This window comes from Streptomyces sp. KLMMK (genome assembly GCF_036961605.1).
GTDB lineage: Bacteria > Actinomycetota > Actinomycetes > Streptomycetales > Streptomycetaceae > Streptomyces > Streptomyces telluris.
Window position 1 is genome coordinate 1 of sequence record NZ_JBAMDC010000023.1, and the last position, 50602, is coordinate 50602.

The following is a 50602-nucleotide window of genomic DNA, read 5'->3' on the forward strand; positions in this document are numbered from 1 at the left end:
GGTGGCGTACGTGTGCCGCGGGTTCACCTGTGACGCGCCGACGACGGATCCGGAGGCGCTGGCGGAGAGCCTGCGCTGAGCCCGGCCGGCCCGGCGTCAGGGGGTGGGCGTCAGAGCGTCAGGCCCCGCGCCAGGACGTCCAGCGCCTGCCCGATGAGCGCGATGAGGTCACCCGTCTGGCCCTGCTCGACCCAGCACATGAGGGCCTCGTTCATCGCGGCGAAGACCGCGCTGACGACGATGCGCAGCTCGATGTCGTCGGCCGGGCGCCCGGTGCGCTCGGCCAGGACGGTGTAGAGCATGTGCGCCGACTCCGTCATGCCCTCGGCCGCCCGGGCGCGCAGGGCGGGCACCTCGCGCATGAGCCGGGTGCGCTGGCGGAGCTCGGTGAGGTCGTGGTCGATGATGCGCTGCATCGAGTCGAGGACGCCCTGCCGGATGGCCTCGACCGGGGGCTCCTGCGCCGGGCGGGCCCGGATCGCGGTCTCCAGCACCGGGTCGTACTCGTCCGTGAGGACGATGTCCTCCTTGGTGGGGAAGTACCGGAAGACGGTGCTGGGGGAGACGTCGGCGGCTTCCGCGATCCGGTCGACCGGCGTCGCGTCGTAGCCCTGCTGCTCGAAGAGCCGGTAGGCGGCGCGGCGGATCGCCTGACGGGTCTGGATCTTCTTCCGCTCGCGCAGTCCGAGCCGGGGCCCGGCCTGTGCGACGGAAGGCGTATCTGCGGAGGCCATGCCTGCATTCTCAGGCATCGGCCTTCCGCGGAACCACTTCCGGGGCCTCCGCGGGACGCGTCTCCGCGGGTCGCGCGGCCCCGGACCCGGCCGGCTTGCCGGGCAGGAAGGCGGCGGTGAGGGCCGCGGCGGCGATCGCCGCGATGCCGCAGGCGAGCAGGGCGAGGTCCATGCCGTGGACGAATGCGGCGTCCGCCGACCGGGCGAGTGCCGCGTCCCCGAGCCGTGCGGCCACCTGGTGCGCGGCCACCACGGAGTCGCCCGCGGCGTCCGCCGCGGCGGGGGGCAGGCCGCCGGTGTCGAGGCGGGCGGCGAACGAGCCGGCGATGAGGCTGCCGAGCACCGCGACGCCGACGGCCCCCGCGACCTGGCGCAGCGTCATCAGCAGTCCGGAGCCGCTGCCCGCCCGGTCCCGCGGCAGGGCGCCGAGCGCGCCGTCCATGGCCGGGAGGATCCCGAAGCCGAACCCGAAGCCTGCGAGCGTCAGCCACAGCGCGGTGAAGCCGTAGCCGTCGCCGGCCTCCGTACGGCTGCCGGTCAGCGCGGCGGCGGCGAGCACGAGCAGGGCGCCGGGGATGACGACGCGGGAGCCGAAGCGCTCGGCGAGGGGCCCGGCGGCGCGCGAGGCCACCAGCAGCCCGCCCATCATCGGCAGCATCCGCAGCCCGGTGCCGAAGGCGTCCTGGCCCTGGACGGTCTGCAGGTGCTGGGGGACGACGAACAGCAGGCCGGTGAGGGCGAAGGTCACCAGGGCCGCAGCCAGGGTGTTCCAGCGGAACGCCCGGTTGCGCAGCAGGGTCACGTCCAGCACGGGCCGGGCCGAGCGGCGCTCGCGCAGCACCAGGGCGGTGAGCAGGAGGACGGCCGCGGCGAGCGCGCCGAGCACGAGGGGCGAGGACCAGCCGCGCGCCGGGCCCTCGTTGACGCCGGCGACGAGGGCGGCCAGGCCGGTGACGGTCAGAGCGGTGGAGCGGAGGTCCACCTTCGGGGACGCGGGGTCCCTGGTCTCGGGGAGCAGGAAGAGGCACGCGGCGATGCCGAGGGCCACGAGCGGGACGTTGACGAGGAAGACCGACCCCCACCAGAAGTGGTCCAGCAGCCAGCCGCCGACGATCGGGCCGAGCGGCAGGCCCAGCGCGGAGGCGGACGAGACGGCGCCCAGCGCCCGGGAGCGCTCCTCGGCGGGGAAGAGCGACGGCAGCACGGACAGGGCCAGCGGCATGATCAGCGCCCCGCCCGCGCCCAGGACCACGCGGGCGGCGACGACGAGCCCGGGGCTGGTGACGAACGCGCCGAAGAGCGATCCGGCGAGGAAGATCCCGAGGCCGGCCAGGAGCATCCGGCGGCGGCCGAAGCGGTCGCCGAGCAGGCCCGAGGGGAGCATCAGGGCGGCGAAGACGATCAGGTAGGAGTCGGCGATCCAGGTCTGTTCGGCGCTGTCGGCACCCAGTTGGGCCGCCATCTCCGGCAGGGCCACGTTCAGGATCGTGCCGTCGAAGCCGAGGACGAGCATGCAGGCGACCAGGGCGCCGAGGGCCCACCACCGGCGGGGGTCGGGACGGGTGCTCATGGCACACCTCCGAAAGAGAGTTGGAGTCAAATGACAGTAACTCTCAAAAGATTGACACTGTCAATCGGGGGAGGGGCGGGCGAAGGGGCCCGGGCATGAAAAAACGGCCGCGACCTCTGCGGTCGCGGCCGTCCTGCGAAGGAGGGGAAGGGGTGGCAGGCTCAGGCGTGGGTGTAGGCCACCAGGGAGATGCTGACGTAGTGCACGATGAACGCCGCCAGCGTGAGCGAGTGGAAGACCTCGTGGAAGCCGAACCACCGCGGCGAGGGGTTCGGCCGCTTGATCCCGTAGATGACGCCGCCGGCGCTGTAGAGCAGCCCGCCGACGACCACCAGGACGAGGACGGCGATGCCGCCCTTGCGCAGGAAGTCCGGGAGGAAGAAGACCGCGGCCCAGCCCATGGCGATGTAGCAGGGGGTGTAGAGCCAGCGCGGGGCGCCGACCCAGAAGACGCGGAAGGCGATGCCCGCCGCGGCGGCCGCCCAGACGGCCCACAGCAGCACTTGTCCGCGGCCGCCCGGGATCAGCAGCATCGTCAGCGGGGTGTACGTACCGGCGATGATCAGAAAGATGTTCGCGTGGTCGAGGCGGCGCAGGACGGCGTTGGCGCGCGGGCTCCAGTCGCCCCGGTGGTAGAGGGCGCTGATGCCGAACAGCGACCCCGCGGTCAGGACGTAGACGGCGCACGCGATCCGGCCGCGCGTGCTGTCGGCGAGGGCGGTCAGGAAGACGCCGGCGATCAGCACGGCGGGGAACATCCCCGCGTGCAGCCAGCCGCGCAGGCGTGGCTTCACGGGGACCGGCGGGTCGGCGGACAGGCCGGCGGCGGAGGGTGCGGCCCCGGCGGGGAGGGCTGCTGCGGCCGCGGCGCCGGCGGGCGCGGGGAGCGCGGAAGGCGCTGCGTCGGGCGCGGGAGTCATGGCCGACATGCTACCTACGCCACCGTAAGTTACGGATCAGTATCGCGTGGCGATGGTCACGGGGGCGCCCCCTGGACAGAATGTCGGCGGAGTCGGATGATCAAATGAGTGCGGGCGGCACCGGATGAGCAGTCACGAAGCGTCTGGGTCGCAGCCCCCAAGGGGCATCCATCCATAGAAGCGGACTTCGCGGGCGAAACGGGCGAGTCCGTCAACCCTCAACATCTACGCCGGCCAGTGTGGATTCCGGCGGGACGGAGCGATCGTGGCGCGCAGTGATGCGGCTCCCACCACCCCCACCCAGCACCAGGAGCTGATCTCCTGGGTCGACGAGATCGCCGCCCTCACCCAGCCGGACCGCGTGGTCTGGTGCGACGGTTCCGAGGCGGAGTACGAGCGCCTGAGCGAGGAGCTCGTCCGCAAGGGCACCTTCAGGAAGCTCGACCCGGTCAAGCGCCCCAACTCGTACTACGCCGCCTCCGACCCCAGTGACGTGGCGCGCGTCGAGGACCGCACGTTCATCTGCTCCGAGAAGGAGGAGGACGCCGGCCCGACCAACCACTGGAAGGCCCCCGCCGAGATGCGGGAGATCTTCCGGGGCAAGGACGATCAGGGCGGCATCTTCCGCGGCTCCATGCGCGGCCGCACGATGTACGTCGTGCCCTTCTGCATGGGCCCGGTCGGCTCCCCGCTGTCCGCGATCGGCGTCGAGATCACCGACTCGGCCTACGTCGCCGTCTCCATGCGCACGATGACCCGGATGGGCCAGGCCGTCCTCGACGAGCTCGGCACCGACGGCTTCTTCGTCAAGGCCGTCCACACCCTCGGCGCGCCGCTCGCCGAGGGCGAGGCCGACGTCCCGTGGCCGTGCAACACCACCAAGTACATCTCGCACTTCCCCGAGGACCGCGAGATCTGGTCCTACGGCTCCGGCTACGGCGGCAACGCCCTGCTGGGCAAGAAGTGCTACGCCCTGCGCATCGCGTCCGTGATGGCCCGCGACGAGGGCTGGCTCGCCGAGCACATGCTCATCCTCAAGCTCACCCCGCCGCAGGGCGAGTCCAAGTACGTCGCCGCGGCCTTCCCGTCCGCCTGCGGCAAGACCAACCTCGCCATGCTGGAGCCCACGGTCTCCGGCTGGACCGTCGAGACCATCGGCGACGACATCGCCTGGATGCGCTTCGGCGCGGACGGCCGTCTCTACGCCATCAACCCCGAGGCCGGCTTCTTCGGCGTCGCCCCCGGCACCGGCGAGCACACCAACGCCAACGCCATGAAGACCCTCTGGGGCAACTCCGTCTTCACCAACGTCGCCCTCACCGACGACGGCGACGTGTGGTGGGAGGGGATGACCGAGGAGCAGCCCGCCCACCTGACGGACTGGAAGGGCAACGACTGGACCCCGGCCTCGTCCACGCCGGCCGCCCACCCCAACGCCCGCTTCACCGTCCCGGCCTCGCAGTGCCCGATCATCGCGCCCGAGTGGGAGGACCCCAAGGGCGTGCCGATCTCCGCGATCCTCTTCGGCGGCCGCCGCGCCTCCGCCGTCCCGCTGGTGACCGAGTCCTTCGACTGGCAGCACGGCGTCTTCCTCGGCGCCAACGTCGCCTCCGAGAAGACCGCGGCCGCCGAGGGCAAGGTCGGCGAGCTGCGCCGCGACCCCTTCGCCATGCTGCCCTTCTGCGGCTACAACATGGGCGACTACATGGGCCACTGGGTCAACGTGGGCAAGGGCAAGGACCAGTCCAAGCTCCCGAAGATCTACTACGTCAACTGGTTCCGCAAGGACGCGGAAGGCCGGTTCGTGTGGCCGGGCTTCGGTGACAACAGCCGCGTCCTGAAGTGGATCGTCGACCGCCTCGACGGCCGCGCCGAGGGCGTCGAGACCCCCATCGGCATCCTGCCGACCCGCGAGGCGCTCGACACCGCAGGCCTGCGGATCTCGGACGAGGACCTGGACCTGCTGCTGACGGTGGACGAGGAGGTCTGGCGCGAGGAGGCCGCGCTGATCCCCGAGCACCTGAACACCTTCGGCGACCACACGCCGAAGGAGCTGTGGGACGAGTACCGGGCGCTGGTGCGGCGCCTGGGCTGACGGTCCGAGTCGCGCGCGACGCCCGCCCCGGCTCCCGGGGCGGGCGTCACTACTCCTCTTCGGGGATGCCGAGCGCCGTCGCGTGAGCGCGCAGGCGCTCGGCCGCGAGGGCCCGGCCCGCCGCGTCGCCGGCCGACGTGGCGACGACCAGGGCCTGGCCGGCCAGCTGGTGGGCGCGCTGGTGGAGGGCGTTGACGCGGGCGGGGACGGGGTGGCCCGCCGACGGGGCGGCCCGGAGCGGGGTGGTGCCGCTCATGCGGGTGATGCCGTCGGTGAGACGGTCGGCGGCGTCGTCCAGCGGGCCGGACGGCGTGAGGGCGCGCAGCTCGTCGGTCACGGTCAGCAGCGCGGTGAGATGCCCCGCGAGCCGGATGTCCAGCTCCTCCTCGCGGGAACGGTGCAGGACGCGCTTGCCCCAGCGCTGTGCGGCGAGGCTGTGGACCGATTGCGTCCGGATCGGCTCGTACATGGATGGCCTCCTGGGAATGCCTCAGAAGGCCATCCTAACTTAGACGGCGTCTAAAGTTGTCTTCTCTATAGATAACCGGTCCGCCGACCGGTCACGGCTGCTATGGCTGCTACGGCTGCCCGTAACCGTCCAGGAAGTTCCCGATCCGCGTCACCGCGTCCGCAAGGTCCGTGGCGTTCGGCAGGGTGACCAGACGGAAGTGGTCCGGCTCCGGCCAGTTGAAGCCCGTGCCGTGCACGACCATGATCTTCTCGGCGCGGAGCAGGTCCAGCACCATCTGCCGGTCGTCCTTGATCTTGTAGACCTTGGGGTCCAGCCGCGGGAAGGCGTACAGGGCGCCCTTCGGCTTCACGCATGTCACGCCCGGGATCTGCGTCAGCAGCTCGTGCGCGACGTCGCGCTGCTCCAGCAGCCGGCCGCCGGGCAGCACCAGGTCGTTGATCGTCTGCCGGCCGCCGAGGGCCGTGGCCACCGCGTACTGGGCGGGCATGTTGGCGCACAGGCGCATGTTCGCCAGGATCGTCAGGCCCTCGATATAGCTCTCGGCGTGGGCCTTGGGGCCGCAGACCGCCATCCAGCCGCTGCGGTAGCCGGCCACCCGGTAGGCCTTGGACAGGCCGTTGAAGGTGAGCGTCAGCAGGTCCGGGGCGATGGCCGCGGTGGGGGTATGGGTGACGCCGTCGTAAAGGATCTTGTCGTAGATCTCGTCCGAGCAGACGATCAGGTTGTGGCGGCGGGCGATCTCGGTGAGGCCGCGCAGCATCTCGTCGTCGTAGACCGCACCCGTGGGGTTGTTCGGGTTGATGATGACGAGGGCCTTGGTGCGGTCGGTGATCTTGCGCTCGATGTCCGCCAGGTCCGGCATCCAGTCCGACTGCTCGTCGCAGCGGTAGTGCACGGCGGTGCCGCCGGCCAGGGAGACCGAGGCCGTCCACAGCGGGTAGTCCGGGGCCGGTACGAGGACCTCGTCGCCGTCGTCGAGCAGGGCCTGCATCGACATCTGGATCAGCTCCGAGACGCCGTTGCCGAGGTAGACGTCCTCGACGGACAGCTCGACGCCCTTGGTCTCGTAGTGCTGCACCACCGCGCGGCGGGCCGGGAGCAGGCCCTTGGCGTCGCCGTAGCCGTGGGCGTCGCCCACGTTGCGCAGCATGTCCTCGAGGATCTCCGGCGGGCACTCGAACCCGAAGATCGCGGGGTTGCCGGTGTTGAGCTTGAGGATGCGGTGACCTGCCGCCTCCAGCCGCATGGCCTCCTCGAGCACCGGGCCACGGATTTCGTAGCAGACGTTGGCGAGCTTCGTTGACTGGATCACCTGCATGACGGCCACCATACGGGGGCTCCGGACGGCGTGCTCGCCGTTTCCGGCCCGGCCGGAGCCGCCGCGAAGCGGCCGATCACGCCGCCGCGGTGCGCCGGACGGTCCGGCCGGCCAGGACGTCCGTCCGCCGCCCGTCTTCCATCACAAAGCGTCCCGCAATCAGGACATAAGGAATACCGGTCGGAAGGGTCCGAGGGGCTTCGAAAGTGGCACCGGCGGCCACCGTCTCCGGATCGAAGAGGACGAGATCGGCGCGGTGCCCGACGCGCACGAGACCCCGGTCGGGCAGCCTCAGACGCGCCGCGGGGCGCGACGTGAGATGCGCCACGCACTCCTCCAGGGAGAGCACGCCGAGCTCCCGCGCGTACCGGCCCAGGTAGTGCGGAAACGTGCCGTACGCCCGCGGGTGCGGCTTGGCGCCGTGCAGGATGCCGTCGCTGCCGCCGGTGTGCACGCGGTGCCGCATGATCGTGCGGACGTTCTCCTCGTGGCCCACGTGCTGCAGGATCGTCGGCCCCAGCCGGTCCGCGACCAGCAGCCGGCGCGCGGTCGTCCACGGCTCCTCGCCGCGCTCGCGGGCGGCGCCCGCCACCGTCCGCCCGACGTGCGCCGCGGCGAGGGCCGGGTCGGAGACGCCCGAGATCTCGATCGCGTCCCAGTCGATGGGCACCCCGTGGCAGCCGTCCGCGCCCTCCACCTCCATCGCGTACCGGATGCGCCCGGCCGTCGCGTCGTCGCGCAGACGCGCCAGCACCGCCTCCGGGCCGCCCTCGCCCGCCCAACTGGGCAGCATCGCGACGAGCGTGGTGCAGCCGGGGGTGTAGGGGTAGGTGTCGAGCGAGATGTCCGCGCCCGCGGCGAGCGCGGAGTCGAGCAGGGCCAGCAGCTCGGGGGCGCGGCCCTCGTTCACCCCGAAGTTCATGGTGGCGTGGGCCAGGTGCAGGGCGCAGCCGGCGGCCCGGCTGACGGCGATCATCTCCTCGTACGCGGCGAGGGCGCCCGCGCCGTACGAGCGGTGGTGCGGGCAGTAGTAGCCGCCGTACGAGGCGACGACGCGGCAGAGCTCCGTCAGCTCGGCGTCGCCGGCGTACATGCCGGGCGTGTACGTCAGCCCGGACGACAGCCCCACCGCGCCCTGCTCCAGCCCCTCGGCGACGAGCCGTTTCATGCGGCCGAGCTCGGCAGCCGTGGCGGGCCGGTCCTCCCAGCCGACGGCGAGCGCGCGGACGGTCCCCTGGGGGAGGAGGTAGGCGGCGTTGACCGCGATCCCCTCGCCGGCGAAGCCGTGGTCGAGGCGGTCCAGGTACTCGCCGACGGTGCGCCAGGAGAAGCCGACGTCCGAACCGTCACCGTTCCAGCCGGTGATCTGGGCGCGGACCCCGGCGAGCGTACGGTCGTCGACGGGCGCGTACGACAGCCCGTCCTGGCCGATGACCTCCAAGGTCACGCCCTGCGCGGCCTTCGGCTCGTGGGCGGGGTCGCGGAGGAGGGCCAGGTCGCTGTGGGCGTGCATGTCGATGAAGCCGGGGGAGAGCGCGAGGCCCGCGGCGTCGACGACGCGGCGGGCGGTGGGGCGGGGCCCCTCGCCCGGCCCCCGGATCTCGGCGATCCGCCCGCCGGCCAGCCCGACGTCGGCCCGGTAGGAGGGCCCGCCGGACCCGTCGATGACGCGCACGTTGCGGAAGACGGTGTCCATGAGCGGGTCCCTTCGTCGGCAGTCGGTGGGGGACGACCGGCGGCGCCCGCCGGCCGTGACGGCCGGCCCGGCACCGCCGGAGCCGCCGTCGTGGCCGGTCGCCGCGGCGGCGGGTCTTTCTGCCCGGCGGCAGGACGTACGGAGTGGCCGGGCCTCTCCGTCCGTCCCGCCGCGGTGGTGATCAGCCAGGAGGCTGCGGTCCGGCGGCGCCGACGAGCCGGTGTGACCGCTGGTCGGGCACAGCCGGCCGGTGCGGCGGCGTTGCACGCCGTTGCGGCGGTTGTTCCTGCCCGGCGGCAGGGCGTACGAAGCGGCCGGGCCACCCTCTCCCGCCGCGGCGGCGGTCTGCCACGACGGTGAAGTCCGGCGGTGCCGGGCGGGCCTGTGCGGGTCGGTCGGCGCGGTGGACGGCGGTCCCGGGCAGGCTTGCGCGGCGGTCCGTGCCGTGCGTGGTGGCAGGCCCGGCGCGGACCGGGTCTAGAAGAACGTACGGACGTAGTCCGTGACCGTGCCGGCCTCCGTGGCGAGCGGGATCAGCTGCCACTTGTCGAAGGCCGTGCACGGGTGCGACAGGCCCAGCCCCACCCAGTCCCCGACCTCCAGCTCCACGTCCTCCGCCAGTTCCACGAACGCGTGCTGGTCGGCCAGCCCGATCACGGTCATGCCCTCACCGCCCCGCACCGAGCCGTCCCGTGCCGAGCGCACCGCCCGCACCACCGGCAGGTCCAGGTCGTAGGGGACGTCGCGCTTGCCCGCGTTGAGGTAGGCCCGGCCCGGTTCCGGGCGGGAGACGACCTGGGCCCAGAGGCGGAACGCGGGGCGGAGCTCGCCCTCCTCCGGGTGCCGGTTGAAGGGGGTCTTCTTCCGGTACGCGACGTCGTCGTGGGTGACGTACGCCCCCGACCGCAGCAGCTTCAGCACGGGCACCGACAGCTCCGGCAGCTCCGCGAAGACCTCCGCGACCGCGTCGAACCACGCGCTGCCGCCCGCGCTCACGACCACCTGCTCCACGCCGGCGAACCGGCCCGCCTTGTCGAACTCGACGGCCAGCGCGGTCAGCCGGCGCAGCCACGCGCCGACGAGTTCGCCGTCGGCGCCCGGGATCTCCGCCTCGTACCCGCCGACCCCCGCCAGCCGCAGGGTGCTCACGGCGGCCACGGCGTCGGCCACGGCCGTGCACTCGGCCTCGGTGCGGGCGCCCGTGCGGCCGCCGGCCGCACCCAGCTCGACGACGACGTCGAGCGGGCGCGCGGCCCCGGCCTCGCGGAGCGCCGCGTCCATCAGCTCGACGCCGCGCACGGAGTCGACGTAGGTGAAGAGGCGGAACTCCGGGTCGGCGTCCAGCTCGGCGGCCAGCCAGCGCAGCGCGGCGGCGTCCACGACCTCGTTGGCGAGGAAGACGCGGTGTATGCCGAAGGCGCGGTAGACGCGGACCTGGGAGACCGTCGCGGCGGTGATCCCCCAGGCGCCGTGCGCGATCTGACGCTCCAGCAGCTGCGGGGCCATGGTGGTCTTGCCGTGCGGGGCGAAGGCCAGGCCGTGGCCGGTGGACCAGCGCTCCATGAGGGCGAGGTTGTGGTCGAGCGCCTCCGCCGAGAGGGCGAGCACGGGCGTGGTGAAGCCGCCCGTGAACAGCGAGCGGCGCTGGGCGGCCAGCGCACCGACGGTCAGGCCCTCGGCGTCCGGGGGCAGGCCCTTGAAGCGGTGGTCGACGCGGGTGTCCGCGAGGCGGGCGACGGCGTCGGTGGTCGCGTCGGCGGTGGCCATGGAGCCTCCCGGGGGAGTCGTGTGTACGTCGTACGGACGTACGTCGTGTGTCGGGTTCTGCTGCGCTTCTGTTGCGCATTGTGCAACGTTCATTGCGTAGAGCGCTGGCTGCTGTCTAACATCCCGCCAAGTACGGGGTCAACGGTCATCTCGCGTCCTGAGAGCGACCGTGACAGGACCCGTACAGAAGAGGCGTACGCAAGGCGCGTGCACAAGACGTGTGCACAAGACGCGTACACCACCGGACCGGGGAGCGAGGCCGACCGTGACCGCAGCCGACGTCGTGTGCCTCGGCGAGTCGATGGTCGCCTTCCGTCCCGCGCGGCCGGAGCCGGGCCCCCTCGCCGGGGTCGCCTCCTTCGACCGGGGCATCGGGGGAGCGGAGTCCAACGTCGCCTGCGCACTGGCCGCCGCCGGGCACCGGGCGAAGTGGGTGAGCCGGGTCGGCGCGGACGCCTTCGGTGACCACCTGGTGGCGGCGATCGCCGCGTACGGCGTGGACGTATCGGCGGTCCAGCGGGATGCCGGGCGGCCCACGGGCGTGTACTTCCGCACGGCGGGGGAGCGGGGCGTGGGGCTTCCCGGGCAGGGACGTCCTGAGGCGGTTCTTTCCGGGCCGAGGCTTCCCGCACCCGCCTCCGCCCCCCTCTCCGAAGTCCTCTACTACCGCGCCGGGTCCGCCGCCTCCGCCATGTCGCCGGCCCTCGTCCGCCGCGCGACCGCGTGGTCCGGCCGCGTCCTGCACCTCACCGGCATCACCGCCGCGCTCTCCGCCGGCTGCCTCGCCCTCGTGCGCGACCTCACCGAGCAGCGCCCCGGCCGCCCCCTCGTCTCCTTCGACGTCAATTACCGCGTGGCGTTGTGGCGGGGCGCCGCCGTAGGGCGTGATGCCTCCGACGGACCTGCCGTCCTGGCCGACCTCGCCCGCCGCTGCGACCTCGTCTTCGTCGGTGAGGACGAGGCGGAGGCGGCCTGGGGCGTCCGCGGCGCGGCGGCGATACGGGCCGCGCTGCCCGAGCCGCGGGTCCTCGTCGTCAAACAGGGGGCCGTGGGGGCGACGGCGTACGTGCGCGGCGGCGCCGCCGGCGCTCCCGACACCGACACCGACGCCGATGTCGACGCCGACGCCGACGCAGTCGTCTTCGTTCCCGCCCTTTCCGTCGACGTCGTCGCGCCCGTCGGCGCCGGGGACGCGTTCGCCGCCGGTTTCCTCTCCGGCACGCTGCGCGGGCTGCCCGTCGAACGGCGGCTGCGCCACGGGCACCTCGTGGCCGCCGCCGCGCTGACCTCCCCGGGCGACCTCGCCGCCCCGCCCCGGCGCGACCTCGCCGACCGGCTCGCGGCCCTCGGCGCCGAGGGGTGGGGGCGGCTGCGTCTCGGCCCGGGCTGGACGGAGGCCACCACTGCACCCACCGACCCCACCGAATCCACCGGGGGTACCGACCCCGGGCCCGCCGCCGCGAAGGAACGCACATGAGCCAGACCGTCGACCGCGCCCTGCGGATCCTGCCGCTGCTCGCCGAGGGGCCGGCCAACCTGGAGCAGGTGGCGGCCCGCCTCGACGTCCACAAGTCGACCGCGCTGCGCCTGCTGCGCACCCTCCATGAGCACGGCATGGTCTACCGGCAGCAGGACCAGCGCTACCGCCTCGGCACCCGCCTGTTCGCCCTCGCCCAGCAGGCCGCCGAGAACCTCGACGTCCGCGAGATCGCCCACCCGCACCTCGTCGCGCTCAACGAGCGGTGCGGGCACACCGTGCACCTCGCCGTGTACGAGGACGGCGAGGTCCTCTACATCGACAAGGTCGAGAGCCGCTACCCCGTACGGATGTACTCGCGCATCGGCAAGCCCGTCGCGATCACCGTCGCCGCCGTCGCCAAGCTGCTCCTCGCCGACCTGCCCGAGCCCGAGCGCCGCGCCGTCGCCGAACGCCTCGACTACCCCGCCTACACGGCCCGTTCGACGCCGGACGCCGCCGCCTTCCTCAAGGAGCTCGCGACCGTGCGCGAGCAGGGCTGGGCCACCGACTTCGGCGGCCACGAGGAGTCCATCAACTGCGTCGGCGCACCGGTCCGCGGCACCGACGGGCGCGTCGTCGCCGCCTGCTCGATCTCCGCGCCCAACGTGGTCGTCGGCACGGGCGAGCTCCTCGAACTCCTCCCGCTGCTGCGCCGCACCGCGGAAGCCGTCAGTGCGGAGTACTCCGGCACCACACCGCCACCCATGAGGAAGTAGTGACGCCATGACCGAGAACACCGAGAACACCGAGAAGATCGAGAAGATCGCCATCACGCCGGCCACCCACACCACCCCGCCCGCGAAGTTCTCGCACGGGGTGAAGAAGGGCAACATCCTGCAGGTCGCCGGGCAGGTGGGCTTCCTGCCGGCGGTGGAGGGGCAGCCCCCGACACCCGCCGGGGACACCCTGCGCGAGCAGACCCTGCAGACCCTCGCCAACGTCAAGGCCGTCCTGGAGGAGGGCGGCGCGACCTGGGAGGACGTGATCATGATGCGGATCTACCTCACGGACACCGCCCACTTCGCGGAGATGAACGCGATCTACAACGAGTACTTCGCCGACCTGAAGTCCGTCCCGGCGGCCCGTACGACCGTCTACGTCGGCCTCCCCGCCGGCCTGCTCATCGAGATCGACGCGCTCGCCGTGCTCGGCTGACGGCCGTACCGGGGCCGGGGGGTGCTCGCCGTGTCCGTCACATCCGTCATAGCCGTTACGCCGATCACGTCCGTCACGTACGCGGCCGAGGGCCGCACGGGAGGGCTTCCGGCCCTCGTACCCGGCACCGCCGGTCTGCTGACCGTCGCGGCCCTCGGCATCGCCCTGCTCCTGTTCCTGATCATCAAGGTCAGGCTGCAGCCGTTCGTGGCCCTGCTGGCCGTCTCGGTCGCCGTCGGCCTCGGTGCCGGGCTGTCCGTGACGGAACTCTTCGGCACGGTCCAGAAGTCCGGCGCCGTCCCGCTCGTCGAAGCGGGCATGGGCGGCACCCTCGGCCACATCGCCGTCATCATCGGGCTCGGCACGATGCTCGGCTCGGTCCTGGAGGTCTCCGGCGGCGCGGAGGCCCTCTCCGCGCGGCTGCTCGCCCTCTTCGGCGAGCGGCGCGCGCCCCTCGCGATGGGGGTGACCGGGGTGCTCTTCGGCATCCCGGTCTTCTTTGACGTGGGCATCTTCGTCCTCGCGCCGATCGTGTACGCGGCCGCGAGGCGCAGCGGGAAATCGATTCTGCTGTACGCGCTGCCGCTGCTGGCCGGGCTCTCCATGACCCACGCGTTCCTGCCGCCCCACCCGGGCCCGGTGGCCGCGGCCGGGCTGCTGCACGTGGACCTCGGCTGGGTGATCCTCATGGGCGCCGCGGCGGGCGTGCCGGCGGTCCTGGCGGCGTGGGGGTACGCGGCGTGGATCGGTCGCCGCGTCTTCGTCCCCGTACCGGCCGACATGGCCGAGGCGGCGGAGGAGGCGAAGCGGGCGGTGACCGCGCAGAGCCCCGCGTCCGGGGAATCCGGGGAACAGGCCGAGCCCGGGGGACGGGCCGAGCCGGAGAAGCCGGTCGCGCTCGGCACTCTGCTAGCCGTCATCGGCACGCCCCTGCTCCTCATCCTCCTCGCGACGTTCTCCTCCGTGGCGTTCGCGCCGAGCACGGCCCGCTCGGTGGTGGAGTTCTTCGGCCACCCCTTCGTCGCGCTGACCATCGCCCTGCTCCTGGCGTACTGGCTGCTGGGCCTGCGGCGCGGCTGGTCCCGCGCGTCGCTGGAGGCCGTCTCGACCGCGTCGCTGAAGCCGGTGGGCAACATCCTCCTCGTCGTCGGCGCGGGCGGGATCTTCGGCGCGGTCCTCAAGAGCAGCGGGGTGGCCCGGGCCCTGGCCGGCACGTTCGACGGCGCGGGGCTGCCGGTCATCGTCCTGGCCTGGCTGCTCGCGGTCGCGCTGCGGGTGGCACAGGGCTCGGCGACGGTCGCGATCGTGACGACGGCGGGCATCGTCGCCCCGCTCCTCTCCGGCAGCACCTCCTCCTCCCAGGCCCACCTGGCGCTGCTCATCGTGGCGGTGTCGGCGGGCTCGATCTTCGCCTCGCACGTCAACGACGGCGGCTTCTGGATGGTGGCCAAGTACTTCGGCATACCGGAGCGGGAGACGCTGAAGTCGTGGACGGTGCTGGAGTCGGTGCTGTCGGTGGCGGGGTTCGCGGTGGCGGGGGCGCTGAGCGTCGTGATTCCGTGACGCGGCCCCGCGGGCCTCTCCGGCCGGCCCGGCGGGGCCGCTCGTGCGGCGGCCACTGCTTGCTGCCTGCAGTCTCGTACCGCGGGCTACTGCTTGCAGTACTGCGCCTCCTTGCCGATGACCCGGTACATGCAGTCCGACGCCTCCAGCAGCTGCAGCACCGCGTCGCGGTTGCGCGCGGTCTCGCGGTCGATGACCTCGTCGGGCGGGTAGAAGCCGCCGCCCGCCCCGCTCTCGTTCGGATACATCTCGAAGGTGTACGAGAAGATCCGCTGGTCGCCCCAGAGCCAGTCGTCGATCGTCCCGTCGGTGACGTAGAGGTCGCTGGACTGCTCGGGCGTGTAGCCGTTGCTGGCGGCCATGGACTTGCCGAGGGTCGCGTAGACGTCGTGCTCGTCCTGGGTCATGCCCGGGCCGGTGTCGTTGTACGTGTAGCCGAACGGCCACAGCACCAGCTCGCTGTACGTGTGGAAGTCGATCCCGGCCTTGATCTGCTGCTTGCCGCCGACGATCCGGCTGCGCACGAAGTCGGCGACGACCTTCACCTCGGGCGCGGACTCGGGGGCCGAGCCGCGGTAGGTCTCGGAGCCGGTGCTGCCGGAGGAGCCGTTGCAGCAGCCCCACTTGAAGTTCCAGTTGCGGTTGAGGTCGGTCCCGCGGCTGCTGGACGCCGCGTTGGGCTGGCGGTTCTTGCGCCAGCTGCGGTACGAGCCGGTGGCGATGTCGTATTCGCCGCCGTCGGGGTTGACGTCGGGGACGATCCAGATCTCGCGGCTGTCGACCGCCTTGGTGGTCCGCGGGTCGCTGCCGTACTTGGAGCCGAACTCCTTGATCAGGTAGAGGGCCATCTCGACGGTGAGGTGCTCGCGCGCGTGCTGGTGCGCGGTGAAGAGGACCTCGGGTTCGTCCTCGTCGGCGGCCACGTTGTCGCTGATCTTCACGGCGACGATCTCGCGGCCCTCGTACGACTTGCCGATGACTTTCCTGCTCATGATCGACGGGTACTTGGCGACGCCGGCGTCGATCTCCGCCATCGCCTCGCGGTAGTTGTGGAACCCGGCGTCGGCGGGCGGGAAGTCGTACGGCTCGGGGGAGCGGCCCTCCGTGCGGTCCGGCGGCCCGGGCAGCCGGCTGACCTTGTAGCCCATCCGGCGGATGCGCTCGGCCTGGGCGTCGTCCGCGGTGATCACGACCGAGCCGTGCCGCACGGCGTCGATGGCGGCGCCGGTCGCGGCCACGGCGGTGCGCTGGGCGGCGGTACGAGGGCCGGTGACCTCGTACGCCCGGGACCTTCCGTCGGTGGTCTTCCCGTCCGTGTCCCGCGAGGCGGCGGGGACGGCCAGGGCCAGGGTGAGCACGGCAGCGAGGGCGGTGGCCCATCTGCCGTGCGAGCGGGGTCGCATGCGGTCTCCTGGGGGGTTCCGGTAGTGCGACGGGTGGGGGGTGTGCGGGGGGTACGGGGGCCGCGGACGGTGCGTCGCCCGCGGATGGTGCATGGCGTGCGGGTTGTGCGGGGTGTGCGTAGGGTGCGGGTAGTGCCCGGGGGCGCGTGGTCAGTGTCGGAGGATGACATGAACTGGTCAACGCGTCCGAACGGGAGATTCAGGCCAACTTCCCTTTCACTTGCGACCGGTTGATTGCGCGCGCCCTCAGGGGCACCAACAATGCACACGTCAAAACCGAACGGAACTTCGGCCCGGATCCGGCCCGGGCGGCCCGGATCCGTCTCAGAGAGGAACCACCCCCCATGAGAAGACCTCTCGTCGGCGCGCTCACCACCACCACCCTCCTCCTCGCCGGGGCGACCATGGCCGGCGCCGGAACCGCCGCCGCCGTTTCCCCGGACGGGGGAGCGGCCTCGGCTTCGGCCACGGCTTCGGCTGCGGTTTCGGCTACGACTGCGGCCGCGGGCGCGAACGCGGACGCGTCCGCCAAGGGCGGACACAAGGCGGTCGACTTCGCCGGCACCGTGGCGCTCAGCAACTGCTCCGGCTCCCTGATCCGCCTGCCGAGCTCGTCCGACAACGACCCCGGCCTCGTCATGACCAACGGACACTGCCTGGAGACCGGCATGCCGGGCCCGGGCGTCGTCGTCACCGACAAGCCGTCCACCCGCACGTTCAGCCTGCTCGACTCCAGCGCGAACAAGGTCGCCACGCTGCGCGCGACCAAGATCTCGTACGCCACGATGACCGACACGGACGTCACGCTGTACGAGCTGAACACAACATATGCCCAGATCAAGCAGCGCTACGGGATCAACGCGCTCGGCCTGTCGGCGGACCACCCGGTGAGCGGTACGCCGATCAAGGTCGTCTCCGGCTTCTGGAAGCGGATCTACAGCTGCAACGTCGACGGCTTCGTCTACCGCCTGCGCGAGAGCGACTGGACCTGGAAGGACTCGCTCCGCTACACCCCGTCGTGCAACACGATAGGCGGCACGTCCGGCTCGCCGGTGATCGACGCGAACACCGGGAAGGTCGTCGCCATCAACAACACGGGCAACGAGAGCGGCGAGCGCTGCACGATGAACAACCCGTGCGAGGTCGACGAGAACGGCCAGGTCACCGTGCGGAAGGGCATCAACTACGCGCAGGAGACGTACGGCATCGCCAAGTGCATCAAGGTGGGGAACAAGGTGGACCTGAGCCTGCCGGGCTGTGCGCTGCCGAAGCCTTGATCGCTGATCGCTGATCGCTGATCGTCGTTCGTACCCCTCTCTTCTGTCCTTCTCTGCTTCTCTGCTGCCGGACGGGCCTGCGGGCCCGCCCGGCAGCAGGGGGCGCGCGGGTGCCGGGAGCGCCTACGGCAGCCCGTGGACGTGCGGCCCCACCGCGCCGGACCAGGCGTTGCCGGCCGCGGCGTCCCAGTTCGTGGACCACGTCATCGCCCCGCGGATCCCGGGATACGCCTTCGACGGCTTGAACGCGCCGCAGCCCGTGCCCTTCGCCAGGCAGTCCAGGGCGTTGTTGACGACGGACGGGGAGACGTAGCCGCCGCCCGCCGCGCGCGGTGAGGCGGGCAGGCCCAGACCGACCTGCGAGGGGTCGAGGCCGCCTTCGAGCTGGATGCAGGCGAGCGCGGTGAGGAAGTCGACGGACCCCTGCGCGTACACCTTCCCGTCGCAGCCGTTCATGGAGCCGCTGTTGTAGTACTGCATGTTGACGACGGTCAGGATGTCCTTGATGTTGAGGGCCGTGCGGAAGTAGCCCGCCGACGTCGACTGCATGTCGATCGTCTGCGGCGCCATGGTGATGACGAGCTTGCTGCCCGCCTTCGCCGAGAGCGCGCGCAGCGCCTGCGTCATATAGGTCGGGTTGAGGCCGTTCTCGAGGTCGATGTCGACGCCGTCGAACCCGTACTCCTGCATCAGGGCGTGGACGCTGTCCGCGAAGCGGGCGGCGGAGGCGGCATCGTTGACGGTGACCGTGCCGCGTTCGCCGCCGATGGAGATGACGACGCTCTTGCCGGCCGCCTGCTTGGCGGCGATGTCGGCCTTGAACTGCGCCTCGGAGTAGTTCAGGGCGGGATCGAGCCGGAAGTCGACCGCGCCCGGCGCCGCCGTCGCATCGGCGAAGGCGACGGCGATGATGTCGTACTGGCTCTGCACGTCACTGATCTTCTGGACGGTGGCGCCGTTGCTGAAGTTCTGCCAGTAGCCGGTCACCGCGTGCTTGGGCACCGAGGGCCCGCCCGGTCCGGGGCCGGGGTCGCCGCCGGCGGTGGTCGTGGCGGTCACCGCGGCCGACCTGGGCGATTCCCCGGCCGCGTTGGTGGCGGTCACCTCGAACCGGTACGAGGTGGAGGCCGCGAGTCCGCCGACCGTCGCCGAAGTCCCGTCGGCCGAAGCGACCTTGGCGCCGTCGCGGTAGACGTTGTACCCCGTGGCCCCGGCGACCGCGTCCCAGGACAAGGCCACGGAGGAGGCGGTCACGGCCCCCGTCTTGAGCCCGCCCGGAGCGCCCGGCACCGGTTCGCCGGGCTCGCCGCCGCCGGGCCCCGTGAGGGTGATGTCGTCGGCGAAGTAGGGGGCCTGCCCGTACCACCCGTGGGTGTAGACGGTGACGGAGGTGGTGGAGGGCCCGGTGGTGAAGGAAGTGGAGAGCTGCTGCCACGTACCGGCGGACGGCGTCCACGTCGAGACGTCGGTGGTGCCGGTCCCGCCGGCGCCGAGGTGGACGTAGGAGCCCTGAACCCAGGCGGCCAGCGTGTACGACGAATTGGGCCGCACGCTGACCACCTGCGCACACCGGGCGTTGTCGCCTCCGGCGGGTGCCGCCTTCAACGCCCCGCTCCCACCGTGCACGGGCGCCCCGACGACGGCCCCGCTGCCACCGGAACAGGACCACCCGGCAAGCCCGGCCTCGAACCCGGGATTCTTGGCCAGATTGCCTTCGGCGGTGGCGGCATGAGCATCGGCGGTGGCGGTGGCGAGGGCGGGAAGCCCGGCCAGAACGAGGCCGGCGGCCATGAGGAGGGGGGTGCGGGATCTGCGCCGTCTACGGCGAGATGGGCGTGACTGATCCACTGGTGCCTCCGGTGGGGAGTGGGGATCGAGAGGTCGGGGAGGAGGGACGGCGGCCACCGTATGGGCGTACAAGTTGGTCCAGACCATTAGCCGTGTCAAGGGTTCGGACGGACACCGGGCCGCCCTGGGCGCCTGCTTAAGGTGAGGGCATGACCACCCTGATCGTCCTCCTGCTCTTCATGGCGGGCACCACGTGGGTTCTCTACAAGTGCACCCGCGAATTGCTGACCTCGCTGCGGTCGGTCTTCTTCGGGCAGCGGGCGGAGGGCCGCTGCGTGCGCAGCTACGGGACGGAGGGGTCCGACGGCTTCACGCGCATGCACTACGTCTACGGCTTCACCACCGCCGACGGCCGGGCAGTGGAGTTCGAGGAACCCACCATGCTCATGCGGGAAGGCAAAAAGGTCACCGTCCGCTACCGGGCGGACGACCCGGAGCGGACGGCGACCATTACCGGACCGCGCACCCTGTCTCCCGTGATCGGGAGCGCTTTCGGGGTGCTGCTGAGCGGTGCGTTCTTCCTGCTGAGTGCAGTACTGCTCTGGCTTTACGTGGTGAAGGTCTGGCCGAAGCAGTAGAGGGATTTGAGCGGGGCGGGTCAGCCCGTCACCTTGACGGACTTGATGACCCCGTCCAGATCGTCCTGCGAGAGCTTCCCCTTCGGCGCGGTGATGCGCACCACCCAAGGACGGTCGTCCTTGTCCATGCCGACGATGTCGACGGCGGTCATTTCCGTGTCCCGGGGAGGAGAGTCGTCCTCGCCGCTGGACTTGAACTCGTGATCGATGCGCACGGCCTTGCCGGTCCCGGCGACCTTGATGTCCTCTTTGCCCTTGGGCGTGCCGCCGAGTTCGTACGGTGCCTCCGCGCCGGTCACCGCCATATCGAGGTCGCTGGTCTTCATGAATTTCACCTGGGCCACGATGCGGGCGACGGTCTTGCCGCCCTCCACCAGATCGGCTTCGGCCGTGGCGGTCTTGGGCAGCTTGTCCTTCGCCAGCTCCTTGAAGCCCTTCGGATAGGCGACGCTGACCTGCTGCGCGTCAAGCGTCCGCCACCCCTCCGGGACGGCTGCCTCGGCGCTCTTCTCACTACCGCAGCCGACCACGAGAGCGCCCAGGAGGGCGGTGGTCGCGGCGGCTGCCGTGGCGCGGCGTGCGGTGGTGGTGATCATTGAGGGCTCACTCTCTGTGGGACTGTCCGGCAGGGTACGGCTCCGGGCTCACGCCCGAAGCCGCTACTTCGAGCAGAGCGTCATCGGCACATAACTCCGCTTGCCGTCCTGCGGAGCACCGAGGAACTCCGCGTCCTCCTGGCGGACCTTCTCCTTGCTGCCCTCGAAGTTCGCCGTGTAGCCGAAGGAGGCCATGCCCAGGTTGAGCTCGGCGCCGAATTCCGCCGCATCGGTCACGCCGTCGTAGGTGAGCTTGCTGGACCGGCCCTCGTCGAACATCAGCTGACCGAACTTGTCCTCGTCGCCGGGCCGGTTCGTGGCCGCCTCGTCGGAAAGCAGCATCTCCAGCGGCTTGCCGTACTTGCTGTTGCCGTTCAGCCAATTCTGGGCGGTCTTCTGCTTGTCCGGGGTGTTGAGCTCGATCGTGGTGGTGACGACCTCGGTCACGCTGTCCTTCGCCGAGGCGCTGCCCGATCCCTTGTGCTTGGACTTTCCCGCGTTCTTGTTGTCCTTGCCCTTCTTGTTCTTGTCCGGGACCTTTTCGTCGTCGGAGGCTTCCTGCTTGCCGCCCCCCTTGCCGGACACCTCCTCGGTGCGGGTCATGATGATCCGCTTCAGCTTCCCGTCCTTGTCACGGGTGACCGTGAGGGCTCCGGTGACGCCGGCTCCGTACTCCGCGGAAGCCTTGCTCCCGCCGGCACTGCCCTCGGCGGTCCCGGCGCCCTCCACCTTGAACGCGAAGGTCTTGGACGTCGTGTTGTTGATACCGTCCTTGGTGATCGTCGCGGTGGGCGCCACCTTGACCTTGCCGCCGAGCTTGCCCGTGATCTGGTCGTCGATCGAGCCGGACATCTTGAGTTCGCCCGCTCCCTCGAGTCCTACCGAACCGTAGGACAGATGACCGGCGTTGATGGTGTTGTTGACTTCCCTCTGCAGCTCCAGATAGCGCTTCGCGCTGTTGGAGGCCACCAGGGGAGAATCCCTGGCGTACTGCATTCCGGCCTTCGCGCTCTCCAGGCTCTCCAGCTTGTCGCGGAACTTGTCCGCCTCCTCCTGGCTGTCGAATTGCCAGGTGTCGCCCGTCGTCACCTTCACGCTCGCGGACAGCTCGACCTCGGACTCGCCCTCCTCGTCGAGCTTGCCGACCTTCGCGCCCCACTTGGGGGAGTAGGCGACGCCGGCCTTTCCGGCCTCGCTGAAGGTGAGCCGGACCTTGTCCTTGTACACGGGCTTCCCGTCCTTGCCCAGGACGGGGTTCCCCTTGTCGTCGACCTCGCGGACCTTGAACTTCTGCTGCTGGAAGCCGTACTCGTTGCCGAACTTGAACCAGGCGAGCTTCACTTCGTGGCCCGCCGTGCTGCTGGTGTTGGCGGTGTTGCACATCGTCGGTTCGAAATAGGAATCGGGTTTCCTCGCGGCTTCGATCTCGCGCGGTGTCTTGCAACTGCCACCGACGGCCTGGCAGATCTTCGCCTTGATGGTGTCGGCGACGCTCTTGCCCACGCTGGTGGCGACCACGCTGGCCATCACCGCCACGACCACCACGACCGTGCCGATGTATTCGGTCGCGGTCACTCCCAGGTCGTTCCAGGGGTAGTCCGCACTGCCGCCGCCCGACCGGGGCAGCCGGCCGAGCACGAGCCCGGCGGCACCGCCCAGGACGAGGGCTGCGGCCACCATGCCGATGCCCTCGGTGACGACGAGATCCCAGCCCTCCACGATGGTCCGCGTGGAGGTGATGACCGGAACTCCCAGTGCGGCCAGGAGATACAGGGGCAGGGAGTCCCTGTGCGGCTCGGGAAGGAGGCGTGCTGCAGCCCAGACGGCCAGCGTGACGTACAGCGTGTTGGGCACGTAGATGATGGCGACCCGCCATCCGAAGGAGGCGAGGTGCTCCCCGGTCGCGAGTTCGTCGAGGATCGCGGCATTGAGCGTCAGCCCGGACGCGAAGAGGACGGCGACCGCCGCCGCCCAGGAGCGCATCAGCGAGAAGAAGACGTTGGACTGCTGCCGGGGTGGCGTCCCATAAGAGTTGTATGCCTGACTGGAGCCGAATCTATTGCCTATGCCGCTCATTCCCCCGAGCCCTCTGTCCTTGATCGTTTGGGCTCACGGTAACCGGCATTGATCAACAGGTCGTGGGCCCGTGGGCCCCATTCGGGGCCCAACGCGACCTAGAGGGCGGGGGTACCTCGGAAGCTGCTTGTGAGCGGCGCTCAGTGGGCGCGCGGGAAGGAAACCTCCACGCGACGGTTCTGCTTGCGGCCCTCTTCGGTGTCGTTGGACGCGACCGGAGCGTCTTCGGCGTAGCCGCGGATCTCGTAGCGGACGTCGGGACCGAGCGACTTGGACAGTTCCTTCTGCACCGCGTCCGCGCGCTGCTTGGAGAGCTCCACCCCGTGCTCGTGCGACCCGAGGTTGTCGGTGAAGCCGAAGACCTGGACCTGCTGGGCGTTCTGCTTCTTGATCTCCTCGGCGATGGTCCTGATGCGATCGTTCGCAGCAGGGTTGAGATCGGCGCTGTCCTTGCCGAAGAGGACCTCGGCCTGGAGCTGGAACTTCACGTCCGAGTTGGTATCGGCCCGCTGCTCCTCACCGCCTTCGTCACCCACGATGCTCTTGATGTCGAGCACCTTGGGGGGTCCGAGGGCCCTTCCCGACTCCAGTTTGAGCCCCGGGTCCTTGGGGTCGATCTTCCCGGTGAAGACGGAGGGGGCGGGGGGGACCTCGTCGGCCAGGGCGGCAGGTGCAGCGGCGACTGTCAGGACAACGGTGAGGGCGGCGGAAAGAGCCCAGGACGGCCCTTGCCTGCGGAACTTTTCCATGGCTTCAGCCATCCGTCAGCGTCAGAGCAACGGACTGGAAGGACGGGATCTGGAGGTCTACCTGGGACGTGGTCTTCGGTGGGGCAGGGAACTGCATGAAGACCTTCTGTTCCGAGTTAGGCTCGATGATGGCCATGCCCACCGAAGCCAGTGGTCGGTTCTCCGTATCCCGCAATGTGTAGTATCGCTTCTTCTCCTTCTCATCCACGAGCGTGGCACCTCCGAGGGAGCTCCCGCCTGCTCCCCGGATCACGTCCAGCTCTGGCCCTGACCACTGCTGGGTGTCGTAGTACTTCCCTTGCCCCGTGTTTTTCAGGTTCCCGTGAACTGTTACGAAACCACCGGCGCTGCGTGTCGCCGAAGTGATGTCCAGGATGATGCCCGCCTGACCCTTGAGCGTGGCAATCACCTTGGAGTTGTCCGACTGCTTGGGCGGGGAGTCCTGCTTGGCCTGTGAATCCTGCTTGTCCCGGCTGTTCCCCTGGGCGCTCCGGCCAGCGTCCGGCTTCTCTTCCTTGCCGTCACTTCCGCAGGCGGACAGCGTCAAGGTGAGTGCCGCCGTCAAGGCGGCACCTACGACAGTCCGACGTGCCCGGGCACGCTGCCACACGCTCATCACTCATCGTCCTCTAGTTGTTGTTCGCAAACTGGCCGCGCATGTTAGTCGGCAAGTCTGACGGAGAACAGGTCCGCCACACCAGGGAGGTTCTTCGCGCCACCGAGGTTCTCCGGGTCGAATTCCCAGGTACGGCCGTCGGAGCAGTGGAGTTGCACTGGCTTCGGCTCGGGCTTCTTGCTCTCTCCCGGGGCCGGAGTCCGGCTCGGTTCCGGCTCTTTGCTCCCCCGAGGGATAGGAGGCCGACCGGGCTCGGGGGAATTGGTCTTCGCAGGGCGCAGCGTGCACACTCTCGGCACGATGACCGCGGTGGCGGTCGCCTCCATGTGACGGTTCCCGGTGCCGGGAACGGCGGATCCGCCGACGGACTTCCTCGACTGCAGCCTGACGGTGAAGCCCGTGCGGCCGTCGTTGAGCGGCCTGCAGTCCTCGGGGCCGTTGCCCATCTGCGCTTCGTTGACTTCTGCGAAGCGCCTCGCTGCCGCGCAGGCCCTCTCGGTGAAGACGTTCCTGCCGTTGAGCGCGCGTTGCCAGGTCGCGGGGTCGGCGAGGGATGCGAGCAGAGTAGTACGAAGTTGCTCGCGTGCGTCCCGTGTCGCAGCCAGGGCGGCCGCGTCCGCTGCCGACTGGGCGCCGTTGCGGGACACGGCTGCCTGGCCGACCGCGACGTAGGCGAACGCGAGGAAGAGCAGGCCCGCCACCACCGTGATGTAGATGGGGAGAGCCTGCCCTGCCTCACTATGCGGTCGTGCTACCCACCGCATCAGGACTACTTGTTGGATTCCTTGGGCTTGGGGGACTGACCGGCGCCACCGGCGTCGCCGCCGCCGCCCTTCTTTCCGGTGTCCACCCCGTCGATCGCTTCCATAATCTTGGTCTTGATTGTCTTGCCGATGTCCGTGAAGCCCGCGATCGCCGCCATGATCGCCACCACGACCACGATCATGCCGATGTACTCCACCGCGGTCTGGCCCTTGGACCGCTCGCGACGGAACATCCGGTCGATGCAGGTGTCCCGCCACTCCACCACGTGCACCTTGGTGTCGACGGCCGCCTTCAGCAGCTTGTCGTTCATGCTCTTCCCCTCCGGCTGCAGCCGGCGTCGTACCGGCCTCTACGTAAGTCCTGGTTCCATCAGCGCCTCCGGTCGCCACCTGACCGGCCTCCCCGACGGCAGCAGAAACGTACGCCGGAACCCCACGTCTGAACATGGGTCCCAAGACCCAAACCCGGGCCCAAAGGCGTGCACCAGCCACCCGCCCGTTCGCGTGGGCCCCCTTCACCCGCCGCTGTGCGTCAGCCATGCGCTCTTCCTCCCCCACGTGTCGTCCCGAGCCAGAGGGCTATGGCCTGACTCCGGTTCTCGGTCTGCAACTTGGTGAAGATGCGGTTGATGTGGTTCTTGACCGTCTTCTCGCTGATGAAGCACGTCGCCGCGATCTCGGCGTTGGTCATCCCTGCGGCGATGAGGTCCATCACCTCCTCCTCCCGCCGGCTCAGCGCGAACTGGGCCGGTTCGGGCGGGGGCGCAGTGGGGCGAGGAGCAGGGTGAGCCGCACCGGGCGCGCCCCTTCCCAAGCCGTCCGGCAGCTCCGCACGGCCGTCCGCCCGCCCCGGCGCCTGCCGTACGTGGGCCAGCAGGGCCGTGGAGGCCGTGGCGGTGAAGTGGGCCCTGCCCTGCTTGATGTTGCGTATGGCCAGGACGAGCTCATCGGCTGTGAACTCCCCGTGCACCAGGTAGCCACCCGCCCCGAGCCGCAGCGCTTCATGCACGATCTCGGCCTCCTGGCTGTACGTCAGCATCAGGACCGTCGTCAGCTGCACGAGGTACGGGAGCGCCGAGATGCCGTCCACTTCGGGCATCCGTACGTCCAGCAGGACGACGTCCGGCCGGAGCCGGTAGGCGGCGTCGTACGCTTCACGGCCGTTTCCGGCCTCCGCGACGACCTCGATGTCCTGGCGCCCGGACAGAAGGGCGGTGAGCCCGGCCCGTACGACGGGGTTGTCGTCCGCGACCACGACGCGGAGCGGGGCGGGCCGGGGAGCCGCGGCGGCCGCGAAGAGGCTCCGGGGATCCTGCGGCTCGGCGGGGCCCGTAGGAGGCGTCGGCGGCCGCCGGGGCGGAAGTGACGGCGGGACATGGGGGTACGGCGGCTGTGCCGGTCGGTGCGACTGCCGGTTCTGCACGGTGTGCCCTCCTCTCGATGAGGGGCGGAAGTGACGGGGGAGGGGGTCTAGCGGGCTGCCGACGGGGCGGTTCGGTCAGGCGCCGGAGGGCCCGCTGCTACGGGCGCCGGGCCCAGTGCCGCGAGCGGAAACTCCAGGCGCACCTCGGTGCCCTCCTGTGCGCTCCCCTTGCCGATGCGGATCCGGGCACCGATGCGGGCCGCCCGCTCCACCATCCCGACCAGACCGAAGTGCCCGCTCCGCTTGAGCTCCTCCAAGGTGGTGCCGGGAGGCAGGCCGCGGCCATCGTCACGGACACTGATGCGCAGGGCTCCCTTGACCACCCCCACGGACACGTCCAGCTTCGAGGGGCCGGCATGGCGGTGGGCGTTCTCCATCGCCTCGGAAGCTATGGTCAGCAGGTGCCGCGCAACGGCATGGGGAACTGCGGGCACAGCGGCGCGGCCGACCGGGCGGCACGAGGCGCTCAGTCCCGAGCGGCGCGCGAAGTCGGCGACGCGGGCGGAGAGTTCGACGGTGACGTCCACTCCTCCGTCCAGGCCCGATTCGCGCCTGAGGTCCGAGAGGAGCTCCCGGGATTCCGCCGCCGCACGGCGCGCCGAACGGCTCACCAGCTCGGCCTGTTCCTTGAGGCGTTTCGGGTCCATGCGGTCGGCGGAGTGGGCCAGGCCGTCGGCGGCCAGCGCCAGCCCGTGCAGGGTCTTGGCCACCGAGTCGTGCATCTCCCGGGCCAGACGGGCGCGTTCGCTCTGCACGGCCTCGCTCACGGCGAGCCGGGACCGGGTGTCGGTCAGCGCTTTGCTGGCCGCGCCGAAGCGCAGCAGGAGGCGCCGCAACGTTACGCCGACCGCCCCGGCGAGGATGCAGACGCCCGGCAGCAGAGCGGCTCCGTCCACGGACAGGTCGACGTGGCGGTCTCCCATGTACGCCAGACCCACGATCATCAGCGTGAGCGACGCGAAGACGGCCGCCCCTCGCCAGCCGTAGACGAGCCCGGCCAGCAGCGGGGTGCAGATGGTCACGTAGGCGAGCGGGCTCTCGGGGGTGGCGGTGAAGAGCATGAGGGCGCCGAAGACGGTGTCCGCGCCCAGCAGCGCCGGGTGCTTGAGCAGCAGCGGCCCGAAGCGCTCCCAGTCGCGGATCAGGACGTACGAGCCCATGAAGGTGAACAGGATCGCCGCCCCGACCAGCCAGGTGGGCCAGCCGCGCCGCACCCCGTACAGAGCGAAGGGAGTCGCGAGCGCGATCATCGCCAGCCGGAAGCCGAAGACCTGTCTGCACAGCGCCTGCAGGGCACTGAGCTGAATTCTGAGCGCCGGTTCGTCGGCCGCGAGCTCTTCGGGCCCGGGAGCACCACCGGAGACGATCGCGGCCGACGAACCGGCGCCCGTGTGGTACGCCGTGGTCACTCTTCCCCCTACCCCAGCAGGCCCGAACCGAGGAACATGCCCGTGCCGATGAGGATCATCGTGGCCGGCACCATGATCATCGTGATGATGGTGGTGGCCTTGGGCACGGCCTTGGCCGCCTTGCGTCGTGCGTTCTGCGCGTCCGTGCGCCGCATGTCGTCAGCGATGGCCATCAGCGTGTCGACGATCGGGGAGCCGAGCTCCTCCCCCTGCTGCAGGGCGGTGACGAACATCGCGACCTGCTCGGAGTCGTTGCGCTTGCGCAGCTCGTCGAAGGCCTGGCGGCGGCTGACGCCCATGTCCATCTGGCGCAGGGTGATGCGGAGCTCGTCGGACCACGGTCCCTCGTACTTCTCGGCCGTGCGGTCGAGGGCCTGCCGGAAGCCGAGGCCCGCGGAGACGACGACGGCGAGGACGTCGAGGAAGTCCGGGAGCGTGCGCTCGATGGCTTCCTTGCGGGCGCGGACGGCCGACCAGAGCCCGACCTCGACCCACACGGCGCCGAAGGCGAACATCACGATCGCCAGCAGCACCTTCCCGCCGGCCAGCATGACCAGGCCGCCGATGCCGCCCGTGAAGCCGTAGACGAAGCGCCGGGCGGCGTACCGGTCGATGGTGAGGCCGCCGGGGTTTCCCGCCATGTCGATGCGGCGGCGGGTCTTGTTCACCCGCTCGGGCCCCATCATGCGCAGCACCATGGGCGCGTAGCGCATGCCCAGGCGGTCGATGAGGGACCCGGCGGCATTGGTCCGGGTGGCGCCGACCTCCAGGGCGACGGCGAGGTCCGCGGGCAGCTTGGCGTCGGCGCGGTAGAGCCGGAGGCCGTAGAAGATCCCGACGATGGAGAGGGCGAAGACGAGTGCGAGCAGGAGTCCCATGGTGCAGCTTCTCTCAGATCTCTCAGGTCTCTCAGACGTCGATCTTGCCGAGGCGGCGGACGAGGAAGAACCCCAGCCCGTAGAGGCCGATGGACACGATCATGGCGCCCTGCCCGATCACCGAACCAGTGATTTTGTCCAGGGCGCCCGGCCAGATGCGGTCCATGACGAGCAGGGCGCCGAGCCCCATGCCGGGAACGATGTACGCCGTCGCGGTGACCTGCGAGAGCTGGGTGCGCACCTCGCGGCGGGTCTCCTTCCGCTCCTCCAGGGTGACAGTGAGGCTGCGCAGCGAGCTGACGACCGTACCGCCCGCCTTGTTGGACAGGACGAGGGTGGTGACGAGGACGACCAGCTCCCGGGACGGCAGGCGCTTGGCGAGTTCGTCCAGTGCGTCGTCGAGGGTGTGGCCGACGGCCAGTTGGTCGGCGACCCTGGCCAGCTCGTCGCCGGCCGGGCTTTCGAGCTCTTCGGCGGCCATGGCGAGGGCGGTGCGCAGGGCCAGCCCGGCCTGGGTGGCGTTGGCGACGACGCGGGAGAGCTCGGGGAGCTGGTTGATGAACCTCTCGTTGCGCTTCTGCCGCTGCCAGTTGAGGTAGGCGAAAGCGCCCCAGAGACCGGCGATCGCCGCGATGGGGCCGAAGAACGGCGCCAGGAGCATGCCGGCGATCACCCACATGCCGACGGTGGCGCCGACCATGCCGACGAAGAACTGCCCGGGCGTGATGCGCAGTCCCGTGGCGGCGAGCCGGCGCTCGATCTTCTTGCCGAACGAGGTCTTGCGGATCCGGCGGTCGATGCCCCGGAAGGCCGGGCGCCGGGCTCCGGTCCGCACCTCCGGGCCCTGCTGGGTGAGCCGGTCGACCAGCGCCTCGCGCTCGGCCTTGCCCGTCGCGTACACGTGCACGCCTACGATCGCGAGCACGCAGCACAGCAGCGTGGCGCCGATCGCCAAGAGTACAAACTTGTCCATGTCCGTTGGCAGACTTCCTACTTGGCTTCTCGCGCGGCGAGCTGATCGTCGGACTCGGCCACTCCGAAGGCGGGCGGGACGGGCTCGTTCTTGAGGTAGAGCCGGTCGGCCACCCTGCGCGGCAGCGGGAAGTAGGCGAAGTCGCCGTACACGACGCCGTCCGCGGACATCGGCCGGGCGGTGAACCGGCTCACCGTGACGAGCTTGTAGTCCTCCCGGCCGCGGGAGTCGAGGATGGCGACCTCGCTGATCTTCCGCGATCCGTCGGCATTGCGGCTCAGCTGGACGATGACGTCCACGGCGCTGTTGATCTGGTCCTTCAGCGCCGCGAAGGGGATCTCGACCTCGGACATCGAGGCCAGTGTCTGCAGACGCATCAGGGCGTCCTCGGCGTTGTTGGCGTGGACGGTGGCCAGGGAGCCGTCGTGGCCGGTGGACATCGCCTGGAGCATGTCGAGCGTCTCGCCGCCGCGGACCTCACCGACGATGATGCGGTCGGGCCGCATGCGGAGCGAGTTGCGGACCAGGTCGCGGATGGTGATCTGGCCCTTGCCCTCGACGTTCGGAGGCCGGGACTCCAGGGTGATGACGTGGTTCTGCTGGAGCCTGAGCTCCGCCGAGTCCTCGATGGTGATGATGCGCTCGTTCTCCGGGATCAGCCCGGAGAGGGCGTTGAGCAGGGTCGTCTTCCCGGAGCCGGTGGCCCCGGAGACGATGACGTTGAACTTGGCACGGACCAGCGCGGACAGCAGCGCCAGCATCTGCTCGTCCAGGGAGCCCAGACCGATCATCTCGCGCAGCGTGTAGGCGCGGGGGAACCGGCGGATGGTCAGCGTCGCGCCCGACAGCGCCAGCGGCGGGATGATCACGTTGACGCGTTCGCCGGAGGGCAGGCGGGCGTCCACCATCGGGTTGGACTCGTCCACGCGGCGGTTGACCGTGGAGACGATGCGCTCGATGGTCTGCATCAGCTGCTCGCCCGAGGCGAAGCGGAGCGGCAGCTGCTCGACGCGGCCGGCGCGCTCCACGAAGATCTGGTCCGGCCCGTTCACCATGATCTCGGTGATGGAGGCGTCCTCGAGGAGCGGCTCCAGGATGCCCAGGCCGAGCGCCTCGTCCACCACCCGGCGGATGAGCTGCGAGCGCTCGTGCGTGGAGAGGACCGGTCCCTCACGGCTGATGATGTGGCCGAGGACGCGCTCCAGCCGGGCCCTGCGCTCGGCGGTCGCGAGCGAGGACATCTCCGCGAGGTCGATCTCCTCGAGCAGCTTGACGCGGTATACCGAGACGAGGTGGTTCTCCTCGTGCTGTGCGCCGCCTGCCTCGGGTGCGTTGATGCGCGCCCTCAGGCTCATATTCGGGGCTCCTTCTGTCTTGTGCTCGGCTGAGGGCGGATCACGGGCGGGTCGGTGCGGATCACGGGCGCGCCGTGTCGCGGGGCATCGTGACGGTCTTGGTGGTGCTGCCCAGGTCGAACCCGATGATCGACGGAATGGACACTTCTGCGGACGCGGTGGCCTCGTCGGCGCCGATCCGGCAACGGATCTCGGTCCTCTTCGCCACCCAGCCGCTGATCGCGGCCTCGCCTGCCGATCGGCACCCGTTCTCCATGCCGGAGCGGCCGGCCGTACGCGCTGCGGCGCGCGCCGCCGTGCCCGCCTGCTCCATCGCGTACATCGCGATGCCCGTCTGGACCACGGCCAGCCCGATCAGGATCAGCACCGGAAGCATGCCGATGAACTCGACCGCCGCCTGCCCCCGGTCCCCGCGACCAGTGCGTCTCGCCATGCCTCATCCCTCCTTCGCCACGGCGGCCCTGCCCCTGACCGGGACGGGGAAGCTCGCGAAGCCCGGGAAGAGCACGGGTACCTCCAGCTCGACTTCGGCCTCGTACAGGCTGCTGCCGTGCGTGTCGCCGCAACGGATGTCGGCGGAGTCCTGCCAGGAAGCGCCGAGGCTGTTCCTCGCTCCGTTCCGGCAGGACGCCTCGCGCTGTCCTTCGGCCGCAGTGGCTCCTCTGTGGGCTCCCCGGTCGGCCGCGTGCCCCGCCTGCGTGTACGTGTAGCCGGCCAGCACGCACTCCCAGAGCAGGATCAGCACCAGGAGGATCAGCGGCAGGATGCCCAGGAACTCGACCGAGACCTGTCCCCGGTCACCCCGTTCACCGTGATCACCCTGCGCAGGGTCGCGGAGCCGCGCAGGCCGGATCCTCATCGCCCGGTCCCGTCCGGCTCGCCGGTCGGGGAGTCCGGAGATATGCCGCCGCCGTCGGCGTCCCCGGGGCGGCCGTCCCCGTGGCGCCGGCGGAATCCCAGTGCCCCCCGGTCGCTGCGGTACCTCGCGCGCCCCTTCCTGCCGGCCGCGTGCTGTGCGGCGCTGCGCACCAGGCCCAGCTCGCCCGCCAGGCCCCACATCGCCTGCTTGACCACGCTCCGGCTGTCGAGGTCCTGCATCCGGCCCGCGTCCACCACGGGCTGCAGGTCCTTGAAGTGGGCGGGTACGGCGGTGCGCGCGATGCGCGTGCCGACGATGCGCTCGATCAGCGGCGGCTGGATCTCGGTGTTGCGTACGGCGCGGTTGACGACGGTGATGATCTCCTCGGCCTTGCGGACCTGGAGCCGCTCCCACATCCGCACCATGCGCTTGGCCGCTCGTACGGCGACGACGTCCGGAGTGAGGACGAGTGCGGCGACGTCCGCGACCTCGATGGCCGCGGTGTTGGCGCCGGTCATCTGGGAGCCGCAGTCGATGACCACGACCTGGTAGCGGCCGCGGAGCGCGCTGACGAGCTGCCGGGCCGTCCGCTCGCTGACCTCCTCGGCGCGCTCTCCGTCACCCGGGGCGAGCAGCAGCCCCATGCCCGTCTCGTGGTTGAAGACGACGTCCTGGAGTACGCGCGGCGTGATGTCGTGGATGTCGGCGAGGTCGGCGACGGACCGCCGGAACTGCACGTCGAGGTACGAGGCGAGGTCCCCGTTCTGCAGGTCCATGTCGACCAGGGCGACGCTGCGGCCGGCCGCCCTGGCGGCGAGCGCCATCTGGATGCTGATGACCGACGTCCCCACCCCGCCCTTGGCGCCCGAGACCGTGACCACCGTGCCGCCGGGACCGCTGGGGGCCCCGACCTCGGCGGTCAGGTGCTTGCGCACGCCGACGGCCCAGTTGCCCGTCGCCCGGACCCGCGCCACGAGCTCGTCGTACGACAGGGGCAGGCCGACCAGGCCGCGCGCACCCGCGTCCATGGCGGCGGAGATCAGTGCGGGGCTGGTGTCCGCCGTGATCAGGATGACCCCGACCGCCGGGAACCGCAGCGCCACCTCGCGTACGAGCTCCAGCGCGGGGACCGGCCCGATCCGCTCGTGGATGAGGACGACCTCGGGAAGGTCGGCCATCGACTCGTGGGCGAGCTGCGTGAGGGTGTCGATGAGCTGGGTGGAGTTGGCTGCCGGCTGGGCGGGGTCGGTGTCCGGGAGCTGGCTGAGCAACGCCGTCACCGAGCGGGCGGCGTCCGCGTCACCGACGGCCGGGAGGATTCTTGTGGCCATCCGTTACCTCACTTGTCGCCGTTCAGGGTGTAGTCCCGCTGGTTCGGCGGGATGGTCGTGTCACTGCCCGGCGCGACGAGCGCGAGACGGACGTGGGAGGCGAAGGACTCGGCGTAGGCGATGCGCTGGGCGTCGAGGGTCTCCAGCGCGAAGGTGATCGGCACGGCCGAGCCGCCGGACTGCGATTCGCCCTGCTTGGGGGCCAGCGGCGTGAGCTTGCCGACGTCGATCACCTTGGCGTTGCTGACGATGACCTTGGAACGGGGCTGGGCGGCGCTCTCCGCGGCGTCGCCCTTGCCGGTCGCGGACTGGAACGTCGCGTAGATGTTCACGGTGGCACCGGGGGTGATCTTTCCTGCGACACCCGTCGCGGCATCGATCATGATCGCGATCTCCTGCTGCCCCGGCTTCAGCGCGGGCCGGTCGGCGATCATGTCGGACTGCAGGAGCGAGCCCGCCTTGAGCGGATTGACCGCTATCTTCCCCGTGACATCGTCCAGGTTGGTCACCGCCGTGCTGGGCAGCCACCGCTTGGGGAGCGAGACCTGCTTGAAGTCCCCGGCCTCCAGCGCCCGGTACGCGGGGACGTCCGCCGCCAGCTCGTACGCCGTGACCTCGGGCCCCACCTTGGAGTCGACGTCGTTGATCACCGAGAGAACACCGATGAATGCGGTGAAGGCGCACACAACGGAAAGGAGGAGCAGCATGATGCCGCGGCGCTGGCGTGAGTTCATGGTTGCGGACTACCTCGTTCAAGGGTGGATTCGGTGAGCAGCGGTGCGGGACGCGCTGGGCCTTGCTCTGTACTCGCTTCGCGTTCGGGAGCGGTGCCGCGAGTGCGCGCCACCTCGGCCGCGCGGCGGCGTGCGGCCGGAACGTGCCCTCTGCGGGTCACTCGGCGGACTGCCCCTGCAGTCCGGCTTCGGGGCTAACGACGCTGCCGCGCGCCTGTTGGTTCGCGTGAGGCGAGAGAGACGCGGAGCAGAACACGCAGCGCTCGCCGATGAGCTCCAGTCCGCACCATGGGCAGGGCTGCCGCTTCACGGAGGCGACGAGCTGGGCGAGCACCGAAGTGTCCCCGATCCCCGCGACGAACTCGACCAGTTTGCCCGTTCCCCACCAGCGGAGGGACTCCTTGGGCAATTCGGCCTGGTGGAGGGCCTGGACGTTCCACGAGGGCGCGAGGGTCGAAGTGACCCAGTCCGAGGCGATCCGCCCCTGAGCCACGGTCAGGTAGGTGCCGAACATCGGCCCGGCGAGGGCGGGCCCGTCGGCGCCGATTTTGATCAGCTGCGGCGCAGGGCTTGCCAGGACGCCGAACTGCGAACCCGGGACCCAGGACTTCGCATGGGCCTTGAGCCCGACGGCTACGTGGTCGAGCTTGGCCACGGAGTTCAGTAGGGCGCCGGCGTACAGGTAGTGGGAGAACAGCAGAGCCGCCGACCCGACGACCCCGGCGCCGAAGTCGAACACCGAGATCTGCCGCAGCTGCCGCGCCAGTACGGCCAGCCCCAGGGGCGGCAGATCCACACGCACCAGTGCGATCCTGCCGTTCTCCAGAACCGAACGGATCGTCTGGAGCCTTCGCTCGTGCGGCACGGCGAGGGAAGAAGGGTAGAGCACGACCACGTGACCGCACTGCTCCACCAGCGCCTGCATGCCGGCGAGAGCATCGTCCAGTGACTGCTCGCCCGGAGGCGGAAGCACCGCCGCGGACGGCGTCCGCCCGTCCAGCGGCGCCAGTACCAGGTCAGCACTGGTAACTGCTATCGCGGTTGCCACGTCTGATTACCTGTCCCCTCCGGACGCCCCGTGCTGCAGGCGCCCGCAAATCATTCTCCCCCGTACAACTGCAGCAGCACTTTATCCGCGCCACGGGAGCCCGGAGAACACCATCGTTGTCCTGCACCAGGAAGCCTTGAGAGCCTCAACCAGTGATAAAGCGGGACATTTTGTGGTCGGTGGCATGGGTTCGTCTTCAGCGCGGCCATGTCACCGGAGCAGCAATCAGCTGAGCGCCGTCGCGAGGAGCGCCATCCAGAGGGAACCTCCTACCAGCACGCCAAAGACCGGGAGGAGGATGGGGGCGAGGTCCTCCCGACTCGCGATGGTGGCCGTGCGCTCCGGGTTGGCGGGATGGTAGTGGACGATGGTGCGGTAGCCGCGCTGGATCCCCTGGGAGACGTCCTCGGAAAACCGGATGCGCCGACCGTCGGCGGCGTCGAACTCGAACACGTGGTGATAGCTGGTGTCCTCTCGACCCATGGACATCTGTACGTCCACGCACTCCGCCTCGGCTTTGAGGCCGTACCGCATCACCCTGACAATCACCAGCAGCCGGTGCAGGAAGTACCCCGGCAGTGCACCCAGGCCGATCAGTCCGACAACTGCGGTCACTGTCAAAGCCTGCCCCCCGTTGCAAATGAACTTTGGGCCCGGGTTGGGCCCGTGGGCCCACGACCGGGCAACCCCCGCAGGCTAGCGTGGGCTGGAGGTAATCAAGAATAGAGGGCGTGCGGGCATGACCGGCATAGGTGGCGGATTCGGTGGAAGACGGACGGATAGCCTACGCGGTGCACCGGTCCCACGACGCGCCAGCCCCTTCTTCCCGTTGATCCGTTCGTGGGCCGTAGGTTTTCTCGCGCTCTATGGCGTCGGCTACGTACTTGAACTCACCGGAGTCGGTGCTCTCCTGACGGATGAACGACTGTCCTCCCTGGCGTGGCGGCTCATGCTCATCTGGGCCCCCAACCTTCTCTGCAACGCGCTGGCCGGTTGGGTCGCGGCCCGCATCCTCCCGGAGGCATACAGGGACTCCTTGTCGCTCGTCCTGCTCGCCGCTTTGGGGGCACCCGTACTGTCCTGTGCCGAGAGCCTCTTCTCCGGATGGGACTTCTGGGGCGCTGAAGCGGTCGGCGTGATCGCGGGAACGGCAGTCGTAGGCGGCGGCGTAGGGGCCCTCACCGTCTTTCTCGGCGGCGCCGCCCGCGGGAGCGACGTTCACTACAACTGGGGCGACTCCGGGGCGACGGCCGTGGAGTACATCGGCATGCTCGTCGTGGTCGTGGCGATCATGGTCGCTCTAGCTGCCACGGCTCTCGGGAAGTCCATCGCGGACGAGATCAAGGCGAAGATCTGCCAAGTCATCGGAGGATCCTGCTCAACAGGTACGACGGGGGACCTCGCAACGAAGCGGCACAACGATGACGCTGTCTTCGAACCGGGTCTGTGCAACACCTTGAACATCTCGGACGTTGGTGGGCACGAGGTGAAGCTCGGCTGGTTCAAGATCGGCAGCGAGTACGGCTTTCAGAAGCAGGACTTCATGAAGAAGGTGAAGGGTGAGGACGGGAATCCGAAAACCGTGCCCAAGTTCCGTATCACCTTCTCCGAGGCCGGTAAGGTCGGTGCGGCATGGAAGCCTAAATTCGGCATGGAGGCCGGGAAATTCGACGAGCAGCCTGCCAAGCTGGAGCTCGAGGGTGGCGTCAAGGTAACGAGCGGCGACACGTTTGAATTCGACTCCGCAAAGGAGCGAGATGACTTCATGGATAAGCTGAACGAGTATGCGGCCGCCAAGGGGCACGCCATGGGCGGGTCGGCGCATGAATCCCCGCGCGCGAACAGTGATGCCGTCAAGCGTTTCCTCAAGGTCAGGCGCGAGATCAATGATGTCGTTGACGGTAAGAAGATCTCCTACGGCACGGTTTCTGCGGAGGTGGCAGGGAACGGAACTTTTGAGCTTTCCCCTGACCAGGCCAAGAAGTTCTCCGGGAAGCTGGGTGCAAAGCTGAAGGTTTCACCCTCCGTGACCGTCACCCATGACAGCATCAACAACGTTGAGGGCAGGACTTACTCTTACGAGCTCGAGAGGGGCAACAGCGCTGAGCTGGGCGGTGTGGGGCTTGGGATGAAGGTCGAGGAGGGCGGCAAGCGCGCGGCCACGATAACGGTCAACCGCACCCCTGACGGCACGCTCAAGTCCATTATCATCACTCACACCAGTCAGACCAAGGGCAGCAGCAAGGTGAGCGGCGATGCCAGTAAGTCGGGGGAAGAGGACCCCGACACCAAGAAGAAGCCGAAGGGCAAGGGCGGCGCGAGCAAGTCGGATGAGGCCGCCCAGACTCATGTGGTCACCAACATGATCAAGTTTGATGATCACCCGACCGACCCCGTATTGCGGGGGATCACGGCAGGGGAACGAAAGATCGCGGATGACTGGCTGAATGGTAAGCATGGCGGCGCGCTGCACCCCATCGAATCTATCTTTTCCAACGAGGCGCCGACCAGTCAGCCCAAGGGTGGGGACGAATTCGAGAGCCTGATGTACAGAAAGGGTGTCTCGAGTAAAGCCGACTATGCTGGCGTGACTAATGCTGCCGAATTTGGATTCGATGTCAACCTTGGTGTTGCGGATTTCGGGTACAAGGCCTCGTTCTCCAAGGAGGTTCAGCGGATCGGTGATGCCGAGTTCCTCGGCGCCCCGCGGGAGGACGGCACGCGCAGCTATGTACCCTTCGCCCTCTGCGCTAAGTGAACGAGCGAGCCGGACGAGAGCGAGTTGCCATGGTCATCACTACGCCACTGAAGCCGTACACCCGCCGGGTTGCCGCCGCGATCGTGGCAGTCGCGCTCGGTGGGAGTGTGCTCATTGGGTGCGGCGAGAGCGGCCCAGAGGTACCGGAAAGCTGGGGGGCTCTGGACGCCAAGGAAGTGAGGGTGTCCTATCCGGAGGGGTGGAAGCCCGTGCCTCCGGCGCAGGAAAGGAAGAAGAACACCACCAGTGCGACGCTGAGCAAGGACGGCGCTGTCGTCGGCTGGATCGCCGTCCAGACATCGTTCATGAGCGCCGGTGACCTCAACGTGGCCGTGGCGGGAGCGACAGCCTCCTACGTCCTGGGTGGCGGGTTCGAGAAGTCGAAGGACATCAAGGCCGGTGGTGTCGAGGCTCGCCGCATCGACTACGCCCCCCGGGCGTCGAACGGCCTGGACCACTCTCCTCCGGAAGGGGCCACCATCGACGGCACCGATGTCGTCGGCATGGACGCCAAGGACAGGCCGTTCCTGGTGCGCATCATCAGGAAGCAAGGGGCCGTTTCCCCTTCCGACGTCGACAAGATCGTGCAGTCCGTCAGGGTTGCCGGCTGACCCCGAAGCCTCGGGGCCCCGAATGGGGCCCCAGGGCCCAAGACCCCGGGTATGCAAGGCCGTTAGCGTCCCCCTCACGTGATCACGCGAGGGAGGGGCGCGAGGCATGGACGGGGCTGGTGTCAACTGGGGGCGCAGGGCGGCGAATCGTTTTCACGGTGATCCGCCCGAGCCCCGGCTCGGGATCCTGTTCTCGCTGATGCGGTCCTGGGCCGCGGGGCTCGTGGTGACGTTCGGCGCCGGGTACCTGCTGGGTGTCCTCGCCCTGGACGCTCTCGCGACACCGGAGCGGCTGGAGTCCTTCGGCCTGCGCATGGCGCTGCTCCACGTTCCGGGCACGGTGGTCATCACCCTGGCCGTGCTGGCTGCGGCACGGTTGCACAAGGAGCCGTACCGCCATTCGCTTCCACTCCACCTCCTCGCCGCGCTCGCCGTCCCGGCGGCGGTCACGCTGAGGAACCTGTTCGGCAGCTGGGACGTCGTCGTCGCCGAAGGCGTGTGGATGGCGGCGGCTTCCTTGGTCTTCGGCGCGATGTGCGCCCTCCTCCTGGACCGGCTGTGGGAAGAGCGCAAGGGCGAGCGTTCCCGGCGTCCCTGGGACGACCTCGGGCAGACGGCCGTGGACTACGTCGGCATGCTCGTGGTCGTCGTCGCCGTGATCGCCGGGCTGCTGGCCACCGGTGCCGGGCGGTCGATCGGCGGGCAGATCAAGGAGAAGCTCTGCCGGGCATTCGGGGGAAGCTGCGGCGGAGGCAAGGACTCGCAGGCGGACGGCAAGAAGGACGCCGATTTCGAGCCTCCGCTGTGCAATATCACCACCGTGTCCGATACCGCGGGCAGTGAAGCCAAGATCGCCTGGTTCAAGTGGGGGAACGAGTACGGCTTCCAGCAGCAGGTCTTCAAGGCGAAGACCGACGTCAACGGGGACGGCAAGGTCGACGGCAAGGACCAGAAGGTCTATCTGACCTTCACCGACGCCGCATCGGTCGGTGCCACGGGGGAGTGGAAGCCGGGTCTCAAGGTCGGCAAGCTGGGTGCCGACAAGGTCGAGCTGGGCGCCGGCGTCAAGGTCACCAACGGCGATACGTGGGCCTTCGACAGCCCCGAGCAGGCCGAGCAGTTCCGTAAGGACATCGAGGTGATGAAGACTTGGGAGACCACCACGAAGTACGGCGGCATGGGCGGCGGGAACCCGTACGCGGCGTACAAGTACGCCAAGGAGCGGGAGAAGATTGAGAAGAAGCTCGGGGACCGGCACATCGGCTACGGCAAGCTCGGTCTGGAGGCCACCGCCGAAGCAGGCCTGAAGATCTCCGCTGCCGACGAGAAGAAGCTGTCCGCGCAGCTGGGCGGAAAGTTCAAGTTCTCGCCCGAGGTCACCTTCACGAACAACGACATCAACGGGACCAAGGCCTACACGTACTCCGCCGGCATGGAGTACGGCGGTAAGACGGGCGTCGAAGCCGGTGGCCTCAGCGGCTCCTCCGAAGGGACGGTCGCCCGCACCGGGACCATGACCGTCACCCGGGACAAGAAGACCGGGAAGCTCACCCGCATCGACATGACCCAGACGATCGACAGGAAGGGCAACGACGGCGGCAAGGCGAGCGGCTCCAAGGACAACGGGAAGGACGGGAAGGACAAGAAGGGCGGCGGCGCCAAGGCCGGCGGCAGTTCCAAGACGAGCGACGTCGACCTCGTCACCAACTCGATCGTGTTCGCCGAGGGGGACAAGGGAGACGCCGACCGGGCCACCGCCGAGAAGTGGCTGGACGGATCCGGGGACAACACCGCGCCGTTCACCTACATGTTCGGCGACCACGCGCCGACGACCCGGCCCGGTGACGGCGACCGCTTCGGTCAGCTCCTCTTCGACAAGGGCATGTCCAGCAAGATGCACTACACCGGCGAATCGAGCGCCGCGGAGTACGGCTTCGACCTGACGCTCGGACTCAGCCTGGGCTTCAAGGTCTCCACGGAACACAGCGACCAGAAGCTCGACGAAGCCGAGTTCCTCGGTGCGCCTGCGGACGGGAAGCGCGGATACGTACCGTACAGCTACTGCGCGAAGTGACCGGTGGGGTGCGGTGTGGCCGACGGGGTGGGGAGATGAGAAGGGAATGGACGTGAAGCGTGTGCTGTGCACCCTCAAGGGCGCCGGGGCCGGAGCGCTGGCGGCGGTGCTGATCGCCGGCTGCGGGAGCGAGAAGGAAGCCGGCTCCTCCGCTGCCGAAGGATGGAAGTCGCTGGACGCCCAGCGGCTCATCGTCTCCTACCCGCCGGGATTCACCGAGCTCAGCGCCGCCGACCGGGGGTCTCACACCGCGGCCGCGGCCGCCCTCACGGAGGGCTCCGCGACGGTCGGAAAGGTCGGCGTGCAGATCAACTTCACCACGGCCACCTCGGCCGAGATGGCGGCCATCGGCGCCGAGGCCAGCGTCCAGCTGGGTTCGACTCTCGGCGGACAGAAGAAGATCGACGTCCGGGGAACGAACGACGCCCGGCGCGTCGATTACGAATTCACGTCCACCGGCCGGCAGAACACGCCCTCGAAGGGGACCCGGATGACCGGCGTGGACATCGTCGGCATGGACAAGAAGGACGAAGCCTTCCTGGTGCGGATCAACGCCGTGAAGGGGAAGCTGTCCGACGACGACATCAGCAAGATCGTCGAATCGGTCCGGGTGACCGGGTGACCGGGGGGTGACCGCGTGACTGGCGGGCCCGGGTCGCGTCACCCACGCTCCGTTGGGCCCCTGGGTCTCTGGGCCCCTGGGCCCATGACTCCGCCCCACCCGGTCCGTAGGGTCGTGACGTGCATCTGTTTGCCATCCTCCTCGCCTCCGTCTTCGGCGCCCTGAGCGGATTCCTGGTCCCCCGCGCCGCCTACCGGTTCGCCGTGGAGCCCGAAGAGCCGTGGCGGGCGGCGTGCCCGGCCGGGCACGCGATCACCGGTGTGGCAGGGGGATGGCTCGGCCCGGCGCGTTGCGCCGTACCGGCCACTGCACCAGGTGCCGGGCCGGAGGCGTCCGAGCGCTGCCCCGCCTACGGGCCCGCAGCCGTCGCGGCGCCCTTGATCTGTGCGCTCGTGTGCGCCGCCCTCGCCGCGGCGGTCGGGCCGCGGCCGGAACTGGTGGTGTGGCTGCTGCTGGCGCCGTTCGCGGCCGTCCTCGCCGTGGTCGACGCCACCGTGCACCGCTTGCCGGACATCCTGACGCTTCCCTTGGCAGGTGCAGCCGTGGTGCTGCTCGGTGCGGCGAGCCTGGTCCCCGGCCACGGCGGCTCGTGGGCCGGGGCCGTCACCGGCGCGCTCGCTCTCGCCGGCGTGTACTTCGTCCTCTTCCTGATCCACCCCAACGGCATGGGCTTCGGGGACGTGAAGCTGGCGCTCGTCGTGGGCGCGGCCCTGGGCTGGTACGGCTGGGCCGTGCTGTTCGTCGGGTTCTTCCTGGGGATCTCGCTGGGAGCGGCCTACGGTATCGGGCTGATGGTGCTGCGGCGCGCGGGCCGGAAGTCGGCCATGCCCTTCGGGCCGTTCATGCTGCTCGGCGCCTTCCTCGGGATGCTCCTGGGGGCTGCGAGCGTTTCTGCCTGAGGCCGGGGAACGCAGCCCTGCGGAATTCCTGCGCGGATGACACCGGCACGTGCAGGATGGGGCCGGGCCGAATTCGCGATGCCGGGGAGGCGTGTGATGCGGTACCGGCGCAGGCACAGGACTGCCCTCGCGACCGCGGCGGCGCTCTGCGTGCTTCCGCTCGGGCAGGGAAGGCCGGCAGGAGCCGCGGAAGCCGGCAGCTCGTCGGCCTACAGACCGGCAGCGAGCGCGAAGGAGGTCAGCGGCTCCGCGTCCGCCGCGCAAGGACCGCTGCTGCGGCCGGGTACGTACACGGACACGATCGGCCCCGGCGGGAAGAAGTTCTACGCCGTGGACCTGGATGCGCGATCCGATGCCTACGTCTCGGTGGTCGGAGCGCCCGCACCCGGAGCCGCCGTCGCACCCGAGGACGGCATCCACGTGGCGCTGCGGAAGGAGGACGGGCGGGAATGCGGCTTCGGTGAAGCGAAGTTCCACGACGCGGACAGCGGCCGCCCCCTGGCCGACTACGCGGTCCGCAGGGCCCGGCCGGATTCGGGCGGGTGCGGGCAGGCAGGCCGCTACCACGTGGTCGTGGAGCGGACGGGGCCGACCGGGGACACCTATCCGACCGAGATCAAGTACATGACGGAACCGGGGTTGAAGGAAGGGACCCTGGCGGTCACGTCCGGGACCGGCAAGTGGGGCCCGGCCTCGTCATCGGGCACGGGCACGGGCACGGCCACGGGCACGAGCCCGGGACGGGTCGCCGGCGGCACGGGCTTCAACGACGCCCCGGCCGTGGCCAACGGCGCCTGGAAGGACGACCTGCTCCCCGGCCAGACCCGCTTCTACCGGATCCCCGTCTCCTGGGGCCAGCGGCTCTCCGTGGTCGCGGACGTTCCCAAGACCTTCGCGCCCCCGGGTTTCCACGCTCCTGGCGGCGTACGGGTCGCCCTCAGCAATCCGGCGCGGGGGCACGTGGGGGAGTCCGTCGAGGACTACCGGGGCATGCCGAAGTCGGTGTCGCTGGGCACCGCTCCGGTCGCGTACGAAAACCGCCTCCGCGGGCGGTCGGACGCGGCGAACGCGATGCGCGTCGCCGGCTGGTACTACCTGCAGGTGGGGTTGCACCCGAAGGTCGGCGAAGTCGTGAGCCACCCGGTGCCGGTCACCTTGCGCGTCACGGTCGACGGGACGCCCAGGGCGGCACCCGCCTACGACGGCGACGCCGTGGCGGCGGGCTTCGGCGTCACCGCCGACCCCGAAGCCGTGGCCGACGACGGCAGCACGAGACGGGACGCTCTGCGCGCCGTCGGCTATGCGGGCGTTTCCACCGGGAGCGCCCTGCTGTGCTGGCTCGGTGGGTGGTGGCTTGCCGCACGGCAGCCGGTCCGCCGCTCCCCGGCCCGGTTCCGTGTCCGGAGCGGCGGCCTCATGCCTCGACGGTGACCTGCCCCCCGGCCCGCAGCCCCCACCGCTCCATCGCTCCCGCCTCCGCCTCCAGCACGTGCCGGGAGCGCAGGCGGGGGGCGCCGAGGCGGCCCGGTTTCATGGTGCGGACCGCCAGGACCCGGAGGTTGCGGTCCAGGTAGGCGACGTCGATGGCGAACCGCATGCGGAAGGTGTGGACGCTGCCGGCGGGCGTCAGCAGGATGGCGCCGTCGATGCCGTCCCGGCCGAGGAGTCCGCGGGTGCGCGCCCGGTAGGAGGCGGCGATCTCCAGGGGGACCGGCTCCGTCATGGTCGTGCTGTCGGCGATGTGCAGCGTCGCCCGGCCGTCCTGCCAGCGGCCCATGTGCTGTCCTTCCGTCGGCTTCGTGTTCGAGCGTTGTATCACTCCGCCGGTTGCGGCGTCCGCTCCGCGTTGTCCACAGGGGTCGCCGGGCGGGCGGAGATGCGCTGTTCTTAGTGGGTGAAGGCAGACCACCCGCGCCTGCGCGAACTCGCGGTCGCGCAAGGCGGATTCGTGCTGACCTCCCAGGCCGTGGCCGCCGGGCTGTCCCCTGGCGGAGCGGCCCGGTCGCTGCGCCGCGCGGGCTGGACGCGGCTGCACGCCGGGGCCTGGGCGGAGCCCGGCCGACAGGCCGATCTGAGGCTGCGGTTACGGGCCCTGCAGCTGAACCGCCCGGAGCTGGTCGTGAGTCACAGCTCCGCCGCCGCCGCGCACGGCGTCGTGCTCATACGGCCGTGCAGGCCCGAGTTCACCTCCCGCGTGGGGCGCAGGCGGGCGGTGGACGCCGTCGTCCACCGCCTCCCGCTGGCGGAGGCCGAGGTGACGGTGGTCGCCGGCGTCCGGGTCACCACAGCCGTACGGACGTTGTCCGATCTGCTGCGGACGCTGCCCCCCGACGAGGCCGTCATCGCCGCGGACTCGGCACTCGCCCACGGCCTGGTGCGCCGCGACGACGTCGCGCGGGCTCTCGAAGTGTCGCCGCGGCGCCCGCGCACCCGGGCGGCGCGGCAGGCACTGGCGCTCACCGATCCGGCCAGCGGCTCCCCGGCCGAGTCCAAGGCCCGCCTGGAGATGGGCCGGGCGGGGCTGCACCCGGAGTCGCAGGCCGAGGTCACGACGGCGCGCGGGCGTACGGTCCGGCTGGACTTCCTCTTCCGGGCGGCAGGGCTCGGCATCGAGATCGAGGGGTTCGCCTGGCACGGCACGAGGGCCGCCCACCAGAACGACACCATGCGCTTCAACGAGCTCGCCGGCTGTCCGGAGGTCCGCCGTGTCCTCCGCTTCACACGGGACGACGTCTTCTACCGGCCCCGGCTCATGATCCGCACCATCCGGCGGGCCCTCGACGACCTCCGCTCCTGAGCAAGTATTGGAATGCTTGATCCAAAACTGCTACCGTTCCGGCATGGCCCGACCGAGGAAGTTCGACGAGGAGCGGGCGGTCGACGCCGCGTTGGAGGCGTTCTGGGCCGCCGGGTACGAGGCGACCTCGACCCAGGATCTGTGTGACGCCACCGGCCTGGGCCGCAGCAGCATCTACAACACCTTCAAGAGCAAGCACGACCTCTTCCGGCGGGCCCTGCTCCGCTATATGGAGCGCAAGAACGGGAACATCGACGCGGTGCTGGAGAGCGCGATGCCCGCGAAGGAGAAGATCCGGGCGCTCCTCGGCGTGATCGTCGAGGAGGAGGGGCTCCATGCGGAGGACCGGCGCGGCTGTCTGGTCGTCAACACCTGTATCGAGCTGGGGTCCAGGGACCCTGAAGTGGCCGGTGTGCTGGAACGTGACTACCGGCGGCGGTTCGAGGCGCTGAAGGCCGCCATCGAGGCCGGGCAGCGGGACGGTGACATCGACCGTGCCAAAGACGCCGGCGCCCTCGCGCACTTCGTGATCGCGGCCATCGGCGGCATGCGCGTCTCAGCCCGGGCCGGCATCGGGCGGCAGGCGCTCGAAGGGATCATGCGGACCACGGTCGACGCGCTGTGACGGGGGGCGCCTCCTGAGGTGCGGCCGGCCCGGTCCCTGCCGGTTTCTTCTTTCTCTTCCTCTTCTTTCCTCTTTTCCTTCCCCTCGTCTTTCTCTCGTCCCTTTCATGCCTTGATTTTGTACTGATCAATCCAAAATTCTCGCCCCACCAAGAACCGAGGAGCACCCCACCATGCCCCGCGCCGTCTACCTCCTAGCCCTGGGCATCTTCGCGATGGTGACCAGCGAATTCGTTGTCGCCGGCCTGATGCCGCAGATGGCCGACGGGCTGGGAGTCACCGTTCCGGAGATCGGTTACCTCATCACCGCCTTCGCGGTCGCCATGGCCGCCGGCGGTCCGTTCCTGACCGTCGCCGTGATGCGGCTGCGGCCCAGGGCCGCCCTGCTGACACTGTTCGCCGTCTTCCTCGCCGGGAACGTCCTGGCCGCCACCGCAACCACGTACGGCGCGATGCTGGCCGCGCGGATCGTCACGGGCGTCGCCGCGCAGGCCTTCTTCGGCGTCTCCCTGTCCCTGTGCGCCCAGCTCACCCGTCCGGAGGTGCGCGGCCGCGCCATCGCCGTCGCCATGAACGGCCTGATGCTCGGCACCCTGCTGGGCCTGCCGCTGTCCACCCTCGTCGGCGAGCACTTCGGGTGGCGCGCCGCCTTCTGGGTCATCTCCGCCCTCGCCCTGGTCGCCGCGCTCTGCACCGCCCTCGGCATCCCCGACGCGGACCGCCCCGCCGAGGGCGGCGGCATCCGCCGGGAGCTGGCCGTCTTCAAGCGCCGCAAGCTCTGGCTCGCGCTGCTGACCAGTACCTTCGTCATCGGGGCGACGTTCTCGGCCTTCAGCTACTTCAATCCCGTCCTCACCGAGGTCACCGGGTTCTCCGCCGGCTCCGTCCCCCTGCTGCTCATCGCCTACGGGGCCGCCACCGTCGTCGGCAACTGGGTCGTCGGGCGCCTCGCGGACCGGTACCCCGTCCGCATCCTGCTGTGCGGCCTCGTCCTCAACGCGGTCTTCCTCGCCGGCTTCGCGCTGACGGCGCACCTGCCCGCCCCCACGGTCGCCTTCCTGCTGGGCATCGGTCTCGTCGGCGTCACGATGAACCCGGCGATGGTCACCCGTGTCCAGCGCGCCGGCAACGCCGGTCCGCTGGTCAACTCCATCCACTCCTCGTTCATCACCCTCGGGATCATCATCGGCTCGTCGCTCGGCGGGCTGGCCATCGACGCCTACGGCCTGCGCTCCCCGCTGTGGCTCGGCGCCGCCATGGCCGTCGTCGGGGTCCTCACCCTCGTCCCCGATCTTCCGCGGCGGGGCCCGGCCCGCCGTGCGGAGGGTGCCGCCGAACGCACCGCCGACGCGCCCGGGCCCGTCGCGGCGTCAAGTCGGCCGTGATTTTTCCGGACGTTATCGAAGTGTTCCCAAGCGCCGACCGGAGCTGTCCGCCGAATGGCTGGTTCTACGCTGTAGGCCCAGTGCTGGCAGGCCCCCCGGGCCTCCGAACACAGCGGCCGCGCCTACTTGTTCAAGATCAAAAAGGTCACCCAGTGTCAGCATCCCGCGCGTCGTCACCCCTGTCGGTGCAACGAGCACGGCCTCAGACCGGTTAAGGTGGAAACCCCCCCTCGGGCCGGTCCGTATCCCCCCCACGGACCGGCCCGTTTTCTTTCCCCCTCGTCACCTACGGTGACGATGTGTGCATCCCGGGCCGGTCCGCCCCGGGTCAGCCGCGGCGGGCCCAGATGTTGACGCCTTCGGTGCTTACCGCGAAGGAATCGATCTCCGCCAGTTCCTCATCGGTCAGCTTCGGCGACCCCAGCGCGGCCACATTGGCCTCCAGCTGGCCGACGCTCGACGCGCCGATCAGCGCCGAGGTCATCCGCGGATCGCGCAGCACCCAGCTGAGCGCCAGCTGGGCGAGCGACTGCCCGCGCCGCCCGGCGATTGCGTTCAGGCCGCGCAGCCGGCCCACCACGTCCTCGGTCAGCAGCCCCGGGTCCAGCGACTTGCCCTGCGACGCGCGCGAGCCCTCCGGGACGCCCTGCAGGTACTTGTCGGTGAGCAGGCCCTGCGCGAGCGGCGCGAACGCGATGCAGCCCATGCCCTCCGACTCCAGGGTGTCGAGCAGGCCGTCGTCCTCCGTCCACCGGTTGATCATCGAGTAGGACGGCTGGTGGATCAGCGCCGGCACGCCCATCGCGCGCAGCAGCCGGGCCGCCTCGGCGGTCTGCTCGGCGCTGTACGAGGACACGCCCGCGTAGAGCGCCTTGCCCTGCTGCACGGCGGACGCGAGCGCGCCCATCGTCTCCTCCAGCGGGGTTTCCGGGTCGAACCGGTGCGAATAGAAGATGTCGACGTAGTCGACGCCCATCCGGCGCAGCGACGCGTCCAGCGAGGACAGCAGGTATTTCCGCGAGCCCCACTCGCCGTACGGGCCTGGGTGCATGAGATACCCGGCCTTCGTGGAGATCAGGATCTCGTCGCGGTACGGCCGGAAGTCCTGTGCGAAGATCTTGCCGAAGTTCAGCTCGGCGGAGCCGGGCGGCGGGCCGTAGTTGTTGGCCAGGTCGAAGTGCGTGACACCGAGGTCGAAGGCACGGCGCAGAATGGCGCGCTGCGACTCCAGGCTGCGGTCGTCACCGAAGTTGTGCCACAGTCCGAGGGAGATGGCGGGCAGCTTCAGCCCGCTGCGGCCCGTTCGCCGGTACTCCATCGCGTCGTAGCGGGAATCGGCCGCACGATAGTGAGCGGAATGTGTGGAATCGGTCATGTGCATCTGACTATCACGGTCTTGTGACAGACCGAGTTGGGTTCCCGTGACACGCGGGCAGTAATGTGGCGCCCTCGGGGCGACCGCTGTGGCTTGGAGGGGCTGGAAACGTGAAGTTGCGCGACCTGGTGTACAGGCTCTACGCACGCCGGGTGGAAGGCCGCCTCGACCATGCGCAGGTGCCCAAGCACATCGGCGTCATCCTCGACGGCAACCGCCGCTGGGCGCGGGCCGACGGCCGCACGACCGAGCAGGGTCACCAGGCGGGCGCCGACAAGATCTCCGAGCTGCTCGGCTGGTGCGCCGAGACGGACGTCGAGGTCGTCACCCTCTGGATGCTCTCCACCGACAACCTCGATCGCCCGGCCGTGGAGCTCAACCCGCTGCTCGGCATCATCGAGAACACGGTGCGCGGCCTCGCCGCGGACGGCCGCTGGCGCGTGCACCACGTGGGCACGATGGACCTGCTGCCCGCCCGGACGCAGTCGGTGCTGAAGGAGGCCGAGCAGGACACGCTCGGCACCAGCGGAATACTGGTCAACGTGGCCGTCGGCTACGGCGGCCGGCAGGAGATCGCGGACGCGGTGCGCTCGCTGGTCCTCGAAGCCGCGGAGAACGGCACGTCCTTCGAGGAACTGGCCGAGACGGTCGACGTCGAGCACATCACCAAGCACCTCTACACGCGCGGCCAGCCCGATCCGGACCTCATCATCCGCACCAGTGGTGAACAGCGGCTGTCCGGCTTCATGCTCTGGCAGAGCGCGCACTCCGAGTATTACTTCTGCGAAGTCTTCTGGCCGGCTTTCCGGAAGGTCGACTTCCTGCGCGCATTGCGGGATTACGCGGCGCGGCACCGGCGGTACGGTTCCTGAGGCGTTTGCGCTGCGAATGGATCCGGCTGGGGGCCGCGGGGGTTATCCCCCGCAAGGCGCTGTGCGGCGCGGCACCGGCGGTACGGTTCCTGACGTCCCGCGGCCGCAACTCCTTCTGCCACCGGTACGGCTCCTGACGGACCGGTGGCTCACCACGTCACCGCATATGCCGTTGCATGGTCAAGCGGTCCAGCGGGAATATCCCCTGCAGGCCGACGGTCTGTCCTAAGACCGTCGCTCTGCCAGCGGGCGGCATGGGGCCGCCCGCCCGGGAGGCCCTTTGCACACGGACGACGACCGTGCGGACCGAGCGGCCCTGTCAGGTCGCGCGGCCGCCCGCGGAGGGCCGCAGCCGGGCCCTCGAAGGGCTCCGATCCCGGCCCATTCCCCGGCGACGCCGTCGCGCCCCGACCTCCCCGAGGGGGTTCGTCCACCCGTGGTGACCAGCAAGAAGCGCCGTGAGAACGACCGGCGCACCTACGTCCTCGACACCAGCGTCCTGCTGGCCGACCCAGGCGCCATGTCCCGCTTCGAGGAGCACGAGGTCGTGCTGCCCGTGGTGGTGGTCACGGAGTTGGAGGCCAAGAGGCACCACCCCGAGCTCGGTTACTTCGCGCGGCAGGCGCTGCGCCTGCTGGACGCGTACCGGGTGCAATTCGGCCGACTGGATTCCCCGATTCCGATCGGTGATCTGGGCGGGACGCTCAGGGTCGAGCTCAACCACTCGGATACGGGCATACTGCCCGCCGGTTTCCGCCTCGGCGACAACGACTCGCGCATCCTTGCGGTCGCCCGCAACCTCCAGGCCGAGGGGTACGACGTCACGGTCGTCTCCAAGGACCTGCCGCTGCGGATCAAGGCGTCAGCGGTCGGCCTGCTCGCCGAGGAGTACCGCGCGGAGCTCGCGATCACCGACTCCGGGTGGACCGGGATGGCGGAGCTCACCGTCACCGCCGAGCAGGTGGACGAGCTCTTCGCCGCCGAGGTGGTCCACGTCCCGGAGGCCGCGGAACTGCCCGTGCACACCGGCCTGGTGCTGCAGTCCGAGCGGGGCAAGGCGCTCGGCCGGGTCGCGGCCGACGGATCGGTGCGGCTGGTGCGCGGCGACCGCGAGGCGTTCGGCATCCACGGCCGCAGCGCCGAGCAGCGCGTCGCGCTCGACCTGCTGCTCGACCCCGACATCGGGATCGTGTCGATGGGCGGCCGGGCCGGCACGGGCAAGTCGGCGCTGGCGCTGTGCGCGGGGCTGGAGGCCGTCCTGGAGCGGCGGCAGCACCGCAAGGTGATGGTCTTCCGGCCGCTGTACGCGGTCGGCGGGCAGGAGTTGGGGTATCTGCCGGGCAGCGAGGCGGAGAAGATGAGCCCCTGGGCCCAGGCCGTCTTCGACACCCTCTCGGCGGTGACGAGTTCCGAGGTGATCGAGGAGGTCACCGGGCGCGGCATGCTGGAGGTGCTGCCGCTCACCCACATCCGCGGCCGGTCGCTGCACGACGCCTTCGTGATCGTGGACGAGGCGCAGTCGCTCGAGCGGAACGTGCTGCTGACCGTCCTCTCCCGCATCGGCGCCAACTCGCGCGTCGTGCTCACGCACGACGTGGCGCAGCGCGACAACCTCCGGGTGGGGCGGTACGACGGCGTGGTCGCCGTGGTCGAGAAGCTGAAGGGGCATCCGCTCTTCTCGCACGTCACGCTCACGCGTTCGGAGCGTTCTCCGATTGCGGCGCTGGTGACCGAAATGCTGGAGGAAGGCCGGATCTGATGCGGCTCGCCGGATAGGGCTCGTCCTCAGGAGAGAGGAGACGGCCGGCCCATCCGGCCCTTCCCCGGAGGCCGTTGTCCGAGGGGCGTTCCCCGAAGGC

46 protein-coding genes are annotated in these 50602 nt (G+C 70.1%); 18 read left to right on the forward strand and 28 right to left on the reverse strand.

Annotated features, from left to right (window positions below; genetic code table 11):
* Window positions 1-110 precede the first annotated feature (110 nt).
* From V7793_RS06980 to trhA, 3 genes are all read right to left on the reverse strand, one after another.
* Window positions 111-734: a TetR/AcrR family transcriptional regulator gene (locus tag V7793_RS06980; protein ID WP_335582033.1), complete on the reverse strand. Its 624-nt coding sequence runs from the start codon at window positions 732-734 to the stop codon at window positions 111-113.
* A gap of 10 nt (window positions 735-744) precedes the next feature.
* The gene (locus tag V7793_RS06985) at window positions 745-2304 is read right to left on the reverse strand and encodes an MFS transporter (RefSeq protein ID WP_335582034.1); all 1560 of its coding nucleotides are present in this window, start codon (window positions 2302-2304) and stop codon (window positions 745-747) included.
* A gap of 161 nt (window positions 2305-2465) precedes the next feature.
* The gene (gene trhA / locus V7793_RS06990; RefSeq protein WP_335582035.1) at window positions 2466-3224 is read right to left on the reverse strand and encodes a PAQR family membrane homeostasis protein TrhA; all 759 of its coding nucleotides are present in this window, start codon (window positions 3222-3224) and stop codon (window positions 2466-2468) included.
* A gap of 265 nt (window positions 3225-3489) precedes the next feature.
* Between trhA and V7793_RS06995 the strand changes: the two genes are divergently transcribed.
* Entirely contained in the window at window positions 3490-5319 is a 1830-nt protein-coding gene (locus tag V7793_RS06995) for a phosphoenolpyruvate carboxykinase (GTP) (protein ID WP_335582036.1), read from the forward strand.
* A gap of 49 nt (window positions 5320-5368) precedes the next feature.
* Here the strand turns inward: V7793_RS06995 and V7793_RS07000 are convergent, their stop codons facing one another.
* The 4 genes from V7793_RS07000 to V7793_RS07015 form a co-directional block, all read right to left on the reverse strand.
* Window positions 5369-5788: an SCO4983 family protein gene (locus tag V7793_RS07000; protein WP_335582037.1), complete on the reverse strand. Its 420-nt coding sequence runs from the start codon at window positions 5786-5788 to the stop codon at window positions 5369-5371.
* Between the two features lie 109 nt (window positions 5789-5897).
* The gene (locus V7793_RS07005; RefSeq protein ID WP_335582038.1) at window positions 5898-7109 is read right to left on the reverse strand and encodes a pyridoxal phosphate-dependent aminotransferase; all 1212 of its coding nucleotides are present in this window, start codon (window positions 7107-7109) and stop codon (window positions 5898-5900) included.
* A 76-nt stretch (window positions 7110-7185) separates the two neighbouring features.
* The gene (locus V7793_RS07010) at window positions 7186-8805 is read right to left on the reverse strand and encodes an N-acyl-D-amino-acid deacylase family protein (protein ID WP_335582039.1); all 1620 of its coding nucleotides are present in this window, start codon (window positions 8803-8805) and stop codon (window positions 7186-7188) included.
* Between the two features lie 477 nt (window positions 8806-9282).
* Window positions 9283-10572, reverse strand: a complete 1290-nt coding sequence (locus tag V7793_RS07015) for an alanine racemase (RefSeq protein ID WP_335582040.1) — start codon at window positions 10570-10572, stop codon at window positions 9283-9285.
* 301 nt (window positions 10573-10873) lie between these two features.
* Here V7793_RS07015 and V7793_RS07020 point away from each other — a divergent pair, with 301 nt between their 5' ends.
* The 4 genes from V7793_RS07020 to V7793_RS07035 all read left to right on the forward strand — a co-directional run bounded on the left by V7793_RS07020 (window position 10874) and on the right by V7793_RS07035 (window position 14809).
* The gene (locus V7793_RS07020) at window positions 10874-12049 is read left to right on the forward strand and encodes a sugar kinase (protein ID WP_443057860.1); all 1176 of its coding nucleotides are present in this window, start codon (window positions 10874-10876) and stop codon (window positions 12047-12049) included.
* The gene (locus V7793_RS07025) at window positions 12046-12807 is read left to right on the forward strand and encodes an IclR family transcriptional regulator (protein ID WP_335582042.1); all 762 of its coding nucleotides are present in this window, start codon (window positions 12046-12048) and stop codon (window positions 12805-12807) included. The genes V7793_RS07020 and V7793_RS07025 overlap by 4 nt, the downstream gene beginning before the upstream one ends.
* A 7-nt stretch (window positions 12808-12814) precedes the next feature.
* Window positions 12815-13246: a RidA family protein gene (locus tag V7793_RS07030; protein ID WP_335582043.1), complete on the forward strand. Its 432-nt coding sequence runs from the start codon at window positions 12815-12817 to the stop codon at window positions 13244-13246.
* 63 nt (window positions 13247-13309) lie between these two features.
* On the forward strand, window positions 13310-14809 hold the full coding sequence (locus V7793_RS07035; RefSeq protein ID WP_335582076.1) for a GntP family permease: 1500 nt from the start codon (window positions 13310-13312) through the stop codon (window positions 14807-14809).
* Between the two features lie 86 nt (window positions 14810-14895).
* Here the strand turns inward: V7793_RS07035 and V7793_RS07040 are convergent, their stop codons facing one another.
* Window positions 14896-16212: a M14 family metallopeptidase gene (locus V7793_RS07040; RefSeq protein ID WP_335582044.1), complete on the reverse strand. Its 1317-nt coding sequence runs from the start codon at window positions 16210-16212 to the stop codon at window positions 14896-14898.
* 344 nt (window positions 16213-16556) lie between these two features.
* Here V7793_RS07040 and V7793_RS07045 point away from each other — a divergent pair, with 344 nt between their 5' ends.
* Window positions 16557-17489 (forward strand): trypsin-like serine peptidase, encoded by a 933-nt coding sequence (locus V7793_RS07045; RefSeq protein WP_335582045.1) that lies wholly within the window; start codon window positions 16557-16559, stop codon window positions 17487-17489.
* A 123-nt stretch (window positions 17490-17612) separates the two neighbouring features.
* Here V7793_RS07045 and V7793_RS07050 read toward each other — a convergent pair whose 3' ends face one another.
* Window positions 17613-19280, reverse strand: a complete 1668-nt coding sequence (locus V7793_RS07050; protein ID WP_335582046.1) for a chitinase — start codon at window positions 19278-19280, stop codon at window positions 17613-17615.
* Window positions 19281-19486: 206 nt separating this feature from the next.
* Here V7793_RS07050 and V7793_RS07055 point away from each other — a divergent pair, with 206 nt between their 5' ends.
* Window positions 19487-19915 (forward strand): DUF3592 domain-containing protein, encoded by a 429-nt coding sequence (locus tag V7793_RS07055; RefSeq protein WP_335582047.1) that lies wholly within the window; start codon window positions 19487-19489, stop codon window positions 19913-19915.
* 20 nt (window positions 19916-19935) lie between these two features.
* Here V7793_RS07055 and V7793_RS07060 read toward each other — a convergent pair whose 3' ends face one another.
* The 17 genes from V7793_RS07060 to V7793_RS07140 all read right to left on the reverse strand — a co-directional run bounded on the left by V7793_RS07060 (window position 19936) and on the right by V7793_RS07140 (window position 35341).
* Window positions 19936-20511 carry a hypothetical protein gene (locus tag V7793_RS07060; protein ID WP_335582048.1) on the reverse strand — a complete coding sequence of 192 codons (576 nt, stop codon included), beginning with the start codon at window positions 20509-20511 and terminating at the stop codon, window positions 19936-19938.
* A gap of 63 nt (window positions 20512-20574) precedes the next feature.
* Window positions 20575-22494 (reverse strand): hypothetical protein, encoded by a 1920-nt coding sequence (locus V7793_RS07065; protein WP_335582049.1) that lies wholly within the window; start codon window positions 22492-22494, stop codon window positions 20575-20577.
* 233 nt (window positions 22495-22727) lie between these two features.
* Window positions 22728-23336 (reverse strand): OmpA family protein, encoded by a 609-nt coding sequence (locus tag V7793_RS07070; RefSeq protein WP_335582050.1) that lies wholly within the window; start codon window positions 23334-23336, stop codon window positions 22728-22730.
* A gap of 4 nt (window positions 23337-23340) precedes the next feature.
* Complete coding sequence (locus tag V7793_RS07075) at window positions 23341-23901, reverse strand: hypothetical protein (RefSeq protein WP_335582051.1); 561 nt, start codon at window positions 23899-23901, stop codon at window positions 23341-23343.
* Window positions 23902-23996: 95 nt separating this feature from the next.
* Window positions 23997-24716 (reverse strand): pilus assembly protein TadG-related protein, encoded by a 720-nt coding sequence (locus V7793_RS07080; protein ID WP_335582052.1) that lies wholly within the window; start codon window positions 24714-24716, stop codon window positions 23997-23999.
* Between the two features lie 5 nt (window positions 24717-24721).
* Window positions 24722-25027, reverse strand: a complete 306-nt coding sequence (locus V7793_RS07085) for a Flp family type IVb pilin (protein WP_335582053.1) — start codon at window positions 25025-25027, stop codon at window positions 24722-24724.
* 221 nt (window positions 25028-25248) lie between these two features.
* Entirely contained in the window at window positions 25249-26139 is an 891-nt protein-coding gene (locus V7793_RS07090; RefSeq protein WP_335582054.1) for a response regulator transcription factor, read from the reverse strand.
* 47 nt (window positions 26140-26186) lie between these two features.
* Window positions 26187-27548 carry a sensor histidine kinase gene (locus tag V7793_RS07095; protein WP_443057859.1) on the reverse strand — a complete coding sequence of 454 codons (1362 nt, stop codon included), beginning with the start codon at window positions 27546-27548 and terminating at the stop codon, window positions 26187-26189.
* Window positions 27549-27556: 8 nt separating this feature from the next.
* Entirely contained in the window at window positions 27557-28426 is an 870-nt protein-coding gene (locus V7793_RS07100) for a DUF5936 domain-containing protein (RefSeq protein ID WP_335582055.1), read from the reverse strand.
* Between the two features lie 31 nt (window positions 28427-28457).
* Window positions 28458-29399: a type II secretion system F family protein gene (locus V7793_RS07105; protein ID WP_335582056.1), complete on the reverse strand. Its 942-nt coding sequence runs from the start codon at window positions 29397-29399 to the stop codon at window positions 28458-28460.
* Between the two features lie 17 nt (window positions 29400-29416).
* Window positions 29417-30754 (reverse strand): CpaF family protein, encoded by a 1338-nt coding sequence (locus V7793_RS07110; protein WP_335582057.1) that lies wholly within the window; start codon window positions 30752-30754, stop codon window positions 29417-29419.
* Between the two features lie 61 nt (window positions 30755-30815).
* Window positions 30816-31187, reverse strand: coding sequence for a TadE/TadG family type IV pilus assembly protein (locus V7793_RS07115; RefSeq protein ID WP_335582058.1), 372 nt, complete (start codon window positions 31185-31187; stop codon window positions 30816-30818).
* 3 nt (window positions 31188-31190) lie between these two features.
* A complete protein-coding gene (locus tag V7793_RS07120) occupies window positions 31191-31613 on the reverse strand; it encodes a TadE/TadG family type IV pilus assembly protein (protein ID WP_335582059.1) in 423 nt (140 codons plus the stop codon).
* On the reverse strand, window positions 31610-32944 hold the full coding sequence (locus V7793_RS07125; protein ID WP_335582060.1) for an AAA family ATPase: 1335 nt from the start codon (window positions 32942-32944) through the stop codon (window positions 31610-31612). The genes V7793_RS07120 and V7793_RS07125 overlap by 4 nt, the downstream gene beginning before the upstream one ends.
* Window positions 32945-32952: 8 nt before the next feature.
* Entirely contained in the window at window positions 32953-33678 is a 726-nt protein-coding gene (gene cpaB, locus V7793_RS07130; RefSeq protein ID WP_335582061.1) for a Flp pilus assembly protein CpaB, read from the reverse strand.
* A gap of 157 nt (window positions 33679-33835) precedes the next feature.
* Entirely contained in the window at window positions 33836-34726 is an 891-nt protein-coding gene (locus tag V7793_RS07135) for a zinc ribbon domain-containing protein (protein WP_335582062.1), read from the reverse strand.
* Between the two features lie 225 nt (window positions 34727-34951).
* On the reverse strand, window positions 34952-35341 hold the full coding sequence (locus V7793_RS07140) for a DUF3592 domain-containing protein (RefSeq protein ID WP_335582063.1): 390 nt from the start codon (window positions 35339-35341) through the stop codon (window positions 34952-34954).
* 124 nt (window positions 35342-35465) lie between these two features.
* On the opposite strand from V7793_RS07140, the gene V7793_RS07145 reads away from it, so the two are divergent.
* The 6 genes from V7793_RS07145 to V7793_RS07170 all read left to right on the forward strand — a co-directional run bounded on the left by V7793_RS07145 (window position 35466) and on the right by V7793_RS07170 (window position 43121).
* The gene (locus V7793_RS07145) at window positions 35466-37484 is read left to right on the forward strand and encodes a Flp family type IVb pilin (RefSeq protein ID WP_335582064.1); all 2019 of its coding nucleotides are present in this window, start codon (window positions 35466-35468) and stop codon (window positions 37482-37484) included.
* 29 nt (window positions 37485-37513) lie between these two features.
* Complete coding sequence (locus V7793_RS07150; RefSeq protein ID WP_335582065.1) at window positions 37514-38095, forward strand: hypothetical protein; 582 nt, start codon at window positions 37514-37516, stop codon at window positions 38093-38095.
* Between the two features lie 106 nt (window positions 38096-38201).
* On the forward strand, window positions 38202-40169 hold the full coding sequence (locus tag V7793_RS07155) for a hypothetical protein (RefSeq protein ID WP_335582066.1): 1968 nt from the start codon (window positions 38202-38204) through the stop codon (window positions 40167-40169).
* Between the two features lie 46 nt (window positions 40170-40215).
* Entirely contained in the window at window positions 40216-40791 is a 576-nt protein-coding gene (locus tag V7793_RS07160; protein WP_335582067.1) for a hypothetical protein, read from the forward strand.
* Between the two features lie 119 nt (window positions 40792-40910).
* On the forward strand, window positions 40911-41690 hold the full coding sequence (locus V7793_RS07165) for a prepilin peptidase (protein WP_335582068.1): 780 nt from the start codon (window positions 40911-40913) through the stop codon (window positions 41688-41690).
* A gap of 96 nt (window positions 41691-41786) precedes the next feature.
* Window positions 41787-43121: a hypothetical protein gene (locus V7793_RS07170; RefSeq protein ID WP_335582069.1), complete on the forward strand. Its 1335-nt coding sequence runs from the start codon at window positions 41787-41789 to the stop codon at window positions 43119-43121.
* On the opposite strand, the gene V7793_RS07175 is transcribed toward V7793_RS07170, so the two are convergent.
* Window positions 43105-43467 (reverse strand): DUF192 domain-containing protein, encoded by a 363-nt coding sequence (locus tag V7793_RS07175; RefSeq protein WP_335582070.1) that lies wholly within the window; start codon window positions 43465-43467, stop codon window positions 43105-43107. The two genes, V7793_RS07170 and V7793_RS07175, sit on opposite strands and share 17 nt — an antisense overlap.
* 117 nt (window positions 43468-43584) lie before the next feature.
* Between V7793_RS07175 and V7793_RS07180 the strand changes: the two genes are divergently transcribed.
* The 3 genes from V7793_RS07180 to V7793_RS07190 all read left to right on the forward strand — a co-directional run bounded on the left by V7793_RS07180 (window position 43585) and on the right by V7793_RS07190 (window position 46496).
* A complete protein-coding gene (locus tag V7793_RS07180) occupies window positions 43585-44487 on the forward strand; it encodes a hypothetical protein (protein ID WP_335582071.1) in 903 nt (300 codons plus the stop codon).
* Window positions 44488-44530: 43 nt separating this feature from the next.
* The gene (locus tag V7793_RS07185) at window positions 44531-45112 is read left to right on the forward strand and encodes a TetR/AcrR family transcriptional regulator (RefSeq protein ID WP_335582072.1); all 582 of its coding nucleotides are present in this window, start codon (window positions 44531-44533) and stop codon (window positions 45110-45112) included.
* A gap of 172 nt (window positions 45113-45284) precedes the next feature.
* Window positions 45285-46496 (forward strand): MFS transporter, encoded by a 1212-nt coding sequence (locus V7793_RS07190; protein WP_335582073.1) that lies wholly within the window; start codon window positions 45285-45287, stop codon window positions 46494-46496.
* 328 nt (window positions 46497-46824) lie between these two features.
* Here the strand turns inward: V7793_RS07190 and mgrA are convergent, their stop codons facing one another.
* Complete coding sequence (gene mgrA, locus V7793_RS07195; RefSeq protein ID WP_335582074.1) at window positions 46825-47871, reverse strand: L-glyceraldehyde 3-phosphate reductase; 1047 nt, start codon at window positions 47869-47871, stop codon at window positions 46825-46827.
* Between the two features lie 110 nt (window positions 47872-47981).
* Here mgrA and V7793_RS07200 point away from each other — a divergent pair, with 110 nt between their 5' ends.
* On the forward strand, window positions 47982-48743 hold the full coding sequence (locus V7793_RS07200; protein WP_058046023.1) for an isoprenyl transferase: 762 nt from the start codon (window positions 47982-47984) through the stop codon (window positions 48741-48743).
* 436 nt (window positions 48744-49179) lie between these two features.
* Entirely contained in the window at window positions 49180-50502 is a 1323-nt protein-coding gene (locus V7793_RS07205) for a PhoH family protein (protein ID WP_335582075.1), read from the forward strand.
* Window positions 50503-50602: the final 100 nt, after the last annotated feature.

Coding starts and splice junctions, on each gene's coding strand:
- V7793_RS07060 (WP_335582048.1), bottom strand. CDS start 20,511: ATGATCACCACCACCGCACGCCGCGCCACGGCAGCCGCCGCGACCACC.
- V7793_RS07145 (WP_335582064.1), top strand. CDS start 35,466: ATGACCGGCATAGGTGGCGGATTCGGTGGAAGACGGACGGATAGCCTA.
- cpaB (WP_335582061.1), bottom strand. CDS start 33,678: ATGAACTCACGCCAGCGCCGCGGCATCATGCTGCTCCTCCTTTCCGTT.
- V7793_RS07010 (WP_335582039.1), bottom strand. CDS start 8,805: ATGGACACCGTCTTCCGCAACGTGCGCGTCATCGACGGGTCCGGCGGG.
- V7793_RS07025 (WP_335582042.1), top strand. CDS start 12,046: ATGAGCCAGACCGTCGACCGCGCCCTGCGGATCCTGCCGCTGCTCGCC.
- V7793_RS07045 (WP_335582045.1), top strand. CDS start 16,557: ATGAGAAGACCTCTCGTCGGCGCGCTCACCACCACCACCCTCCTCCTC.
- V7793_RS06985 (WP_335582034.1), bottom strand. CDS start 2,304: ATGAGCACCCGTCCCGACCCCCGCCGGTGGTGGGCCCTCGGCGCCCTG.
- V7793_RS07065 (WP_335582049.1), bottom strand. CDS start 22,494: ATGCGCTCCTGGGCGGCGGCGGTCGCCGTCCTCTTCGCGTCCGGGCTG.
- V7793_RS07055 (WP_335582047.1), top strand. CDS start 19,487: ATGACCACCCTGATCGTCCTCCTGCTCTTCATGGCGGGCACCACGTGG.
- V7793_RS07030 (WP_335582043.1), top strand. CDS start 12,815: ATGACCGAGAACACCGAGAACACCGAGAAGATCGAGAAGATCGCCATC.
- mgrA (WP_335582074.1), bottom strand. CDS start 47,871: ATGACCGATTCCACACATTCCGCTCACTATCGTGCGGCCGATTCCCGC.
- V7793_RS07020 (WP_443057860.1), top strand. CDS start 10,874: ATGGTCGCCTTCCGTCCCGCGCGGCCGGAGCCGGGCCCCCTCGCCGGG.
- V7793_RS07015 (WP_335582040.1), bottom strand. CDS start 10,572: ATGGCCACCGCCGACGCGACCACCGACGCCGTCGCCCGCCTCGCGGAC.
- V7793_RS07000 (WP_335582037.1), bottom strand. CDS start 5,788: ATGTACGAGCCGATCCGGACGCAATCGGTCCACAGCCTCGCCGCACAG.
- trhA (WP_335582035.1), bottom strand. CDS start 3,224: ATGACTCCCGCGCCCGACGCAGCGCCTTCCGCGCTCCCCGCGCCCGCC.
- V7793_RS07110 (WP_335582057.1), bottom strand. CDS start 30,754: ATGAGCCTGAGGGCGCGCATCAACGCACCCGAGGCAGGCGGCGCACAG.
- V7793_RS07080 (WP_335582052.1), bottom strand. CDS start 24,716: ATGCGGTGGGTAGCACGACCGCATAGTGAGGCAGGGCAGGCTCTCCCC.
- V7793_RS07125 (WP_335582060.1), bottom strand. CDS start 32,944: ATGGCCACAAGAATCCTCCCGGCCGTCGGTGACGCGGACGCCGCCCGC.
- V7793_RS07120 (WP_335582059.1), bottom strand. CDS start 31,613: ATGAGGATCCGGCCTGCGCGGCTCCGCGACCCTGCGCAGGGTGATCAC.
- V7793_RS07115 (WP_335582058.1), bottom strand. CDS start 31,187: ATGGCGAGACGCACTGGTCGCGGGGACCGGGGGCAGGCGGCGGTCGAG.
- V7793_RS07070 (WP_335582050.1), bottom strand. CDS start 23,336: ATGGAAAAGTTCCGCAGGCAAGGGCCGTCCTGGGCTCTTTCCGCCGCC.
- V7793_RS07040 (WP_335582044.1), bottom strand. CDS start 16,212: ATGCGACCCCGCTCGCACGGCAGATGGGCCACCGCCCTCGCTGCCGTG.
- V7793_RS07190 (WP_335582073.1), top strand. CDS start 45,285: ATGCCCCGCGCCGTCTACCTCCTAGCCCTGGGCATCTTCGCGATGGTG.
- V7793_RS06980 (WP_335582033.1), bottom strand. CDS start 734: ATGGCCTCCGCAGATACGCCTTCCGTCGCACAGGCCGGGCCCCGGCTC.
- V7793_RS07175 (WP_335582070.1), bottom strand. CDS start 43,467: ATGGGCCGCTGGCAGGACGGCCGGGCGACGCTGCACATCGCCGACAGC.
- V7793_RS07170 (WP_335582069.1), top strand. CDS start 41,787: ATGCGGTACCGGCGCAGGCACAGGACTGCCCTCGCGACCGCGGCGGCG.
- V7793_RS07160 (WP_335582067.1), top strand. CDS start 40,216: ATGGACGTGAAGCGTGTGCTGTGCACCCTCAAGGGCGCCGGGGCCGGA.
- V7793_RS07155 (WP_335582066.1), top strand. CDS start 38,202: ATGGACGGGGCTGGTGTCAACTGGGGGCGCAGGGCGGCGAATCGTTTT.
- V7793_RS07150 (WP_335582065.1), top strand. CDS start 37,514: ATGGTCATCACTACGCCACTGAAGCCGTACACCCGCCGGGTTGCCGCC.
- V7793_RS07105 (WP_335582056.1), bottom strand. CDS start 29,399: ATGGACAAGTTTGTACTCTTGGCGATCGGCGCCACGCTGCTGTGCTGC.
- V7793_RS07085 (WP_335582053.1), bottom strand. CDS start 25,027: ATGAACGACAAGCTGCTGAAGGCGGCCGTCGACACCAAGGTGCACGTG.
- V7793_RS07100 (WP_335582055.1), bottom strand. CDS start 28,426: ATGGGACTCCTGCTCGCACTCGTCTTCGCCCTCTCCATCGTCGGGATC.
- V7793_RS07050 (WP_335582046.1), bottom strand. CDS start 19,280: ATGGCCGCCGGCCTCGTTCTGGCCGGGCTTCCCGCCCTCGCCACCGCC.
- V7793_RS07185 (WP_335582072.1), top strand. CDS start 44,531: ATGGCCCGACCGAGGAAGTTCGACGAGGAGCGGGCGGTCGACGCCGCG.
- V7793_RS07005 (WP_335582038.1), bottom strand. CDS start 7,109: ATGCAGGTGATCCAGTCAACGAAGCTCGCCAACGTCTGCTACGAAATC.